The 57,032-nt window shown below is 64.8% G+C and carries 50 protein-coding genes (2 of these 50 cut by a window edge); 29 read left to right on the forward strand and 21 right to left on the reverse strand.

The features are described 5' to 3' along the window. A protein-coding gene (locus PLZ73_02425) for an AbrB/MazE/SpoVT family DNA-binding domain-containing protein (protein HOO76723.1) crosses the window boundary here: on the reverse strand, positions 1-209 show its 5' portion. It extends 40 nt beyond the left edge of the window; the window shows 209 of its 249 coding nt (coding positions 1-209); it begins with the start codon at positions 207-209; its stop codon lies off the left edge, out of view. A 256-nt stretch (positions 210-465) separates the two neighbouring features. Here PLZ73_02425 and PLZ73_02430 point away from each other — a divergent pair, with 256 nt between their 5' ends. After that, on the forward strand, positions 466-732 hold the full coding sequence (locus tag PLZ73_02430) for a hypothetical protein (GenBank protein ID HOO76724.1): 267 nt from the start codon (positions 466-468) through the stop codon (positions 730-732). Between the two features lie 1,296 nt (positions 733-2,028). Here the strand turns inward: PLZ73_02430 and PLZ73_02435 are convergent. The 5 genes from PLZ73_02435 to PLZ73_02455 all read right to left on the reverse strand — a co-directional run bounded on the left by PLZ73_02435 (position 2,029) and on the right by PLZ73_02455 (position 6,910). Beyond that, complete coding sequence (locus PLZ73_02435) at positions 2,029-2,310, reverse strand: type II toxin-antitoxin system RelE/ParE family toxin (protein ID HOO76725.1); 282 nt, start codon at positions 2,308-2,310, stop codon at positions 2,029-2,031. Then, positions 2,303-2,542, reverse strand: coding sequence for a ribbon-helix-helix protein, CopG family (locus tag PLZ73_02440; protein HOO76726.1), 240 nt, complete (start codon positions 2,540-2,542; stop codon positions 2,303-2,305). The genes PLZ73_02435 and PLZ73_02440 overlap by 8 nt, the downstream gene beginning before the upstream one ends. 580 nt (positions 2,543-3,122) lie before the next feature. After that, a complete protein-coding gene (locus tag PLZ73_02445) occupies positions 3,123-4,100 on the reverse strand; it encodes a D-glycerate dehydrogenase (protein ID HOO76727.1) in 978 nt (325 codons plus the stop codon). A 46-nt stretch (positions 4,101-4,146) separates the two neighbouring features. Further along, on the reverse strand, positions 4,147-5,838 hold the full coding sequence (locus PLZ73_02450) for a hypothetical protein (protein ID HOO76728.1): 1,692 nt from the start codon (positions 5,836-5,838) through the stop codon (positions 4,147-4,149). Positions 5,839-5,977: 139 nt separating this feature from the next. Next, entirely contained in the window at positions 5,978-6,910 is a 933-nt protein-coding gene (locus PLZ73_02455; protein ID HOO76729.1) for a DUF6268 family outer membrane beta-barrel protein, read from the reverse strand. A 116-nt stretch (positions 6,911-7,026) separates the two neighbouring features. Here PLZ73_02455 and PLZ73_02460 point away from each other — a divergent pair, with 116 nt between their 5' ends. After that, entirely contained in the window at positions 7,027-8,391 is a 1,365-nt protein-coding gene (locus tag PLZ73_02460) for a YhjD/YihY/BrkB family envelope integrity protein (protein HOO76730.1), read from the forward strand. A 9-nt stretch (positions 8,392-8,400) separates the two neighbouring features. On the opposite strand, the gene PLZ73_02465 is transcribed toward PLZ73_02460, so the two are convergent. Beyond that, entirely contained in the window at positions 8,401-9,543 is a 1,143-nt protein-coding gene (locus tag PLZ73_02465; GenBank protein ID HOO76731.1) for a DUF362 domain-containing protein, read from the reverse strand. Positions 9,544-9,674: 131 nt separating this feature from the next. On the opposite strand from PLZ73_02465, the gene PLZ73_02470 reads away from it, so the two are divergent. After that, positions 9,675-10,346: a hypothetical protein gene (locus tag PLZ73_02470; protein HOO76732.1), complete on the forward strand. Its 672-nt coding sequence runs from the start codon at positions 9,675-9,677 to the stop codon at positions 10,344-10,346. Here PLZ73_02470 and PLZ73_02475 read toward each other — a convergent pair. The 4 genes from PLZ73_02475 to PLZ73_02490 all read right to left on the reverse strand — a co-directional run bounded on the left by PLZ73_02475 (position 10,334) and on the right by PLZ73_02490 (position 19,312). Next, positions 10,334-11,740 (reverse strand): glutamate synthase subunit beta, encoded by a 1,407-nt coding sequence (locus tag PLZ73_02475; GenBank protein HOO76733.1) that lies wholly within the window; start codon positions 11,738-11,740, stop codon positions 10,334-10,336. The genes PLZ73_02470 and PLZ73_02475 overlap by 13 nt on opposite strands. Next, a complete protein-coding gene (gltB, locus tag PLZ73_02480) occupies positions 11,733-16,259 on the reverse strand; it encodes a glutamate synthase large subunit (protein ID HOO76734.1) in 4,527 nt (1,508 codons plus the stop codon). Before gltB ends, PLZ73_02475 begins: the two co-directional genes overlap by 8 nt. Positions 16,260-16,329: 70 nt before the next feature. Then, positions 16,330-17,655 (reverse strand): glutamine synthetase family protein, encoded by a 1,326-nt coding sequence (locus PLZ73_02485; protein ID HOO76735.1) that lies wholly within the window; start codon positions 17,653-17,655, stop codon positions 16,330-16,332. A 52-nt stretch (positions 17,656-17,707) separates the two neighbouring features. After that, the gene (locus PLZ73_02490; protein HOO76736.1) at positions 17,708-19,312 is read right to left on the reverse strand and encodes an FMN-binding glutamate synthase family protein; all 1,605 of its coding nucleotides are present in this window, start codon (positions 19,310-19,312) and stop codon (positions 17,708-17,710) included. Between the two features lie 346 nt (positions 19,313-19,658). On the opposite strand from PLZ73_02490, the gene PLZ73_02495 reads away from it, so the two are divergent. From PLZ73_02495 to PLZ73_02510, 4 genes are read left to right on the forward strand one after another with little or no spacing between them, the layout of a single operon-like run. After that, positions 19,659-20,327 carry a CerR family C-terminal domain-containing protein gene (locus tag PLZ73_02495; GenBank protein HOO76737.1) on the forward strand — a complete coding sequence of 223 codons (669 nt, stop codon included), beginning with the start codon at positions 19,659-19,661 and terminating at the stop codon, positions 20,325-20,327. After that, positions 20,324-21,757: an efflux transporter outer membrane subunit gene (locus PLZ73_02500; GenBank protein ID HOO76738.1), complete on the forward strand. Its 1,434-nt coding sequence runs from the start codon at positions 20,324-20,326 to the stop codon at positions 21,755-21,757. The genes PLZ73_02495 and PLZ73_02500 overlap by 4 nt, the downstream gene beginning before the upstream one ends. Beyond that, entirely contained in the window at positions 21,747-22,931 is a 1,185-nt protein-coding gene (locus PLZ73_02505) for an efflux RND transporter periplasmic adaptor subunit (GenBank protein ID HOO76739.1), read from the forward strand. Before PLZ73_02500 ends, PLZ73_02505 begins: the two co-directional genes overlap by 11 nt. Continuing rightward, a complete protein-coding gene (locus PLZ73_02510; GenBank protein HOO76740.1) occupies positions 22,928-26,074 on the forward strand; it encodes an efflux RND transporter permease subunit in 3,147 nt (1,048 codons plus the stop codon). The genes PLZ73_02505 and PLZ73_02510 overlap by 4 nt, the downstream gene beginning before the upstream one ends. Positions 26,075-26,104: 30 nt before the next feature. Here the strand turns inward: PLZ73_02510 and PLZ73_02515 are convergent, their stop codons facing one another. From PLZ73_02515 to PLZ73_02525, 3 genes are read right to left on the reverse strand one after another with little or no spacing between them, the layout of a single operon-like run. Further along, positions 26,105-26,749: a hypothetical protein gene (locus PLZ73_02515; GenBank protein ID HOO76741.1), complete on the reverse strand. Its 645-nt coding sequence runs from the start codon at positions 26,747-26,749 to the stop codon at positions 26,105-26,107. A 15-nt stretch (positions 26,750-26,764) separates the two neighbouring features. Next, positions 26,765-27,349, reverse strand: coding sequence for a hypothetical protein (locus tag PLZ73_02520; GenBank protein HOO76742.1), 585 nt, complete (start codon positions 27,347-27,349; stop codon positions 26,765-26,767). Beyond that, the gene (locus tag PLZ73_02525; protein ID HOO76743.1) at positions 27,346-29,007 is read right to left on the reverse strand and encodes a sigma 54-interacting transcriptional regulator; all 1,662 of its coding nucleotides are present in this window, start codon (positions 29,005-29,007) and stop codon (positions 27,346-27,348) included. Before PLZ73_02525 ends, PLZ73_02520 begins: the two co-directional genes overlap by 4 nt. 146 nt (positions 29,008-29,153) lie before the next feature. On the opposite strand from PLZ73_02525, the gene PLZ73_02530 reads away from it, so the two are divergent. Then, the gene (locus PLZ73_02530) at positions 29,154-30,620 is read left to right on the forward strand and encodes a hypothetical protein (protein ID HOO76744.1); all 1,467 of its coding nucleotides are present in this window, start codon (positions 29,154-29,156) and stop codon (positions 30,618-30,620) included. Beyond that, positions 30,617-31,513 (forward strand): cation diffusion facilitator family transporter, encoded by an 897-nt coding sequence (locus PLZ73_02535; protein ID HOO76745.1) that lies wholly within the window; start codon positions 30,617-30,619, stop codon positions 31,511-31,513. The genes PLZ73_02530 and PLZ73_02535 overlap by 4 nt, the downstream gene beginning before the upstream one ends. Before the next feature lie 5 nt (positions 31,514-31,518). Here the strand turns inward: PLZ73_02535 and PLZ73_02540 are convergent, their stop codons facing one another. Further along, positions 31,519-31,971, reverse strand: coding sequence for a cyclic nucleotide-binding domain-containing protein (locus PLZ73_02540; protein ID HOO76746.1), 453 nt, complete (start codon positions 31,969-31,971; stop codon positions 31,519-31,521). 99 nt (positions 31,972-32,070) lie between these two features. Between PLZ73_02540 and PLZ73_02545 the strand changes: the two genes are divergently transcribed. From PLZ73_02545 to PLZ73_02560, 4 genes are all read left to right on the forward strand, one after another. Beyond that, the gene (locus PLZ73_02545) at positions 32,071-33,033 is read left to right on the forward strand and encodes an HlyD family efflux transporter periplasmic adaptor subunit (protein ID HOO76747.1); all 963 of its coding nucleotides are present in this window, start codon (positions 32,071-32,073) and stop codon (positions 33,031-33,033) included. Further along, positions 33,030-33,977, forward strand: a complete 948-nt coding sequence (locus PLZ73_02550; GenBank protein HOO76748.1) for an ABC transporter ATP-binding protein — start codon at positions 33,030-33,032, stop codon at positions 33,975-33,977. Before PLZ73_02545 ends, PLZ73_02550 begins: the two co-directional genes overlap by 4 nt. Next, positions 33,977-35,110 (forward strand): ABC transporter permease, encoded by a 1,134-nt coding sequence (locus PLZ73_02555; protein ID HOO76749.1) that lies wholly within the window; start codon positions 33,977-33,979, stop codon positions 35,108-35,110. Before PLZ73_02550 ends, PLZ73_02555 begins: the two co-directional genes overlap by 1 nt. Before the next feature lie 98 nt (positions 35,111-35,208). Next, positions 35,209-35,652, forward strand: coding sequence for a thioredoxin family protein (locus tag PLZ73_02560; GenBank protein ID HOO76750.1), 444 nt, complete (start codon positions 35,209-35,211; stop codon positions 35,650-35,652). Between the two features lie 362 nt (positions 35,653-36,014). On the opposite strand, the gene PLZ73_02565 is transcribed toward PLZ73_02560, so the two are convergent. Further along, the gene (locus tag PLZ73_02565) at positions 36,015-36,461 is read right to left on the reverse strand and encodes a hypothetical protein (protein ID HOO76751.1); all 447 of its coding nucleotides are present in this window, start codon (positions 36,459-36,461) and stop codon (positions 36,015-36,017) included. 910 nt (positions 36,462-37,371) lie between these two features. Here PLZ73_02565 and PLZ73_02570 point away from each other — a divergent pair. From PLZ73_02570 to PLZ73_02590, 5 genes are all read left to right on the forward strand, one after another. Continuing rightward, complete coding sequence (locus PLZ73_02570) at positions 37,372-38,004, forward strand: TetR/AcrR family transcriptional regulator (GenBank protein ID HOO76752.1); 633 nt, start codon at positions 37,372-37,374, stop codon at positions 38,002-38,004. A gap of 32 nt (positions 38,005-38,036) precedes the next feature. Further along, positions 38,037-39,701: a hydroxylamine reductase gene (hcp, locus tag PLZ73_02575; protein ID HOO76753.1), complete on the forward strand. Its 1,665-nt coding sequence runs from the start codon at positions 38,037-38,039 to the stop codon at positions 39,699-39,701. 421 nt (positions 39,702-40,122) lie between these two features. Further along, on the forward strand, positions 40,123-40,389 hold the full coding sequence (locus PLZ73_02580; GenBank protein ID HOO76754.1) for a hypothetical protein: 267 nt from the start codon (positions 40,123-40,125) through the stop codon (positions 40,387-40,389). Between the two features lie 20 nt (positions 40,390-40,409). Next, entirely contained in the window at positions 40,410-41,090 is a 681-nt protein-coding gene (locus PLZ73_02585; protein HOO76755.1) for an alpha/beta hydrolase, read from the forward strand. After that, positions 41,087-41,608, forward strand: coding sequence for a nucleoside deaminase (locus tag PLZ73_02590; protein HOO76756.1), 522 nt, complete (start codon positions 41,087-41,089; stop codon positions 41,606-41,608). Before PLZ73_02585 ends, PLZ73_02590 begins: the two co-directional genes overlap by 4 nt. A 43-nt stretch (positions 41,609-41,651) precedes the next feature. On the opposite strand, the gene PLZ73_02595 is transcribed toward PLZ73_02590, so the two are convergent. Then, positions 41,652-42,080 (reverse strand): hypothetical protein, encoded by a 429-nt coding sequence (locus PLZ73_02595; protein HOO76757.1) that lies wholly within the window; start codon positions 42,078-42,080, stop codon positions 41,652-41,654. Between the two features lie 198 nt (positions 42,081-42,278). Here PLZ73_02595 and PLZ73_02600 point away from each other — a divergent pair, with 198 nt between their 5' ends. The 3 genes from PLZ73_02600 to PLZ73_02610 are packed head-to-tail and all read left to right on the forward strand — an operon-like array spanning position 42,279 to position 43,861. Beyond that, the gene (locus PLZ73_02600; protein HOO76758.1) at positions 42,279-42,833 is read left to right on the forward strand and encodes a metallophosphoesterase; all 555 of its coding nucleotides are present in this window, start codon (positions 42,279-42,281) and stop codon (positions 42,831-42,833) included. Further along, the gene (locus PLZ73_02605) at positions 42,812-43,345 is read left to right on the forward strand and encodes a hemerythrin domain-containing protein (GenBank protein HOO76759.1); all 534 of its coding nucleotides are present in this window, start codon (positions 42,812-42,814) and stop codon (positions 43,343-43,345) included. Before PLZ73_02600 ends, PLZ73_02605 begins: the two co-directional genes overlap by 22 nt. A 33-nt stretch (positions 43,346-43,378) precedes the next feature. Further along, the gene (locus tag PLZ73_02610) at positions 43,379-43,861 is read left to right on the forward strand and encodes a hypothetical protein (GenBank protein ID HOO76760.1); all 483 of its coding nucleotides are present in this window, start codon (positions 43,379-43,381) and stop codon (positions 43,859-43,861) included. Between the two features lie 509 nt (positions 43,862-44,370). On the opposite strand, the gene PLZ73_02615 is transcribed toward PLZ73_02610, so the two are convergent. After that, positions 44,371-44,817 carry an NYN domain-containing protein gene (locus PLZ73_02615; GenBank protein HOO76761.1) on the reverse strand — a complete coding sequence of 149 codons (447 nt, stop codon included), beginning with the start codon at positions 44,815-44,817 and terminating at the stop codon, positions 44,371-44,373. Positions 44,818-44,924: 107 nt separating this feature from the next. On the opposite strand from PLZ73_02615, the gene PLZ73_02620 reads away from it, so the two are divergent. Next, the gene (locus tag PLZ73_02620) at positions 44,925-46,589 is read left to right on the forward strand and encodes an AMP-binding protein (GenBank protein HOO76762.1); all 1,665 of its coding nucleotides are present in this window, start codon (positions 44,925-44,927) and stop codon (positions 46,587-46,589) included. Between the two features lie 16 nt (positions 46,590-46,605). On the opposite strand, the gene PLZ73_02625 is transcribed toward PLZ73_02620, so the two are convergent. Next, the gene (locus PLZ73_02625) at positions 46,606-47,265 is read right to left on the reverse strand and encodes a hypothetical protein (protein HOO76763.1); all 660 of its coding nucleotides are present in this window, start codon (positions 47,263-47,265) and stop codon (positions 46,606-46,608) included. A 66-nt stretch (positions 47,266-47,331) separates the two neighbouring features. Between PLZ73_02625 and rpiB the strand changes: the two genes are divergently transcribed. Beyond that, positions 47,332-47,805, forward strand: coding sequence for a ribose 5-phosphate isomerase B (rpiB, locus tag PLZ73_02630; GenBank protein ID HOO76764.1), 474 nt, complete (start codon positions 47,332-47,334; stop codon positions 47,803-47,805). 94 nt (positions 47,806-47,899) lie between these two features. After that, positions 47,900-49,108 carry an adenosine deaminase family protein gene (locus PLZ73_02635; protein ID HOO76765.1) on the forward strand — a complete coding sequence of 403 codons (1,209 nt, stop codon included), beginning with the start codon at positions 47,900-47,902 and terminating at the stop codon, positions 49,106-49,108. 91 nt (positions 49,109-49,199) lie between these two features. Here PLZ73_02635 and PLZ73_02640 read toward each other — a convergent pair whose 3' ends face one another. Continuing rightward, positions 49,200-50,525 carry an outer membrane protein transport protein gene (locus tag PLZ73_02640; protein HOO76766.1) on the reverse strand — a complete coding sequence of 442 codons (1,326 nt, stop codon included), beginning with the start codon at positions 50,523-50,525 and terminating at the stop codon, positions 49,200-49,202. A gap of 191 nt (positions 50,526-50,716) precedes the next feature. Here PLZ73_02640 and PLZ73_02645 point away from each other — a divergent pair, with 191 nt between their 5' ends. The 5 genes from PLZ73_02645 to PLZ73_02665 are packed head-to-tail and all read left to right on the forward strand — an operon-like array spanning position 50,717 to position 56,051. Beyond that, positions 50,717-51,664, forward strand: coding sequence for an L-lactate dehydrogenase (locus PLZ73_02645; GenBank protein ID HOO76767.1), 948 nt, complete (start codon positions 50,717-50,719; stop codon positions 51,662-51,664). Between the two features lie 6 nt (positions 51,665-51,670). Continuing rightward, entirely contained in the window at positions 51,671-52,618 is a 948-nt protein-coding gene (locus PLZ73_02650; GenBank protein HOO76768.1) for a PD-(D/E)XK nuclease family protein, read from the forward strand. Then, positions 52,605-53,441, forward strand: coding sequence for an ABC transporter substrate-binding protein (locus tag PLZ73_02655; protein HOO76769.1), 837 nt, complete (start codon positions 52,605-52,607; stop codon positions 53,439-53,441). The genes PLZ73_02650 and PLZ73_02655 overlap by 14 nt, the downstream gene beginning before the upstream one ends. After that, on the forward strand, positions 53,438-54,511 hold the full coding sequence (locus PLZ73_02660) for a mechanosensitive ion channel (protein HOO76770.1): 1,074 nt from the start codon (positions 53,438-53,440) through the stop codon (positions 54,509-54,511). Before PLZ73_02655 ends, PLZ73_02660 begins: the two co-directional genes overlap by 4 nt. A gap of 13 nt (positions 54,512-54,524) precedes the next feature. After that, positions 54,525-56,051, forward strand: coding sequence for a protein kinase (locus PLZ73_02665; GenBank protein HOO76771.1), 1,527 nt, complete (start codon positions 54,525-54,527; stop codon positions 56,049-56,051). A gap of 21 nt (positions 56,052-56,072) precedes the next feature. On the opposite strand, the gene PLZ73_02670 is transcribed toward PLZ73_02665, so the two are convergent. Next, positions 56,073-57,032 carry the final stretch of a tetratricopeptide repeat protein gene (locus PLZ73_02670; GenBank protein ID HOO76772.1) on the reverse strand. Its footprint extends 1,005 nt past the window's final position, so only the last 960 of its 1,965 coding nucleotides appear in the window; its start codon lies off the right edge, out of view; the stop codon is at positions 56,073-56,075.

Consider the following 57,032-nt stretch of genomic DNA (forward strand, 5'->3'; position numbering starts at 1 on the left):
TTCATGTCGTCGATCGTCAACGCGGGCTGGTCGGGGTTATGCAGTTTTCCGAAGACTTCATCGACGGATTTCGTGATGGGCCTGACCAGTGCCTCGTTCGAGCCGTGAACGATAAACTCGATGCGATCCCCCGTGTGCAGGTTCAGTGACGTACGCACCGCCTTCGGGATCGTGATTTGTCCTTTCGAGGTCAATGTCGCCGTAACCATGATCGCCTCCTTTCGCAAAGAAATTCTCCTTACAATATAGCAAGGCGTTTGCCATAGAGCAATCATTTCCCACTGCACAACGTATGATTCTACACAATCTGCCATCGCCGCAACCCGGTGGGGAGAATTTACCGGCGAGGGAGACCCGTCTATAATGTTTTCGGAGATCGTTCATTGAGAGCCGTGGAGGTATTCGGTGGGAATTACAATAAAACTTGGCGGGATGTAGCCGGCATAAACGTCGCGGGGACCGAAGATGAAAAAGCAGGATTTACCAGAAACTTACAGAGGCTACTCGACCAGAGAATTGCTCCGGCTCTGGAACGGCGGGAGCCCGCTCAATATTCCGGAAGGAACGCCGGTCGAAAAGATCAGCGCGATGGACTGTCTCCTGAGGGATTACAAGATCGCCCCGGTGTTTTGGGAGGGGAGCGAGAATTGGTCGGACGAAGAACTGGAGGCCAAGACACAGGAGCTCCGGGATCTGCTGGCCGGCTACGGGATCAAACCGGAACGCCTGTAAGAAGCTTCGTCGGGTTCGGACCCCGCGGCCGATTCTTTCCCTCCTTCAGCCTTATCCGCTTCCCTTAAATGTCACAAAAGATGTGTGACAACTTTTGTGACAAAAATGAAACAGCCCATCACGGCACTTCCCTCTCTCCTTCATGAACTTCATGTCCTTCATGGTCGAGAGAAGCAAAGAGCATGGAGCATAGTGCATAGTGGGTCTCTTTCTCTCATCTGTGAAACCTGCCTGCCGGCAGGCAGGCCTGTGGACCTCTTCGGGGGCCGCGGCGGGGGGCTCCTGAACCCCGAACCCCTAACCCTGAACCCCTAACCCCTAACCCCGAACCCTGAACCCTGAACCCCGAACCTAGTAGTGTCCCAACGTTTGATCTATCGAATATCGCAACTCATTCTTTAATATAACGTTAAGTCTAAAAAGCCCTATTTTCGACTTGAATTCGGTTATACGCTCACGCCCCCCTGAACGACAAGGAGGTTGAGCGTGTATGTCGGCACAACGATCTTTTCCCAGTTGATGCAGTATCTTCCCTGGCACCGGTTTTATCCCATTGTCCGAAGGTACGAAAGCAACCATAACATAAGGTTCATCAGTACCTATCTGCTTATCGCCATCATCCGGAAACGACACTCTGAATCGACCTTCCTCACTACACTATTCTACAGATTTTGAGCGTATCCTTTTTCAAGAAGTTTCTTCTTCTGCAAGCACTTACAGATTTCGAGTACACTTTTGGCAACCCCGGTTTTCCTAACCAATTGACATTGTTCAACTAATGCTGGGACACTACTGCCCTGAACCCTCCCTTTCCCTCTCCCCTTCATGAACTTCATGTCCTTCATGGTAAAACTAAGTTTATGCAGATTGAGGGAAAGGAACATTGCTTCCACTGTCCGCCCGGGGGCATCTTCAGCGGATATCAAGGGGCGTAAGTTTGTCCCAATGCGGTTTTGTTATTTTAATCTCCCACGTTGTAGGATCCAACTTCCGCCTGCCCTCGATCCATACTTTAGGAATCCACATAACTCTGTTTTGTGCATCTCTGACTTGAACCGCTCTTTCGGTTTGGCTGAGAAGTTCGACCTTCACTGTGCGGAGAGACCACCAATGAATAAGCCTGTGAATAATAGTTCTTTTTCTCCGTCGTGAACGGAAGCGGGAAGGCGAACGTTTCGGATGAAGTAGGTATGGACCCCACATCATGGTTTCATCCTCTGAAAAGGACCATAACGCCCACGCTGAGGATTCGCCGCGGACCGTGGCGATATCCTCCGGCGTGTTGTCGGCCGCCTCCTATCTGTAGGCGTCGCGGCGATCGTCGACTGAAAGCATGAAGATGATGCGTTCCGCCTCGTCGACCATGAAGAACACCCGGAACTTCCCGATACGATACCGCCAGGTGGCGGGAGCGTATCCCTTGAGTTTCTTGATATTGGGGCCGAGGAAAGGGTCCTTGCGGAGCTGGGGGTACACGTAGTTCGCCAGTTTCTTTTGAACGAACCGAGATGCCCCGGCGGGGAGTTTGCCGAGCTTCTTCTGGAACTCCTCGGTTTCGAATATGCGGAACTCAGACAAAGCGTCCCCGTCCAGCCTTGGCGTCCTTGATTCCGCGCTTGAGGCTTCGGTTTAGCTCGGGATTTGTCTCGATTTCCGCCATCTCGAACTCGTCAACGAACTGCTCTGTCTCGACATAGCGCGAAGCCGCCGTCTCGATGAAGTTCGAGAGCGGTCGGTTCTCTCGCTCGGCCAGCGTGCGGAACCGCTCGTATGTCGGCTCGGACAGTCTCAGGGTAACGGTCTTTGACATCATACACCTCGCAGTCATTGTCCACTCTCAGAATACATACGAATACAATAGTTGTCAATCGGGTATTCGGCCGATCGTTTCCCTATCTGCGTAATCCTAGTTTGACCATGAAGGGGAGGGGGAAAGGGAGGGTTCAGGGTTCGGGGTTCAGGGGGGAGTGAAGCAAGGAACGTCTCTCTGGCATTGCGAGGAGTCCCGCGTCTCGCGGGACGACGAAGCAATCTCCTGGTCGGTTCAAATATTTGGAGACCAGAATTGCACTATGCTTCATGCCCTCTGCCCCATGCTTTTCACAGGTGCAAGAATCTCCAAGGGCCGAGGTTGGGGGCTACTGAATTCTGAATTCTGACTCCTAAATTCCTTCCCCATCAGAGTTAATCAGAGTAATCAGGTGCAAGAATCTCCAGGGGCCCCTCTTACTCCATGCTCTATGCGCCATGCTCTTTGCTTCCTTCCCCTGAACCCCGAACCCTGAACCCTAAACCCTGAACCCTAAAGGGGGCCGTGGTGGAGGGGTTTTTCTATGCTCTATGCTCCATGCTCTCTGCTTCTCTCCCCCGAACCCTCTCTGCCCTCTGCCCTATGCTTCCCCCCCCAGCGCCTCGGGGTTGAGGCAGTTGGGAGGCATGCGCCCCGCCAGCATGCAGCAGAGGTTCTCGGCGGCCATCGCCGCCATCCGGCCGCGGGTTTCCCGGGTGGCGCTGCCGATGTGGGGCAGCAGGACCGCGTTTTCGGCCCCGAGCAGGGCGGGGTGGACGGCGGGCTCTTCCTCGAAGACGTCCAGCCCCGCCGCCCCCAGCCGGCCCGAGTTCAGGGCCTCGGCCAGTGCCCCCTCGTCCACGACCGGGCCCCGGGAGGTGTTGACCAGGACCGCGTCCGGCTTCATCAGGGCCAGGCGCTCGCGGTCGATCAGGTGCTCCGTCTCGGGGGTGAGGGGGACGTGGAGGGTGACGAAATCCGCCTCCTTCAGGAGCGCCTCGAGGGGGAGCCGCTCCGCGCCCAGTTCCCGCTCCAGATCGGGCCGGGGGCTTCGGGAGGCGTAGACGATTCTCAGCCCGAACCCCGCCGCCCGCCGGGCCACGGCGGTCCCGATCCTTCCCGCCCCCACGATCCCCAGCGTCTTCCCCGCCAGCTCCGCCCCCAGGAAGAGGGTGGGGGACCAGCCCCGGAACTTCCCCTTCCGGAGGAAGCGCTCGGCCCGGTTCAGGTTCCGGGCCGCGGCCAGGAGCAGGGCCCAGGCCAGGTCGGCGGTGGCTTCGGTCAGGACCCCCGGAGTGTTGCTGACCGGGATCCCGCGCCGGGTGCATTCCGCCAGGTCGACGTTGTCGTGGCCCACGGCCATGCAGGCGATCCCCCGCAGGGAAGGGGCGGCGTCGAGCAGGTTGCGGTCGATCCGGTCGGTGAGCAGGCAGAGCAGGCCGTCCGCGTCCCGGCAGGCGGAGGCCAGCTCCCCGGGGGAGAGGACCCGGTCATCGGGATTGACCTCGAAGGGAACGCCCGCCCGCTCCAGCGTCCGCAGTCCCTCCTCCGGGATCTTCCTGCTTACGAAGACCTGCAAATTCCTCCCATGCGCGTTGCGTTCCCCGGTCCGCCCGCGGCGGCGCTTATCGGGTCACCGGGGTGTCGTTGTTCTGGCCGAAGTAGGCCCGGGTCAGCCCCTTGACCGCCCAGAGACCGGCGGTCGAGCGGAAGATGCCGATGTCGTCGGTGCCGTCGCCGTCGTAGTCGGCCGGGAGCGGCGAGTCGACCCCGGTCCCGAAATAGACCTTGGTCAGGCCCCGGATCGACCAGAGCCCGGAAGCGGGGCGGTAGATCCCCGGGGCGAAGGTCCCTTCTCCCCGGTAATCTCCGGGCCGGGCGGTGTCGGCCGACTGCCCGAAGTAAATCCGGGTGACCCCCTTGATGCTCCAGAGCCCGGACCCGGGACGGAAAACGCCGATATCGGCCGCGGGCTCGCTCCGGTACCAGCCGGGAACGGGTGTGTCCCCGCCGGTCCCCCAGTAGACCCTGGTCAACCCCTTGATCGACCACAGCCCCGAAGCGGCCCGGAAGACGGTGGGCTCGGCGGTTCCGTCCCCGGAATAATCCAGGGGCTTGGGGACGTCGCCGGCCTGCCCGAAGTAGACCCGGGTCAGGCCGCGGACCGCCCAGAGCCCGGAACTGCTCCGGAAGATGCCCACGTCGGTGGTCCCGTTGCCGCTGTAATCCCCCGGGACGGCCTGATCGAGGGAGTTCCCGAAATAGACCTTGGTCAATCCCCGGATCGACCAGAGCCCGGTGGCCGGGCGGAAGACGCCGATGTCGCTGGTTCCGTCGCCGTTGAAGTCGGTGTGGTAGCCGCGGTTCGGGTTGTTCCCCTGGAGGTGGTAGACACGGCCGTCGCCGCCGGCCCAGACGTGGTTGGTCGGGGAAGCGCTGAGGGAGCGGATGTTTTCTCCCACCGAGGTCTGCAGGCTCCAACCCGTTCCGTCGTAGTGGAAGATTTTGCCCGACTCGGTGCCCGCCCAGACCTGGTCGCCCCGGGCGGAGACGGCGCTGACGAACTCGCCGCCGAGGTCGGTGGCCCGGGCCCAGAAACTGCCGTTGTAGCGGAGGATCCCGCCGGCGCCCCCGGCCCAGACCTGGTCGTAGCCCGCGGCGGAAACCGAGCTCACGAAGAAGGTGCTGGTCTGGGGCGACCATAAGGAGCCGTTGTAATGAACGATGTCGTACCCGCCTCCCGCCCCTCCCGTCGCCCAGACGTTCTGGAGGTTGGCCCCGCTCATGGAGGAGACGTAGTCCAGCCCGTTGCTCTGGGTCGTCCAGTTGGTCCCGCCGTTGGGCGAGTAGTAGACCGCGTTGTCGGCCGCGCCTCCCACCCAGACGTGATCGAAACCGGCGGCGTAGACGCTGCTGAACTCCGAGGAGCCCAGCGCCGTCACCAGCGACCAGCTGGTGCCGTTGAAATGGAAGATGGTGCCGCGGATGGGAATCAGTCCCCGAGGGGCTCCGGCAACAGCGGCGGTTTCCCCCGCCATCCAGACGTCCCCGTCGGTGGAGGCGAACGCACCGAAAAGTTGTCCCCACACGGACGGGAAGATGGTGGTCTGAACCGACCAGCCGGAGCCGTCGAAGAAGAAGATCCGGCCCTGGTTCGCGCTGGTGTAGGGGGACGCCCAGGCTTTCTCCCCTCCTCCGGCCGCGAGGGCGTAGATGTAGCCGCCCCCCATCTCCGTGGAAAGAGTCCATTCCTGAGCCGAAGCCCCCCCGCTCAAGACCGCCAGTACCGCCGCCAGCGCCAGCGCTTTTTCGAGCATCGCCGTTTTCTCCTTTTTCGGGCGCTGTTCTCCGCCGCGCCCGCCTGTTGGAAAGTTCCCGTCGTTATTGTAAACGGGGCCGATCCGGCGGGCAACGGTTATCGCCGGGAGCGCTCTCCCGCGCCGTTCCGACCCGGCCTCAGCGGACGGCGAGCAGCCCCAGGCGGAATCCGAAGGTGTCGCCGGCCCGGGTGTCGAGGACGTCCTCGACGTCGTTTTCGATCCGGTAGTCCCGGGCGAAGGTGAAACCGCCGTCGAGGCTGAGGATGACGGGTCCGAACAGGGCGATCTCCAGGCCGGCTCCGGCGCGGTAGCCCTTGAAGGTGAAGTCGCAGTCGCCGTCTTCTTCCCTGACCGGGTTGGCGATCCGCCATTGGCCTCCGGCGGGCGTCATCCCCGCCACCAGGTTGAGGCCGGGACAGGGAGCGTACCTGACCGCGGGCTGGGGGAAGACGAGCCGCAGTTCCCAGTCCGGCCCGGGGTGGAGGATCAGCCCGGCCGCGGGGAAGAGGCGCTGGCTGCCGAAGATGCGGGAGTAGACCAGCCCCGCCGAGACCGATTGCCCCGGCGCCCAGGAGTAGGAGGCCATCAGCGCCCCACCGGCGCCGAAGGCGTCCCGGGTGACCCGCTTCAGGTCGCTGTAGAGGGAGGGGGTGACGGCCGCCGAGAGCCGCCAGGTTCCCCCGGGCTTCCAGGAAACGAAGAACGGCACCCCCATGATCCAGGTGTCGATGTTCTCGAACGAGATGCCGGTGAAGAAAAAATGATCCCACTGCAGGGCGGCTCCGGCCGTGGCGATCAAGGTTTCGTTGCGGAGGAGCGGGACGGCGGTCCGGGCCCGGAACTCGTTGACGGTCACGTGCGGCGTCCCCCCGCCGTCGTACTCGCCGCCCCGGAAAGCGGCGGGAGCCTCGTAGATCCAGTACGCCTCGGAAAACGGGCGCCGGAAACGGCTCCACTCTCCGGGAAGCTCCCGGCCGCCCTCTTCGGCGGGCGCCCCGGGCGCGCCCCCGAGGACGAGCGCCCCCAGCAGGAAGAAACGGACGCCCGGATTGTACGCCGCCGCGCTCATGGTCGTAACCGCCGGTCTCCTTGGTTTTTCGGGTCCTTCTCCTTTTCGAGAGTATGATACACTCCGGTCCGGCGGGAGGAAAAAAGCCGCCCCGCCGGCGTGAGCAAGGAGGGGACATGAACCAGGACAAGCGGAAGCGGGTCACCCCGGCCTCGGCGTGCATCGGTTTTTTCCAGAACCGTCTCTGGGATCTGGACCTGGGCCTTCTCACCCCGGGCAAGCGCTTTCTCGTCAACCTGGTCAAGATCGTCTACATCGTGGTCCGGGGTTTTCTCAAGGATTCGTGCCCCCTGCGGGCTTCGGCCATGACCTACGCCTCCCTCCTCTCCATCGTCCCCCTGATGGCGTTCGCCTTCGCTCTGGCCAAGGGGTTCAACGTCTCCATGGATCCGCTCAAGGGCTGGATCATCGAGAAGATCGCCCTGGGGAACTACGAGATCGGGAACCGGATCTTCGATTTCGTCAACAACATCAAAGCCACCACCCTGGGCGTGCCCGCCCTGGCCCTCCTGCTGGTGTCGATCATCTCCGTGATGGGGAACATCGAGCTCTCCTTCAACCACATCTGGGGGATAACGGTTTCCCGGAGCATCTGGCGCAAGTTCAGCGATTACCTGAGCGTTCTCGCGGTCACCCCGCTGCTGGTGATCGCGGGCGGCGGCCTCGCCGCCTACCTGCGCTCCTACGCCGAGGGCTCGCTGCTCATGCAGTACCAGACCTTCACCACCGCCTACGGGTTCCTGGTGAGGCTGCTTCCGGGGGCCATGGTCTGCCTGGGTTTCACCTTCCTCTACATCTTCATGCCCAACACCCGGGTCCGGTTTTTCCCCGCACTGGCCGGCGGCGTCGCCGGCGGGGTGGTCTGGCAGATCGCCCTCTGGGGGTACCTCTATTTCCAGGTCGGGTTTGCCCGCTACGCCCAGATTTACGGGGCCATGGCGCAGATCCCCATCACCCTGGTCTGGGTCTATACCAGCTGGCTGATCGTTCTCTTCGGTGCCGAAGTCGCCTTCGCGGTGCAGAACGTCCGCACCTACCAGCGGGAGGAGGATGCCCGGTCCCGCAGCTGGGCTTACCGGGAACTGGTGGCCCTCGGCATCCTCGATACGGTCGCCCGCCGGTTCCTGGCCGGGGAGGAGCCGTTGGGCGCGGCCCGGCTTTCCGGTCTCCTGGACATCCCGGTGCGGTCGGTCGAGCAGGCTCTCGACCTGATGCGCCGGGGCGGCCTCCTGGTCCGGACCGAGGGGAGGGCCGGGGCCTATATCCCGGCCCGGGACCTGGCGGGGCTGAGCGTGGCCGCGGTCCTGAATTCCCTGAGGGAAACCGGCGGTCCGGAAACGCTGCCTCCCTCCCTGGCCGGCCTGCCGGTGGTCTCGGCGATCCGCAGCCGTATCGAGGAAGCCCTGGAAAAGAGCGGCGGCCGGGTCACCATTCTCGAACTGGCCTCCCGGGATCCCCGCCCGCCGCGGGAGCCGGCCTGACCCCTCCGGTCAGGCCAGGAACCGCTGCAGAAACGGCTTGGCCAGCCGGATGGCCCGGGCCTCGGAGCAGGTCTCGTGGCAGCAGTAGCAGCGGATGCATTTCCCGTAATCGATCCGGGCCCTGCCCCCCGCCATCGTGATCGCCTGCACCGGGCAGGCCTCGGCGCACCGTCCGCAGCCCCGGCAGTCCGCGGTGATCCTGGGGTTGGTGGAGAAAAACCTCCGGGCCACGGGGTAGAGGAAGGTGAGAAACGGGGGGAAAGCCCGGATGGCGGTGTCCGGCACCTCCATCCCCACCTGGCGCGCCTCTTCCAGGGGGATGCCGGCCGTTTCCGGGGCGGGGGCCTCCGGCAGGAGCCCCCGCCCCCGGGCGTCGGCCAGGGTGGGGACGGTGAAGGGGTCGATGCCCATGATCTCGGCCAGGACGTAATCGAGGAGATGCACGTCGGTTCCGCCCACCAGGAGGCCGACCGCCCGCGGCCTGCCCCCGCTGGGGCCCTCGCCTTCCATGGCCGTGACCGCGTCGACGACGGTGAGGGCGGGGGGGAAGGTCTCGGCAATGTCGACCAGCATGGAGGCGAAGCGGCCCACCTCCTCCAGGCGGGCGTGGTAGACGGGCTTGAGCAGCCCCGGGACCAGGCCGAAGAGGTTCTTGACCGCCCCGGTCAAACGGGTCAGACCGTGGGTTTTGAACTTGGGAAGGTTGATGACGGCGTCGACTTCCAGGGCCCGGTCGAGGATCTCGATCTGTTTTACTCCCCGGCCTCCGGGGATCGGGACCAGCCGGTGGCCGGTGGAGAGAAGCAGTTCCGCCCCCAGGTCGCGGGCGACCTCCTCCAGGCCGCAGGCCCGGTACAGGCGCTCCAACGTCCGGGTCGAGTGGGGAAGGGCCGCCCCCGGGCTGTCCCCGATGACGACCCGGGCTCCGGTTTCCAGGACCTCCTCGGCCACGGCCCGGACCAGCGCCGGGTGGGTGGTGATCGCTTTTTCGGGGGCGGCCCGGGTGAGGAGGTTCGGCTTGAGGAAGATCGTCCGCCCGGACCCGGCGAAGGCCTCCATCCCCCCCAGCGGCAGCAGCAGCCGCCGCACCGCCGCCCGGACGGTTGCCGGTCCGTAATCAAAACAGGGTTCGATAACCACGGGGTTTTTCACGTATACTTTCTCGGGTCGGCCGCGCCGGATGCCGCCAACACTATCGAGGATGGAGCCGGGCGAGACAAGGGAGAAAAACGGCGCGGTGCGCCGCCGGTCTCGCCCGCCGGGAACCGCGAGGAGAAGAGATCATGGGGAGATGGGGAGGAGTCCTGCTCGAACTGAGAAAACACCTGAAGTTCACCTTCTCCGGCGCCCTCGTCGGGGTGGCGCTCATGATCCTCGTCCAGCATGTTTTCCCCGGGGCGTTGAACCGTGAACGCGCCGCCCATCTCTTCGAATTCGCGCATCCCCTCCACGTCTTCCTCAGCGCCATCGTCACCGCCACCCTGTACCATAACTACACCTGTTACCGGGGCTGCCGGATCTGGGGTGCGGCGGCGGTCATCCTGGTCGGTTACTTCGGCTCGATCGGGATCGCCACGCTCAGCGACTGCATCGTCCCCTACTGGGGCGAACTCCTCCTCGGCTTCAAGGACGCCCACGCCCACCTGGGGATCGTGGAGATGCCCCTGGTCATCAACCTGGCCGCTCTCGCCGGCATCGCCGTCGCCTATTTCTCCAGGTCGACCCACTTCCCCCATGCCGGCCACGTTCTTCTCTCCACCGCCGCCTCCCTCTTTCACATCATCCGCGCCCATCCCCAGGCCATGACCCCGATCCAGAACGTCGGGGTGGTTTTCTTCCTGCTGCTGGCGGTCTGGATCCCCTGCTGTCTTTCCGACATCGTGTTCCCCATGCTCTTCGTCCGCAACGGACCGGCTCGGGGAGGGAAGGGCCCGGGGGCGCCTCAGGAGAGGTAGGAGTCTACGGCTTCGGCGGCGGCCCGTCCCGACGCGATCGCCCGCACCACCAGGGAGGCGCCCGCCGCCGCGTCGCCGGCGGCGAAAACCCAGTCGGCGCTGGTGGCGCCGTCGGGTCCGAGCAGGATGTTCCCGCGTTCGTCGGTGGCGATGCCCAGATCCCCCAGGAGCCGCCCGTGTTCGGCGTGGACGAACCCCAGGGCCAGCAGGACCAGGTCGGCTTCGAGCGGGAAAGCCGAGTCCCCGATCCGTTCCGGTTTCCCGGACGACCAGTCGAGCCGGACCGCCTCCAGCCCCGCGACCTTCCCCCCCTTCCCGGTGAAGCGCATGGTCTCCACCGCCCACAGCCGTTCGCCGCCTTCTTCCTGCGAGGTCGACGTGCGCAGGATCCGGGGCCATTGGGGCCAGGGGTTCCCGGGCTCCCTTCCTTCCGCCGGCCGCGGCAGGAGCTCGAGCTGAACGACGGAGGCGGCGCCCTGCCGCAGCGCCGTCCCCACGCAGTCCGAACCGGTGTCGCCCCCCCCGATGACGACCACCTTTTTTCCCCGGGCGCTGCATTCCGGGGGAGGGGAGAGGCGCCCCCGGGCGAGCGCGGCGTTCATGGGGACCAGAAAATCCATGGCGAAGTGGATGCCGGCCAGGTCACGGCCCGCAATGTCGAGGTCCCGGGGAACCCCGGCCCCCGTCGCGATCAGGACCGCGTCGTGGGAACGGCGCAGGTACCGGGCGGAGACGTCGGTCCCGGCTTCGACCCCGACCTGGAAGGAAACCCCCTCGGCGACGATCTGCCGCAGGCGCCGGTCGATGATCTTCTTCTCCAGCTTGAAGTCGGGGATGCCGTAGCGCAGCAGCCCCCCCGGCTGCGGGGATTTCTCGAAGACGGAAACGCGGTGCCCGGCCCGGGCCAGCTGCTGGGCCGCGGCCAGGCCCGCGGGCCCCGAACCCAGCACCGCCACCCGTTTCCCCGACTCCCGCGCCGCCTTGATAGGGACGATCCATCCTTCCTTGAAACCGCGTTCGGCGATCAGGCATTCGATCCGCCGGATGTTGACCGCTCCGAAGCCCTCGGAAAGGGTGCAGGCCGCCTCGCAGGGGGCGGGGCAGACCCTCCCGGTTATCTCCGGGAAGTTGTTGCGCTCGTGCAGGAGATCGAGGGCCGTTCGCCAGCGGCCCCGGTAGACCATGTCGTTGAAATCGGGAACCAGGTTGCCCAGCGGGCAGCCGTAGGTGTGACAGAAGGGGATGCCGCAGTCCAGGCAGCGGGCCGCCTGGTCGCGGAAGTCGTCGGGCGCACCGAAAATTTCGACTTCGTGCCAGTCCCGGACCCGCTCGACGACGGGGCGCTTTTCCGGCTCGTCCCGCGTGAATTCCAGGAACCCGGTGGGCTTAGCCATCGTAGACCTCCTCCGTGGCCGCCACCGTTTCCCGGTCGATGTCCTCCTCCAGCTTCATCCGCTCCAGGGCCACGCGGTAATCGATCGGCATCACCTTGACGAAGAGCGGCAGCCGGGCTTCCCAGTTGTCCAGGATCCAGCCGGCCCTGGCGCTCCCCGTGGCCAGGTAGTGGTTCTCGATCAGGGACCGCAGTTCCCCGGCGTCTTCCGGAAGCCAGACGCTTTCCAGGTCGACCATATCCAGGTTGCAGCGGGTGTCGAAGAGCTCGTTCTCGTCGTAGACGTAGGCGATTCCGCCGGACATCCCGGCGGCGAAATTGTTCCCGGTCGGCCCCAGGACCACGACCCGCCCCCCCGTCATGTATTCGCATCCGTGGTCGCCGATGCCTTCGACCACCGCCGTCGCCCCGGAGTTGCGGACCCCGAAGCGTTCCCCCGCCAGTCCCAGGATGTATACTTCCCCCCCCGTGGCCCCGTAGAGCACGGTGTTGCCCACGATCACGTTTTCGTGGCCGACGAGGGCGGCTTCGGCGGGGGGGACGACGACGATTCTCCCCCCCGACATGCCTTTCCCCAGGTAGTCGTTGGCGTCGCCTTCCAGGCGCATGCTCACCCCGCCCACCAGAAAGGCGCCGAAGCTCTGACCGGCCGATCCCCGGAAACCGAGACTGACGGTCCCTTCCGTCAGCCCTTCGGGGAAGCGACGCAGGATCTTCCCGCTCAACCGCGCTCCCACCGCCCGGTGGATGTTGCGGATGGGGAAGCTGGCCTCCAGGCGCGAGCCCGCGTCCGGCCGCTGCGGCAGCTCGGGGAACTCGTCGTCCAGGACCGGCCCGACCGGCTCCTGCGGGACGCGCCGCCTCCGCCCGCCGCCGTTCTCCGGGGGCGGCTCCAGGAGCGCCGTCAGGTCCACCCCCCTGGTCTTATAGTGGTCGCCGGCCGGTTTGAACTCCAGGCATTCCACCCTGCCGATCATCTCCTCCAGGGAGCGGAACCCCTGCCTCGCCATGATTTCCCGGAGCTGGCGGGCGATGAAGAGAAGGAAGCGTTCGACGTGCTCCGGTTTCCCCGCGAACTTTTTCCGCAAACGCTCGTCCTGGGTGGCGATTCCCATGGGGCAGGTGTTGAGGTGGCATTTCCGGACCATGGCGCAGCCCATGGAGACCAGGAGGGTGGTTCCGAAACCGAACTCCTCAGCTCCCAGGCAGGCGGCGACGGCCACATCGCGCCCGGTTTTCAGCTGCCCGTCGGTCTGGACCCGGATCCGTTCGCGCAAGCGGTTGCGGATCAGCGCCTGCTGGGTCTCGGCCAGGCCCAGTTCCCAGGGCAGCCCCGCGTGCTTGATGCTGGTCAGGGGCGAAGCCCCGGTGCCGCCGTCGTAGCCGGAAACGATGACGGTGTCGGCCCCGGCCTTGGCCACCCCGGCCGCGATCGTCCCCACTCCGGTTTCCGAGACCAGCTTGACCGAGACCGCGGCCCGGGGGTTGGCGGCCTTGAGGTCGAAGATGAGCTGGGCCAGGTCCTCGATCGAATAGATGTCGTGGTGGGGGGGAGGCGAGATCAGGGTCACTCCCGGGGTGGTGTGCCGGACGCGGGCGATTTCGGGGCTGACCTTGTGGCCGGGCAGCTGGCCTCCTTCGCCCGGTTTCGCGCCCTGGGCCATTTTGATCTGGAGCTCGTCCGCGCCCGCGATGTAGGCGGCCGTCACCCCGAACCGGCCGGAGGCGATCTGCCGGATCCTCGATCGCCGGTTCCCCCCGTCGGGGAGGATCTCCTCCCGTGCCGGGTCCTCCCCCCCTTCGCCCGAGTTGGATCGGGCCCCTAGGCGGTTCATGGCCACGGCGATGGTTTCGTGGGCTTCGCGGGAGAGGGAGCCGAACGACATGGCCGCCCCCACGAACCGGCGCACGATCTCCGCCTCCGGTTCGACTTCGTCGAGGGGGACCGGTTCGGCGGGGCGGAAGGCGAAGAGGCTGCGCAGGGTGGCGTGTTCCCGGGCCTGGTCGTCGATCAGCTCCGTGTAGCGCCGAAACGCGCGGTAGTCGTCGTTGCGGACGGCCGTCTGCAGGGCCTCGACGGCTTCCGCGGTCCAGAGATGCTTTTCCCCGCCCACCCGGGAATGGTAGTCGCCCCCGGCCTCGAGCAGCGCCGAGGGTTCCCCGGCGAAACCGCGCCGGTGCCGGGCGGCGGTTTCGGCGGCGATCTCGTTCAGGCCCAGGCCCCCGATCCGGGAGACGGTGCCGGTGAAATACGTTTCGACGACATCCGGCGCCAGGCCCACCGCTTCGAAGATCTGGGCCCCGAAGTAGCTGCGGATGGTGGAGATCCCCATCCGGCTGAACGTCTTGAGGAGCCCTTTCTTCAGGGCGATGATGTAGTTGTCCAGGGCTATCTCCGGCCGGAGGCCTTCCCGCAGGAACCCTTCCTCGGCCAACTTGCCGATGGTGGAGAACGCCAGCCAGGGGCAGACGGCGTTGGCGCCGTATCCGATCAAGAGGGCCATGTGCATGACTTCCCGGGCCTCGCCGGTTTCGACCACGATGCCGGCCGAGGCCCGCAGCCCCTTGCGGATCAGGTAATGGTGGAGGGCGGAGACGGCCAGGAGGGAGGGGATCGGCGCCGCGGTCCGGTCCACCCGGCGGTCGGTGAGGACGATGACCGTGGCCCCGGCCGCGATCCGGTCGGCGGCGAGGTTGCAGATGTATTTCAGGGCCGTCTCCAGGCCGCCGCCGTGCCCTTCGGGGGGATAGGTGATATCGATCTCCGCGCTCTGCACTTCGGGCAGGTCGGAGCGCCGGAGGCGTTCCAGGTCCTCGGGGGTGAGGATGGGGTGGGGGAGCTTGAGCCGGCGGCAGTGTTCCGGGGTCTCTTCCAGGAGGTTGCGCTCCCGCCCCACCCAGCTCATCAGGGACATGACCAGTTCTTCGCGGAGAGGGTCGATGGGCGGGTTGGTCACCTGGGCGAAGAGCTGTTTGAAGTAGGAGAAGAGAAGCTGGGGGCGGTGGGAAAATACGGCCAGGGCGGCGTCGTTGCCCATCGACCCCACCGCTTCCTGGCCGCGGTCGGCCATGGGCCGGATCACCATCTTCAGCTCTTCCCGGGTGTAGCCGAACACCCGCTGCATGCGCAGGATCGCCTCCGGGTCCTCGGGGGGCAGCGCCGCCGGCGCCAGCATCCCCCTCAGCTCGATGCGGTTGTCCTTGACCCAGCGGCGGTAGGGCTTGCGCCGCGAGATCCGGGCCTTGATCTCGTTGTCGGGGACGATCCTCCCCTCGGCCAGGTCCACCAGGAACATCCGCCCCGGCTGAAGGCGCCCGCGTTTCAGGATGTCCTCTCCCGGGATCTCGAGGACGCCCGTTTCGGAGGCCAGCACGATCGAACCCGAGCGGGTGATCGTGTAACGGGCGGGACGGAGCCCGTTCCGATCCAGGGTGGCGCCCAGGTAGCGCCCGTCGCAGAAAACCATGGCGGCAGGGCCGTCCCACGGTTCCATGATGGCCGAATGGTATTCGTAGAAGGCGCGTTTGTCCGCGCTCATGTGGAAGCGCCGGCCCCAGGCCTCGGGGATCATCATCATCATGCAGTGGGGCAGGGACCTTCCCCCCCGCAGGAGGAGTTCGAGGACGTTGTCGAAGACGGCCGAATCGCTGCCGCCCTCGTCGATCGCCGGCAGCACTTTCTGGAGGTCATCCCCGAAGGCCCGGGAGCGCAGGGTCTTGTAGCGGGCCCGCATCCGGTTGATGTTGCCCCGCAGGGTGTTGATCTCTCCGTTGTGGGCCAGGATCCGGAAAGGCTGGGCCAGGCTCCAGGTGGGGAGGGTGTTGGTGGAATAGCGCTGGTGGACGACGGCGAAGCTGCTGCCCATGGCCGGGTCGGCCAGGTCGGGGTAGAAGTCCCTGATCTGGGGGGCCGTGAACATTCCTTTGTAGACCAGGGTCCGCCCCGACAGGCTGGCGAAATACAGGCCTTCGCCGGCCGCGGCCCGTTCCGCCTGACGGCGGATGACGTAGAGCTTGCGTTCGAAATCGGGTTGCGGGACCTCGCCCCGAGCCAGGAACACCTGGCGGATGTCGGGCATGGTGGAGCGGGCCAGGCCCCCCAGGCAGCCGGGATTGACGGGGACCTTCCTCCACCCCAGGACCGGGCAGCCTTCCCGGGCGGCCGCCCGTTCCAGCTCCCGGCGGCAGGACTCGGCGCGGGCCGGTTCCGGGGGGAGAAAGACCGCGCCGACCGCGTAGTCTCCGGGCTCGGGGAGCTCCGGGGCGTCCTCTCTCCGCCGTTCCCGGAAGAAGCGGTCCGGGACGGCGAGCATGACCCCGGCGCCGTCCCCGGTTCCCCGGTCTCCTCCCACGGCTCCCCGGTGCTCCAGGTTGGTCAATATGCGCAGGCCGTCCTCGACGATCTCGTGCGTGGAGACGCCGTCCAGCCGGGCCACGAACCCCACTCCGCAGCTGTCCCGTTCCCGAAACGGGTCGGCCGGCCCCGAAGGAGCCGTCGTGCGTGCCGAGTGTCGGTTCATAACGCGATGCCCATGAGCGGCGAAGGGGGGGAGCCGAACGGCTCCCCCCCCTCCGCCGCGCGGTTACGGTTCAGAGGATGGGGAGGTATTCCTTCAGTTCGTACTGAGAAACGTGGAGACGGAATTTATCCCACTCGATCTCCTTGTTTTTCAAGAACGAGGTGAAGGTATGTTCCCCCAGTATCTCCCGGACCAGCTCGCTCCCGCGGGTGTTGAGGAGCGCGATGAAGAGGTTGGCGGGGAGTTCGGTGATGCCCCTCGCGGCCTTCTCTTCGTCGTTCATACCGAAGATGTTCTCTTCGATCGGCGCCGGGAGCCGGTAGTTTTCGGCGATCCCCTTGAGGCCGGCCCCGAGCATGACCGAGAAGGCGAGGTAGGGGTTGGCCGAGGGGTCCGGCGCCCGGAATTCGAACCGGGTCGCGTTCTCCTTACCCACTTGGTAGAGGGGGACCCTGACCATGGTGGAACGGTTTCTACGGGCCCAGCTGATGTAGACCGGGGCCTCGTAGCCGGGCACCAGCCGCTTGTAGGAATTGACCCACTGGTTGGTGACGGCGATGATCTCCGGGGAATGCTTCATGATCCCGGCGATGAACTTTTTGGCGGTGTCGGAGAGCTTGTATTCGTCGGCGGGATCGAAAAAGAGGTTTTTCCCGTTGCGGAAGAGGGACTGGTGGACGTGCATCCCCGAACCGTTTTCGCCCTGCAGGGGTTTGGGCATGAAGGTGGCGTAGACCCCGTGCTGGCGGGCGATCTCCTTGGTCACGAACCTCAGGGTCATGACATTGTCGGCCATCTTCAGCGCGTCCCCGTAGCGCAGATCGATTTCGTGCTGGGACGGGGCGACCTCGTGGTGGGTGCACTCCACCTGCATACCCATCGCGTCCAGGGCCAGCGCGGTTTCCCGCCGCAGGTCGGTGCCGAGATCGGGGGGGATAAGATCGAAATACCCCCCGGCGTCGAGGATGGCGGGGCCGGTATCGTCCTTGAAGTAGAAGAACTCCATCTCCGGCCCCACGCTGTAGAGGTAGCCCTGCTCGGCCGCCTTGGCCATCATCTTCTTCAGGATCTGGCGGGGGTCGCCGGGGTGGGGGTTGCCGTAGGGGTCTTCGATGTCGCAGATGATCCTGGCCACGGGGCCCTCGGAAGGCGTCCAGGGAAGGATCTGGAAGGTGGCGGGATCGAGCTGGGCCATGACGTCGCTCTCCTCGATCCGGGCGAAGCCCTCGATCGAGGAACCGTCGAAACCCACGCCCTCCTCGAGGGCGGCTTCCAGTTCCCCGTCGGAGATCTCCATCGACTTCAGCCGTCCCAGAATATCCGTAAACCAAAGCTGGATATGCTGGATATGAAGATCCTCGACCTGCTTGAGAATGTCTTTTTTCAGATCGGTCATGGTTTCCTCCTCCGGAGGCGCCGGCGGGAACGCCGCCGGCGTAACTCCCGGTTCAACTTTCCAATATCTTCACCGCTTCGTCCATCTGGGCGTCCATGATGTAGGTGATGCCCGAGACTTTGGCCGCTTCCTCGGTCAGCGCCACCAGGTCGGCGCGCTTGATCGTGTCCAGGCGGAAACTCCTGGCCCCGGCCATGAGCTGGCTGAAACCGGTTCTGAGCTTGTCGGCGTAGGTGTACATGGCGATGGCCCCGAAGGGCATCTTCTCCACCTGCTCCCGTCCGAATTTTCCCACCAGGGTTTCGTAGGTGACGAAGATCTGTTCCGGGCTCTCCCCGTACTTGGAGACGGTGGTCGGAAGCTTATCCCAGGCGGTGGAGCGGTTTTTCCTGATCACGCCTTCGATATTGTCGCCGACGAACCCCGGGATCATCAAGGCCCTGCCCATGCAGACGGCCTTGAAGTAGGGGGCCCCCATGGCCAGCACCTTGAAGATATGGTCTTCGGTCGAAAAGCCGCCGGCCATGGCCAGATCGGGGATCCAGGCGCCCTGTCCGGCCAGTTTCTTGGCGAAGGTGTAGGCCATGCTCTGGAGGTAGAAGGTGGGGATGCCCCATTCCTCCATCATCCTCCAGGGGCTCATCCCCGTGCCTCCCCCGGACCCGTCGATGGTGAGAAGATCGACCCGGGCGTTGGAACACCATTTCAGGGCCATGGCCAGTTCCCGGGGCCCGTAGGCGCCGGTCTTAAGGGTGACCCGCTTGGCGCCCACGGTCCGGCGCAGGTACTCCACGGTCCGGTAGAAATCTTCTTCCTCGATGAAGCCGAGGCGGGAATGGCGCTCGAACTCCTTGATCGCCCCGGACTTGAAAGCGGCCTGGATGTCGGGGTCGCCGGGGTTGGGGGTGACGATGTAGCCGCGGCGTTGAAGTTCCAGGGCGCGGTCCAGATCCCGGATCTTGATCTCCCCGCCGATGCATTTAGCTCCCTGGCCCCACTTGAGTTCCACGGTCTCGACGCCGAGTTTTTCGACCACGTACTCGGCCACACCCAGGCGGGTGTCTTCGACGTTGTTCTGGACGATGATGTCCCCGAACTCCTCCTGGTATTCCTTGTACATCCGGATCCGACGTTCCATTTCCGGGGAACGGACCACTTTCCCGGACTTGTCGACCTCGAGCTCGGGATCGATCCCGCAGACGTTTTCCCCCACCACCAGGGAGATTCCGGAGATGGCGGCGCCGATGGAGAAACTCTCCCAGTGCTTGCGGGCGATGTCGGTCGAGCCCAGAGCTCCCGTGAAGATCGGCATCCGCATCCTGACGGGATGGTTGTGGCCGTAGACGGTGGAAGTGTCGACCTGGGGGAAGATGGCCTTATCGGGGTTGGCTTCCTCGATGGCCCGGGCTCCGAGGGCGTAGCCGAGGATGTTGAGATGGGAGTAATCGACCGGATATTCCTTGTCCCCGCCCGCGGTGATGTCTCCGAACGGACCGGGGTAGATCACTTCCCGCCCCCGCAGGGCGCTGCGGAAGACCTCGCAGTTGCCGGCGCAGCTGTCCAGGCAGCGGGTGCAGAGCCCCGAATAGGGGGCGACGTTCTGGGAACGGTTTCTGGTTTCGGTGGCGTCGTGGCCTCTGGGGTTTTGCAGGTTCATTCCATCCTCCCTTGCCGGTTTTCGCTTTCCGATCTGTTTTCCGTGGGGGCGGTTTTCGCCCTTCCGAATGGGCATATTATAGCAAGAGTTGTGCCAAGTTCGAATATCGTCCTAAGGGCTTGGTTTCCAATCCGCGGGAGGGGCTTGTCCTATGCCCGACTCCCGATGGAAAGCTACATATATGTTGGAAAGTTGTATAAATCATACCTGAATGTAGGAATCGGTTTTTCTGCCGCGGCCCGTTCCCCTCCGTTCCCGTATGGAAAAAGTTGCTGGAGCCTTGACAGGGTAGCGCGATAAAATGTAAATTTCAAATAATTGTTTTATACGGTCGACCGGCCGGGGAATGACGACGATGCATGCCACCACCAGGAAGAGAGTGCTCGAAGCCGCCTGCCGCCTGTTCGCGGAAAAGGGATACCGGGGAGCGACGATCGCGGCCATCTGCCGCTCGGCCGGGGCCAACATCGCCGCCGTCAACTACTATTTCGGGAATAAAGCCGGCCTTTACGAAGCCGCCTGGGAATATGCCGATTCCCGGGCCCGGGAAATCTACGGGGGGCCGGGCGAGGCCGAGGACCCCCGGGCGGTGGTTATGGGGCACATCCGGCGTCTGGTGCTGATGATCTTCGATCCGGGGCCGGGGGGATGGCTCCCCCGCCTCGTCCGCAGGGACCTGGCCACCGGGGGCGAATTGACCATGCGCATGTATGCGCGCTTCATCGCGCCCCGGTTTCGCCGCCTGGAAGAGGCGGTGGCGGCCCTGTTGGGGGCTTCCCGCGAGCACTTCGAAGTGCGCTGCGTCAGCGGATACATCCAGAGCATGTGCGTTTTCCTCAATATCGGGATCAAGGCCCGCCGTCATTTTTTCGGGGCCGAAACGCCCGGTTCCGACCAGGTCGAACGGATGATCCGCAACATGCAGGAATTCGCCACGGGCGGCCTGGGCCGGTTTGCCGCTCCTTTCGATCTTCCGGGCGAGGGGGGGGGCGGAGGGAGGGGACCGGAGTCATGAGCGGTTCGCGCGGGAGTCGGGCCATCCGGTGGTTATGGTTGGCGGCGGCGGCCTGGGCGCCGCTGTCCTGCTCGTTCCTCCCCGAACGAGAAGGCCCCGCGGAGCCCGAGGTTCCCGAAGCCTTCAGCGTTTCCGGCGGCGGCGCGGCCGCTCCCGAGGCCTGGTGGGAGGATTTCGACAGTCCTGAGCTTTCCCGCCTGGTGAGCGAGGCTTTCTCCGGCAGTTTCAGTCTCCGCCAGGTGGAGGCGCGCCTGCGCCAGGCGCGGGCCGCCGCCGGCATCGCCGGCTCCGAACTGTATCCGTCTCTGAGCGCCGAAGTCGAGGGCGGGGCCACCCGGGCCCGGACCGGAAGTTCGGGAGAAAGGGTGACGGCCACCACCGAGCAGTATTCAGCCGCTCTGGCCGCCAGTTACGAGATCGATCTCTGGGGAAGAGTCCGTTCCACCGCCCGCGCCGCCGACGCCGACGTCGCCGCCGCCTCCTGGGACCTGGACGCGGCCCGGGTTTCCCTGGCCGCCGCGCTCGCCGACCGCTGGCTGAACGTGGTGGAGCTGAAAGCCCGGCGGACGCTGGTGGAGGAGCAGCTGAAAAGCAACCGGACCTACCTGGACCTCCTGCGGCTGCGGCAGACCAAGGGGCTGGCCACGGCGTTGGCCGTCTTTCAACAGGAGCAGATCGTAGCCGGTACCGCGGCCCTGATCCCGTCGCTGCAGGCCCAGCTGGAGACCAACACCCATGACCTGGCGGTTCTGACCGGCCGGCCTCCCCGCTCCGACCTCGGCCTCGCCGTCGACTCGCTTCCTTCCCTCACCCCCCTGCCGGCGGTGGGCCTCCCCTCCGAACTCCTGGAACGGCGCCCCGATATCCGGGCCGCCCTGGCGCGCCTGGAGGCCGCGGATTGGGAAGTGGCGGCGGCGCGGGCCAACCGGCTGCCCGCGCTCTCCCTGACTGGCTCGGCCGGGTTCCGTTCGAACGAATTCGACGATCTCTTCAGCAATTGGTTCGCCGGGTTCGTCGCCGGCCTGGTCGCGCCCCTGGTGGACGGCGGGCGCCGCTCCGCCGAGGCCGCCAGGAGCGAAGCGGTTTCGGACGAACGCCTTTCCTCCTACCGGGAGACGGTGCTGACCGCCCTGGGGGAGGTCGAAAACGCCCTGGCCCGGGAATCCCGGCAGGACGAATATATCCGCTCCCTGGACCGGCAGCTGGCGGCGGCCCGGAACGCTTTTTCCGAGGCGATGTTGCGCTACCGCAAGGGGGATATCGAATACCTGGACGTATTAGCTTCCCTCAGTTCCGTCCAGGGGCTGGAGCGACAGGTTCTTTCCGCCCGCCGCGACCTCCTGCTGTACCGGGTCGGCCTGTACCGGTCCCTGGGCGGAGGCTGGGAACCGGTCCCCGAGAACGAAAATGGAGAAAAAGATGAGAAGTAATGCCGAAACCGCGTCGTCCCGCGGCGCCCGCCTGCGAACCTGGGCGGTCGCGCTCGTTCTCCTGGCCGGAGCCACGGTCGCTTCCTGGAGACTGATCGTCACCAAGCCCCGGCCGCAGGTTCGGCCCCCGACGGAGCGGGTATTCCTGGTCGATACCGTCGCCCTCGAACCGGGGGAGGAGACCGTGTTCGTCCGGTCGTCGGGAACGGTCATTCCCGCCCTGGCCGTGGATCTCCAGGCCCGGGTCACGGGCGAACTGGTGGAGATAAACCCCTCCTTTCAACCGGGGGGACGGCTGCGGAAGGGAGAGACGGCGGCGCGGATCGACCCCCGGGACTACGGCCTCGCGGTCGAGCGCGCCCGCGCCGACGTGGTCCGGGCCGAGGAAGAGTACCGGATGGAACAGGGGCGGCAGGATATCGCCCGGCACGAGTGGTCGCTGCTGGGCGAGGGGACCGAAACCACCGAGCTGGACCGGGAACTGGCCCTCCGCCAACCCCAGCTCCGCCAGGCCGAGGCTTCCCTGAGCGCCGCCCGGGCCTCTCTGCGCCAGGCCGAACTCGACCTGGAACGGACCGACGTGACCGCGCCCTTCAACTGCGTGGTCCTGGAGCGGGACGCCGATCCGGGTTCCCAGGTTTCGACGCAGACCGTGCTCGGCCGTTTGGCGGGCACCGACGAGTTCTGGGTTACGCTGCAGCTCGCGGTCGGCGACCTGGCCTGGGTCGAGGTCGGCGACCGGGTCGAGCTGACGCCCGCGGGCCTGGAAAGCACGGGGATGAAATGGGAGGGTTCCGTGATCCGGAAACAGGCGGACCTGGAGAAAGAAGGCCGGCTGGCCCGGGTCCTGGTTTCGGTCCCCGAGCCTTTGGAGGACCCCGGGCGGCGGCTGTTGCTGGGGATGTACGTCCGCGCCCGGATCCACGGGCGCACCCTGGAAGGGATTTACGCCGTGCCCCGTCCGGCCCTGCGCGGGTCCGACAGCGTCTGGCTGGTCGGTTCCGACGGCCGCCTGGATATACGGCCGGTGGAAGTGATCTGGGCGGGGCCCGAGCGGGCCCTGATCCGGGGAGAGATCGACCCCGGCGCCCTCATGGTGGTGAGCGACCTGGCCTCGCCGGTGGCGGGGATGCTGCTTAAAAACAATATACCCAGCCCGGGGGCGGCGCGGTGAGCCACCTCTCCGAACATGACGAGAAGGGGGGGGCGATCGCCTGGATGGTCCATAACCCCGTCGCCGCCAACCTGCTCATGCTCACGCTTCTCATCGGCGGGGCGATCAGCTTTTTTTCCATAAAACAGGAAGTCTTCCCCGATTTCGATCTGGACGTCGTCACCGTCACCGTCCCCTACCCGGGGGCCAGCCCCGAGGAGATCGAGCAGGGAGTCATTCTCTCCGTGGAGGAAGCGGTTCGGGGGCTGGAAGGGGTGAAGGAAGTCAGTTCCACCGCCCGCGAGGGATCGGGGACGGTGAGCGTGGAGCTGTTGGGCGGAGCGGACCGCCAGAAGGTCTACCAGGAGATCCAGCAGGAAGTCGACCGGATCACCACCTTCCCCGACGAGGCCGAGGAGCCCAGCGTGGTTCTGGTCACCCACCGCCGCCAGGTCATCGACCTGGCCCTCCACGGCCGGGTTTCGGAACGGGTCCTCCGGACCCTGGCCGAACAGGCCCGGGACCGGCTCCTCCAGGATCCCGAGATCACCCAGGTCGAACTGGGGGGCGCCCGCGATTACGAGATCGGCATCGAGGTCGGCCGCAGCCGCCTCCGGGAATACGGCCTGACCATCCCCGAGGTGGCGGAGCTGGTCCGGACTTCCGCCCTGGAACTGGCCGGGGGCGGCATCAAGACCCAAGGAGGGGAGATCCTGGTCCGGATCAAGGACCGCCGCGACTACGGACGGGAGTTCGCCGAACTTCCCGTCATCGGTCCCGGGGAAGGGGGGCAGGTACGGTTGGGCGAGATCGCCGAAATCACCGACGGGTTCGAGGATACCGACCGGTTCGCCTCCTACAACGGGGAACCCAGCATTCTCCTGGAAGTCTACCGGGTCGGCGATCAGACGCCGGTGCGGGTGGCCGACGCCGCGCGCCGGGTGATGGAGTCCCTCAACGCCGGGTATCCGCCCGGGGTCGAACTCAGCGTGCTCAACGACCGCTCCGAGGTGTACCGCCAGCGCGCTTCCCTGCTCCTCACCAACGGGTTCTGGGGGCTGCTTCTGGTCCTGGGCCTCCTCGGGCTTTTTCTCCAGCCGCGCCTGGCTTTCTGGGTGATGATGGGGATCCCCATCTCGTTCCTGGGGGCGTTCCTGCTGCTGCCCCGGCTCGACGTCTCCATCAACATGATCTCGATGTTCGCCTTCATCGTCGCGCTGGGCATCGTGGTCGACGACGCCATCGTGGTGGCGGAGAACATCCACGAGTACCGTCAGCGGGGAGTGGAGCCCGTGCGGGCCTCGATCGTCGGGGCCCGGGAAGTGGGTTCTCCCGTGGTTTTCAGCGTTCTCACCAATATCGCCGCCTTCTGCCCCCTGCTCTTCATCCCCGGGGTGATGGGAAAGATCTGGGCCGTTATCCCCATCGTGGTGATTTCGGTCTTTTCCATATCCCTGGTCGAGAGCCTCCTCGTCCTTCCCGCGCATCTCTCCCACGGCAAGCTCCTGGAGACGCTCCTGGCGGGGATCACCCGTCGGCAGCGGGTATTCAGTTCCTGGTTCTACCGGGTGGTGCGTTCCCATTTCTCCCCCTTCCTCAAGCGGGTCCTGGGGCACCGCTATCTGGTGGTGGCCGCGGCGGTGTCGGTCCTGATCCTGGTTCTGGGTTACGTCGCCGGCAAGCGCATCCGGACCGTTCCCTTCCCCCGGGTGGAGTCGGATTATGCCGTGGCCACGGCGGTCCTTCCCTACGGTTCGCCGGTGGAAGCGACCATGAAGATCAGGGATCGGTTGGTGGCGGCGGCCGATAAAGTGGCCGGGGCCCACGGCGGGGACACGCTGCTCAAGGGGATCTACGCCGAAATCGGGGAATCGTACAACGGGGTTTCGGGCGGCCACGTGGTTGAGATCCGCTGCTTCCTCACCGATCCGGACGAGCGCCCGATCGGGACTACGGAGTTCGCGGCCTACTGGCGGGAAGCGGTGGGCCCTCTCACCGGCCTGCAGACGCTGATCTTCGAGTCCGACCGCGGCGGCCCCGGCTCGGGCTCCTCCCTGACCATCGAGCTTTCCCACACCGACTCCGGGGTGCTCGACCGCGCCGGCAGCGAGCTGGCGGCGGCCCTCGAGCACTTCCCCGTGGTCAGCGACATCGACGACGGTTTCGCCGACGGCAAGCCCCAGCTCGATTTTTCCCTCAACCCCGAGGGGGTGAACCTGGGCCTGACCGCCCAGTCGGTGGCCTCCCAGGTGCGGGGAGCGTTCTACGGGACCGAGGCCCTCCGCCAGCAGCGGGGGCGCAACGAGGTCAAGGTCATGGTCCGGCTCCCCGAGGACGAGCGGGCCTCGGAATACGATCTCGACCGCCTGCTTCTGCGCACCCCTTCCGGGGTCGAAGTCCCTCTTCGTGAAATAGCCGCCGTCAAACGGGGCCGGGCCTATACCTCGATCGAACGCCGGGAAGGGCGCAGAACCGTCACCGTCTCCGCCAACGTCAACCCGCCGTCGGAAGGCGAACGGGTGCTGCGGGAGGTCACGGAGAAGGTTCTTCCGGGGTTGGTCCGCAAGTATCCGGGCCTTTCCTGGGGGTTCGAAGGCCGACAGGCCGATTTCGAGGAGAGCACGTCCACTCTCTGGACCGGGTTCCTCTTTGCCATTCTCCTGATCTACGTCCTGCTCGCCATCCCCTTCCGCAGCTACACCCAGCCGCTGATCGTGATGGTGGCCATCCCCTTCGGCATCATCGGGGCCGTGGTCGGGCACATCATCATGGGCTACAGCCTCAGCCTGATGAGCCTGATGGGGATCGTGGCCCTCTCCGGGGTAGTGGTCAACGACGCTCTGGTCCTGATCGACTTCATCAACCGGGAACAGGCCGCCGGCGTCCCCGCCTTCGAAGCCATTCACGCCGCCGGCGTCCGCCGATTCCGCCCGATCCTGCTCACCACCCTCACGACCTTCGGAGGTCTGGCGCCCATGATCTTCGAGACCTCGCGCCAGGCGCGCTTCATGATCCCGATGGCGATCTCGCTCGGTTTCGGGATCCTCTTCTCCACCGGCATCACCCTGATCCTGGTCCCGTCCCTCTGCCTGATCCGGGAAGACGCCGGCCGCCTTTTCCGCCGGTTTCTGCCGGGACGGAGCTCTCCCTCCGGTTCTCCCTGAACCGGGCCCCGGGGTTTTTCTCCGTGACCGCTACCAGCCGGGGTCGCCCATGTAGCGGACCACGGCGTTCTCGAACGTCCCCGCCGCGCCCGAATTCTTGAAGTCCCCCGAACCCTTGTAGCTGACGTAGATCCGCCCCGAGGCCGTTCCCGCGGTCTGGAAGAGGTCGCCTTCCGGGTCGTAGGGGCGGACGTCCCAGGACGTGATTTCCAGGACCCAGGCGTTTTCCGCGTTCCAGCTGGTGGTCTCGCTCGGGGAGTCGGGTGATTGAATCTGGAAATACCCGTCGCCGTATTCCATGGGATGGGTGTAGGTCCTGCCCGCCTCGATGTCGCGGGGGAGTTCGACGCTGATGTACTCCCCTTCTCCCACGATATCCAGCGGGTCGGCCGCCTCCGCGGCGTAGAGCCCGAGGTTCCAGTTGTCGAAGAAAGGCTGGAAGATCACCGTCTTCACCGCGAAACTGCGCCCGTTGGCCATCCCCGTCACCGGGCCGTCCGGAATCATCTTGGCGGTGGGCCGGAGGGCGAACGACCATTCATCCGGTTTTTTCAGGCCGCTGGAGATATGGGCCCCGGCGTCGTCGGCCGAATTTCTGACCTGTTCGGCGCTGGGCAGGCACCCTCCCGTCAGGGACAGGGCCGCCGCCAGGGCGGTCAGCGATATCCGATTCATCGTCTCCTCCCGGATTTACTGGGTCCAGCCGGGGTCGCCCATATAGCGGACGACGGCGTTCTCGAACGTCCCGGCCGCGCCCGAGTTTTTGAAATCGCCGTATCCCTGGTAACTGACGTAGATCCGCCCCGAGGCCGTCCCCGCCGCTTGAAAGATATCCCCGTCGGGATCGAAGGGCTTGACGTCCCAGGAGGTGATTTCCAGGATCCAGGCGTTTTCCGCGTTCCAGCTCGTGGTCTCCCCGGGACTGGAAGGACTCAGGATCTGGAAGAACCCGCCCCCGTACCCCATCTCGTGAGTGTAGGTTTTCCCCGCGGCCAGTTCCCGGGGAAGATCGATATTGATGTACTCCCCCTCGTTCATGATGGCGGTGGGTTCCTCCATCTCCTGGGTGGTGAGGTAGAGGCTCCAGTTGTCGAAGAAAGGCTGCAGGTACACGGCTTTGACTTCGAAGGCCCGGCCGTTGGCTTCGCCCGCGACCGGTCCCGGGGGGATCGAGCCCGAATCCGGCGTTTCCGTATATACCCAGCCGCCGCCGGCCGCCGCCAGCCCGGCTCCGAGCGCTCCCAGCGCCGCCATCGAGACCAAGATCCGTTTCATTCCCGCCTCCGTTTTTCTCGCCCCCCGCTGGGGGGGCCGTTTTTCCGTTCCGAGCCGGTCGCGCGGGGCGAACCCCCCGCCGGCCCGGGTTGCGTTGCGCGCGCTTCCGCCGCCGGCTTGAACCGGCGGGGGTTGATCCCGTACTTGCTCACCCGCAGCCCCATGATCCGCTCGGTCAGGCCCAGCGCCCGGGCCGCCCGGGCCATGTTCCCCCGCGCGGATTTAAGCGCTTCGGATATCATCTCCCGCTCGATCCGCTCCAACGCCTCCCCCAGGGGACCCGCCGCCGCCGTCCCGCTGGCTTCGGCGGTCTGAAGGGTGGGGGGGAGGTGGTGCCCGTGGATGACTCCGTCGTCGGAGAGCAGAACCGCCCGCTCGATGCAGTTTTCCAGTTCCCGGACGTTTCCGGGCCAATGATAGCTCATGAGCATGTCGATGGCCGGAGTCGAAATCCTGATGATTTTTTTGGCGTTGGCTTTGCCGTAGCGCTCGGCGAAATGATCGGCCAGTAGCGGGATGTCGGTGCGCCGTTCGCGCAGGGGGGGCAGATGGATGGGGAATACGTTGAGTCGGTAGTAGAGGTCCTGGCGGAAGCTTCCGGCCCCGATCATCGCTTCCAGATCGCGGTTGGTGGCGGCTATCACCCGGACGTTGCTTCTGACGGTTTCAGTTCCCCCCACCCGCTCGAACTCCCGTTCCTGGATCACGCGCAGGAGCTTGACCTGGGTGGAAAGGGATATGTCCCCGATCTCGTCGAGAAATATCGTCCCCCCGTTCGCCAGTTCGAACCGCCCGGCCCGCTGCCGCACCGCTCCGGTGAAGGCTCCTTTCTCGTGGCCGAAGAGTTCGCTTTCCATGATCGTTTCCGGCAGCGCGCCGCAGCTGACCTTGACGAACGGCCGGGCGGCGCGGGGGCTGTTGTAGTGGATGGCCTGAGCCACCAGCTCTTTCCCGGTTCCCGATTCGCCGCGGATGAGCACGGTGGCGTCGGAACCCGAGACCTGGCGGATAAGATCGTAGACCTGTTCCATCCGCCGGGAGTTGCCGAGGATGTTGGAGGGGCGGAAGCGGTCGCGGAGCTGGGCCTGGAGGCGGATGTTCTCTTCCCGCAGGCGCATCTGCTCTTCCTGGGCTTCCTGGCGGAGCCGGACGGCCTGGGCGATCATGGAGGAGACGATGGAGAGGAGGCGCAGGTCTTCCTGCGGAGACGGGTCGGGGGTGATGGGGCGGTCGACGCTCAGGGCGCCGATGACCTCGGCGCCGATTTTAATGGGGACGCAGATGAAGGTGAACTCTTCGCCGCCCCGGGCCCCGGTGCGGTCCAGGAACATCGGCTCTTCGGAAATGCGGGGTACCACCGCCGGCTTTCCCTCCGCGATCACCTTGCCGGTGATGCCTTCCCCGATCCGATAGCGTCCGCGCTTGCGCTGGCTGGGAGAGAGCCCGTAAGCCGCCTCGATCGAGATTTCCCCGTTCTGACGGTTGAGCAGGGTCAGGGTCCCGCGCAGCAGGCCCATCCGCTGCGCGACCGCCTTGAGCAGCGGTTCGACCGCGTCCCGGATGTCGAGGGTGCGATCGAGTACCTGGCTCAACTCGAAGAGGAGGAGCAGTTCTTCGACTTCCCGGCGGACCTCGTGTTTTTTGGTTGATTCGGGCATGGCTTTGTACCGGAAAATCCTACATGGAGGTAGGAATCGCCGCAAGCGGAAAGCGGTCCCCGGCTCGGGGAGAACCGGGGACCGCTTGGCGCGGTCGCCGGTATCGGATACAATGAAAATTTACGGGTGCCCGGGCGGAGGAAGGTATGCGCGCAATCCGACGTGGTCTCGATCTGGCGGCTCTGGCCCTGGCCGGCGCCGTCGTCGCCGCCGTTCTCACGGGGGGGACCGGTTTCGAACTGGGGCCGGTCCGGGTTTCCCTGCATTCGGCGCGCAACCCCGCGCTGCTGCTGGGGGCGGTCGTGGCTGCCCGTCTCGTCTTGAGCGGAAGACTCCGGCCGGCGCGTTGCCGCCGCCGGTTCCGTCTTCCCGAAGCGCTCCTCTGGGCCGCGGGCTCCGTCGCCTACGCTCTCTACTCCCGGCATCTGGGCCTGCCTCTTTTCTGGGGCGGATATTTCGCCGCGGTGCTGCTGGCGTGGCTGGCGTCGATCCTGGCGGCGGCGGCGGGTCTCAGGGTCGAATTCTCCCCCCCGTTGCGCCGCCCCCTGCTCTGGGTGTGGGCGGCCGCTGCCGTTTTCTACTTCGCCGCTTACAGCCGGGAACCCCATGCCCCCCGCTCCGCCGCCGACCGGGGGATCTGGACCCGCTACGATCAGAGGTGCTATTACCGCATGGCCCGGGAAATCGCGGGCGGGAGCCTGAACCCGTCGAGCTACCGGTACGGCCTCGGGTATCCGGTTCTGGCGGTGCCCTTTCTCGAGTTGGCGCCGGTCAACCCCTTCTTCCCCGCCGATCTTCTCCTCTACCTTCTGGCGGTGGGGGCCGTATACCGGGCCGGGACCTCGCTGCTGGGACGCCCGGGAGCTTTCCTGGCCGCGTTCTTCTCCCTGGGGCCCGCGTTCGTGGAGTTCTTTCTCATCCCCTGGAGCAGCGCCGTGAGCACCGCCGTCCTGGCCGTATTCCTGGCACTGGGCGCCGCCCGCCGACGGGGCAGGAGCGCGGGGACGGGCGCCGTCGTCGGCCTGGGCCTGGGCTGGGTCTTCGCCGCCCGCTACGTGGACGCCGTTCTTTTCCTCCCCTGCGCCTGGGCCGCCCTGCGCGGCCGGGGGGGGCGGGCCTGGGCGGTCGCCGCCGGGTGCGCCGCCGTTATCGGAATCGGGGTGTTGGCCAGTCACCAAGCCTGTTTCGGTTCCCCGTTCCGGACCCCCTACTATTCCCGGGCCCGGACCGGGATCGGGGACCAGACGCTGCGGGCCTACAGTCCGGCCGACATACCCCGGCACCTCTACGAGGTCTTCGTCGATCCCTTTTCCGGAACCGGTTTCTCCCCGGACACGGAGCGTTATCCGGCCCTGGCCCGCTCCTTCGTCCTCGTGCTCTTCCCCCTGGGAGTCGTTCTGCTCCGCCGCCTCCCCTCCCCGGACCGGGTCTGTTGGATCTGCTTCCTCCTCTCCCTGGGAGCGGGCTGGTCATTTTACGCCAGTTTCTTCGCTTCCGACGCCGGCAGCCTCGTCTACGGCAACCTTCGATATTTCTTGCCCTGGATGCCGGGGGCGGCAATCATCGGCGTGTACGCGGCGGAAAGGATCCGTCGCCGGAGGACTGAGGAATGAACAGGGTCAGGCCGGGCGCGCCCGATTCCAAGCTCCCCTACCTGGAGGGTTGGGGCTCGATCGCTCTGAACTGCCTGCTCTTCGCCGCCAAGTACGCGGTGGGGTTGGCGACGGGTTCGGTGGCGATCACCGCCGATGCCTGGCATACCCTCTCCGATTCGGTGACCTCCATCCTGGTCCTGGCCGGAGTCAAGGTTTCCCGCAAGCCGGCCGACGCCGCCCACCCCTTCGGGCACGGCCGCGCCGAGCCCGTCGCCTCGCTGGTGATAGGCGTTCTTTTGGCCATGGTCGCGGTGTTTTTCGGGGGGGACGCCGTCCACCGCCTCATCGACGGGCGCCGGGCCGAATACGGGGCGGCGGCGATCTGGGTGACGGCGGCATCGGTCGTGATCAAGGAAGCCATGGCCCGGTTTTCCTCCTGGGCGGGGAGGAAAACCGGCTATACCGCGCTCAAGGCCGACGCCTGGCACCATCGCAGCGACGCGCTTTCCTCCCTGGTGATCCTGGCGGGGATACTCTTCGGGGGGGCGTTCTGGTGGGTGGACGGAGTCCTGGGACTGCTGGTCTCCCTGATGATCCTTCATGCCGCTTACGCTATCTTCCGGGAAGTGCTGGGTCCGCTCTTGGGCGAAGCGCCGTCCCCGGAACTGCTGGGGCGTCTCCGGGACATCTGCGCCCGGGGGCCGGAACCGTCGGTGGTCCCCCACCACGTTCATCTCCACGAATACGGTTCCCACACCGAACTCACCTTTCACATCCGCCTGCCCGGCGACACCTCGCTGGAACGCGCCCACGCTCTGGCTACCGGCCTGGAGCGCGCCGTGGAACGGGAGCTGGGAATGACCGCTACCGTCCATCTCGAGCCGGCGTCGGCGCCCGAGGCGCGGGAGTGAAAGGATTATCCGATCACCCGCTCCTGGAGCTTGCGCATCCGGCGCACGATCAGGCGGGCCAGGTTGAGGATGATCAGGGTGAAGGTCGCGGGGTCTTCCCGAAAAACGTGGTAGAGGCAGGCATTGGAAAGGGAAAGGGCCTGGATCGGTTCCAGTGCCCGGATCGTCGCCGCGCCCCGCTCCGGTTCCAGGACCTCCATCTCCCCGATGGTTTCGCCCTCGGGAATGATGTCCAGCCGCTGGAGCGTGCCGTCGCCGTGGTCCTTGAGCACCTCCACCGACCCCTTGAGGATGAAATAGATCCGATCGCCGAACTCTCCCTGGCTGAGGATGTCGCTTCCGGCCGCGAAGGAGACCTCTTCCATCAGGGGCAGGATCGCCTTGATCTTGTCGTCGGTGATGCCCCCGAAGAGGCAGTGTTCGCGCAGGTATTTAAGACTGACCGCTTCCGGGTCCATCGCGCATCCTCGGTGCGGGGCGCCTCGCGCCGCGATTGAGCGCGCCGGCGCCTTTTAGTAGACTATACACGATTTAACCGGGTTCGGGGAGAAGTGAAGATGGGAAAACTGATCGGCGCGGCGGCGTTGCTGGCGGTCTTGGCCGGATGCTCCGGCGAAGGCACGGCTTATTTTCAAGGGTATGTCGAAGGCGAGTTCGTCTACGTGGCTTCTCCCCGGGGGGGCAGGCTTCTGGAACTGGCCGTGGCCCGGGGGGACACGGTGGGGGCGGGGAGAACCCTCTTCGTCCTCGAGTCTTCGCCCGAGGACGACCAGCGGGCGCAGGCGCAGGCTCAGCTCGATTCGGCCCGCTCCCAGCTGGAGGACAAGAAAAAGGGACTGCGGCCCCACGAGATCGCCGCCCTGGAGGCACAGGTCGGGCAGAACGCCGCCGGGGCCGAGATCGCCCGGCTGGAGAAAGAACGCCTGGAGCCCCTGCACGAGAAGAATTTCGTTTCCGACAACGACTACGACCAGGCCCGCCTCACCCACGTCCAGGCCGTCGAGGCCGTGGCCCAGTCCCGGGAGCAGGTAGCCCAGGGGCGCCTCGGCGCCAGGGAAGACCAGGTGCAGGCGGCGGCGGCCCAGGTGCGGGCGCAGGAAGCGGCCCTGGCCGAAGCGGTCTGGCGCCTGGAGGAAAAGACCCAGTTCACGGTCCAGTCGGCGCTGGTATTCGATACCCTGTATCGGGTCGGGGAGTACGTGGCCCCGGGGAATCCGGTGGTGGCCCTGCTCCCTCCCGGGAACATCAAGATCCGTTTCTTCGTCCCCGAGGACGCGCTGCGTTCCCTGAAACGGGGCCTGAGCGTCCGTTACCGTCTCCAGGGGGATGAAACTCTGCGGGAAGCGGTCGTCGACTATATCTCCCCCGAAGCGGAGTATACGCCTCCCGTGATCTTCAGCCGGGACAACTCCAGCAAGCTCGTTTACATGGTCGAAGCGCTCCCGGCCGGCCCGATCGCGGGGCTCGATCCCGGGCAGCCCCTCGAGGTCTACCCGCCGGCCTCGGCGGCCCGGGAATGAAACGGGGGCCGTCCACAGCCTCCGGCTCCTTCCCGGCCATCGATGTCCGGGGCGTGACCAAAAGCTTTCGGGGAAAAACCGTGGTCGACCGCGTCGACCTGCGGGTCGAGGCCGGGGAAATCTACGGTTTTCTCGGGCCCAACGGTTCCGGGAAGACCACCTTCCTGCGCATGCTCTGCGGACTCCTCATCCCCGACGCCGGGGAGGGCACCTGCCTGGGCTACGATATTCTGCGCCAGCAGCTCCTGATCAAGTGCAACATCGGTTATATGACCCAACGGTTCAGCTTCTACGACGACCTGACCATCAGGGAAAACCTCGACTTCATCGCCCGGATATACGGAGTGCCGGACCGCCGCCGAAGGGTCGACGAAGGGATCGAGAAACTCGGCCTGGGGGGCCGCAGCCGCCAGTTGGCCGGAGAGCTTTCGGGGGGCTGGAAGCAGAGGATGGCCCTGGCCGCCTGCATGCTCCACCAGCCCCGTCTGCTGCTCCTGGACGAACCCACGGCCGGAGTCGACCCCAAGGCCCGGCGGGATTTCTGGGACGAGATTCACGACCTGGCCGCGGAAGGCCTGACCGTCCTCATCACCACCCACTACATGGACGAAGCCGAGCGCTGCCACCGGATCGCCTACCTTTCCTTCGGAAAAATCCTGGCCCGGGGCACGATCGCGGAGGTCATCCGCGCCGCCGGGTTGAGCACCTGGCTGGTCGAGGGGCCGGACCTGAGCCGGCTGGCGGATAAGCTCCGGGAGCTTCCGGCGGTGGAGCAGGCGGCGGCGTTCGGGAACAGCCTTCACGTCAGCGGCCCCGACCCCGAACGGCTGGCCCGGGAGCTCGAGCCTTTCCGGATAGCGCCATACCGCTGGCAGCCGATCACCTCGAGCCTGGAAGACGTCTTCATCCACCTGATGGGAAAATCCCGGGATAATTTCGGCTGATGGCGGTTTTCTCGTTTCGACGTTTGGCGGCGGTGATTCGCAAGGAGTTCGTCCAGATGCGCCGCGACCGGCTCACCTTCGGGATGCTGGTCGGGATCCCCCTCATCCAGATGCTGCTGTTCGGCTACGCCATCAACACCGATCCCCACCATCTTCCCACCGCCGTGGTCTGCGCCGATTACGGCCCTTTCTCCCGGGCCCTGACGGCGGCGCTGCAGGTCAGCCAGTATTTCGAACTCGTCCCCGGCCTTCCCGACGAGGCCGCCGCCCGCAAGCTCCTGCGGGAAGGGGAGGTCCAGTTCATCCTCAGCATCCCCGAGGATTTCGGCCGGGACCTGGTCCGCGGCGTCCGGCCCGAAGTTCTGCTCGAAGTCGACGCCACCGACCCCTCGGCGGTGGCCAACGCGGTCAGCGCGGTGAATACGGTTTTCAGCCGGGCGATCTCGCGGGAACTGACCGGCCCCCTGGCCCGGCTCCGGGAGACGCCCGCTCCCTTCGACCTGCGCGTACACCTCGATTACAACCCCGAACGCCGCACCCAGGTGAACATCGTTCCCGGCCTGATCGGGGTTATCCTCACCAACACCATGGTCTTCATCACCGCGCTGGCCCTGACCCGCGAGATCGAGCGGGGGACGATGGAAAACCTGCTCTCGACCCCGGTCCGGCCCCTGGAGGTGATGCTGGGCAAGATCACTCCCTTTATCGTCATCGGCTACATGCAGGTCATGCTGATTCTCCTCGGCGCCCGGGTTCTTTTCCAGGTGCCGATGGAGGGGAGCATCCTCCTGCTTCTGGCGGTGACCTCCATCTTCATCCTCGCCAATCTTTCGGTGGGAATGACTTTCTCCAGCCTGGCCCGGAACCAGCTTCAAGCCGTGCAGATGGCGGTGTTCTTCTTCCTCCCCAGCATGCTCCTCTCCGGTTTCATGTTCCCCTTCCGGGGAATGCCGGCCTGGGCGCAGGCCGTCGGGAACGTCCTCCCCCTGACCCATTACCTCCCCATCGTCCGGGGGATTCTGCTCAAGGGAAACGGCTGGACGGAGATTACGCCCCATCTCTGGCCGTTGCTCGCGTTCTTCCTGGGGGCGCTGATCGTCGGCTTGATCCGCTTCCGCCGTACGCTGGACTGATACCCCGCCGGTTCGGTCTTGCCCGCGGCCGCCGGGGCCGTTACCATAAGCGGCAACGGCAACCGGCCCCGGGCCGCATTCAGAGGGGAGGAAGGGCGATGAAATTGAAATGGGCGATTTTGATTCTGACGGCGTGCGTTCTCCCGGCGGCGGCGGCGCGCGCCCAGTCCTGGGAGACCAATTTCGAACGGGCCGCGTCCCGTGCCCGCGTCCAGAAAAAGCACATGCTCCTCGATTTCAGCGGCTCGGACTGGTGCGGCTGGTGCCATAAGCTCGACCGGGAGGTTTTCCAACACCCGGCCTTCAAGAACTACGCCCGCGACAACCTCGTCTGTGTCGTTCTGGACTTCCCCCGGAACAAGAAGCAGAGCCGGATCCTGGAGCGCCAGAACCAGGAGTTGGCCCAGAAATACGGGGTCCGCGGCTATCCCACCGTCATCATTCTCGACCCCGCCGGCAACCTGGTGGGGAAGACCGGCTACCGCCCGGGCGGGGCCGAAGCCTACGTGGAGCACCTCCGGAGCATGATTGGGGCGCCTTGACCCCCCGCTGCGGTCCCTGGAGATTTTTGCACCTGTGAAAAGCACAGGGCAGAGAGTAAGAGGGGTTCAGGGGAAGAAGTCAGAATACAGAATTCAGTAGCCCTCAACCGCTCCCCCCAATAAGTCCACAGACCTGCCTGCCGGCAGGCAGGTTACACAGATTAGGAAACTAAAGTTACACGGATGAGGAAAAAGCGAAGCGCAAGTTTTTCCTCTTGTGACTCTTGCGCCTTTTGTGGCTGATCCTCCCCTCGATCAGAGTTAATCGGAGAAATCAGGTGCAGAAATCTCTGGAGAACGGGGGAGGGGGCTGCTGAATTGAGGCGGCTTGTCGGCGTAGACTCTAGGCGATGGATCGGCGATTAGGCTTCGCCCAGTGCTTCCAGGTCGGCCAGGTCCTTCTTTCGACCGGTTGCACGCTTGTTCTGTACGTACTGACGTAGTCCGAGGTAATGGACGTCTGCATCACCGTATTTCCCGGCGACCTTGCCTGAATTCGCTTGCTCCCATGTCACACCGGTGATGGAAGTGATGAGGTCGATTCGTACGGGAGGGACTCCAAGTTGAATAATCTGCTCGGGTTTCTGAAAATCTTCTTTTTTCAGCCCGAGCGAGCCGAAGCCGAAGGACGAGAGAGCGGCGATAATGCGTGTCGAGTTATCCTTGGTGGGACGTACATAGATGTCGATGTCGCCGGTGAACCGTGGAGCCCCATGGTAGGCGAGGGCATAGGCTCCGACAATAACGTATTCAACCTTTTGCTCGTCGAACAACGCGAGCAACTCTTCGAAGTCTGGTTGAGCTTCCATGTATTTGCCTGCGCAGCGACTCCACGGCCCCTATGCGTTCCGATGCCCCTCTGGTCCGCCAGAAAGTCAGATCCGGTCGCGCCGAGGACTCGTGAAGATTCCCGATCGAAATGCTCTTCCGTATCATATTTATAGTATATCAGGTGTGCGATATCCCGACCTCATCTTCTTTTGTCAACAGCCGGAATACCGTAGTTATATCGATTTTAGCGTTAATCGGAGTTCAGTAGCCCCCGCCTCGCCCCCTGAACCATCGTCACATAAGGCATGTGGGTAATAAAGGGGAGAGGGTCAGCCACAAAAGGCGCAAGAGGGCCAAGAAGGGGAAATGAGAGGGTTCGGGGTTCAGGAAGAAAGGCCCTAACCATCCATCGGCTCCCTCCCTCTGCATTTCCTACATGCCTCGATGGTGAGTTTTTTTCTTCTCCAATCTGTGAAACCTGCCTGCCGGCAGGCAGATCTGTGGGCTCACCATGAAGGACATGAAGTTCATGAAGGGATAGTGTCGGCCACAAGAGGCACAAAAGGCACAAGGGGATTTAACGATTTGAGGTCGAGCTGAAGATGCCCAGCGGCGGACAGTGGGAATACCCTACTATTTTTCAATCTGTGTAATTTCAGTCCCCTAATCTGTGAAACCTGCCTGCGGCAGGCAGGTCTGTGGTTCTCCCTTCCCCCAATCAGAGTTAATCAGAGAAATCAGGTGCAGAAATCTCCAGGGGCCGAGGGCGGGGGCCCGAACCCCGAACCCTGAACCCCGAACCCTGAACCGGCTCTATGTTCTGTGCCTCGTGCTCTCCTCCCGAACCCTCCCCCCTGTGTCCTGTGGTTTGTTTTTTTTCGCATTTTTTCTTGCGCCACGGAACCGGAGTGCTAGTATGTGAACAAACATTCACATCGAGAGGGAACCATGAGCCTGGAAAAACTCGATACCGCAACGCGCCGGGAACAGATCGTCGAAGCCGCCGCCCAGCTGATCAACGCCGGCGGGGTGGGGGCCCTGAGCATGGCGGCCGTGGCCCGGCGGGTGGGGCTGGTCCCCTCGGCCATTTACCGGCACTTTTCCGGGAAAGAGGAACTGATCGACCGGGTCCTCGACCATATCCTCGCGCATATCCGCGCCAACGTCGAGGAAGTCCGCCGGGCCACTCCGGATCCGGTGCGGCGCCTGAAGGATCTGCTCAACCGGCAGGTCCGCCTGATCGTGGAGAATCGGGCCCTGGCCCGGATCGCCTTCAACGACGAGATCTGCCGGGGCAACCCCCGGCGCCGGGCCGCCCTCTACGCCGGGATCGTCGGCCTCCTGGAGGCGGTGGCCGGCATCATCCGCTCCGGCCGGGAGGATGGTCTGCTGCCTCCCGGGCCCCCGCCGGAAACCCTGGCCCTGGTCTTCGTGGGAATCGTACACCCCGCCGCCTTTCTCTGGCACCTCAGCGACGGGGAGTTCGATCTGCCCCGGCATGTCCAGCTGGGCTGGAAACTTCTGGAAGCCTCGTTGCGGGGAGACGCGGGCTCTTTAAAAGTGAAAGACGAGTCACAATAAACGGGAACCGATCGGTTCCGAGGAGGTATGCCATGTTTTGTTTTCAATGCCAGGAAACGGCCCGTAACCGGGGATGCACGGTGCGGGGAGTCTGCGGCAAACCGGAGGCGACCGCCGACCTCCAGGATCTGTTGATCTACGCGGTTAAGGGGATTTCGGTCTACGCCGAGAAGGCGGCCGAGTTGGGGCTTCCGATACGGGAAGAAGGCCGGTTCGTCGCCCGGGCGCTCTTTGCCACCATCACCAACGCCAACTGGGACGACCGGCGCTTTGTCGACCTGATCGAGGTAGCGCTGGGGGTCCGCGAACGGCTGCGGGAGCGTTTTCTCGCCGCCTGGCGGGAGAAGAACGGCGCCGAATTCCAGGAGGAACTTCCTCCTCCCGCTCTCTGGAAGCGGGCCTCGCGCCGGGACCTGGAGGAGACAGCGGGTCGGGTGGGAGTGCTCGATACCGAAGACGAGGACGTCCGGTCCCTGCGTGAGCTGCTGACCATCGGGATCAAGGGGATCTGCGCCTACGCCGACCACGCCGCCGTGTTGGGGGTGGAGGACGACGGGATCTACCGTTTTATTATGGAGGGGTTGGCCTCGACCACCCGGGATCTGCCGGTGGACGAGATGGTGGCCCTGGTGATGAAAGCGGGAGAATACGCGGTCGCGGTCATGTCCGCCCTTGACCGGGCCAACACCGACGCCTACGGGCATCCCCGGGCGACGGAAGTCTCGCTGGGGGTGCGGAAGAACCCCGGAATCCTGATCAGCGGCCACGACCTCAAGGACCTCCAGGAACTCCTGGAACAGACCGAGGGGAGCGGCATCGACGTCTACACCCACGGGGAGATGCTTCCCGCCCACGCCTATCCCGCCTTCCGCAAGTATGCGCATTTGGCCGGAAATTACGGCGGTTCCTGGTGGAGCCAGAACCGGGAGTTCGAGGCTTTCAACGGCCCCGTTCTGCTCACCACCAACTGCCTGGTACCCCTGAAGAAAGAGGACACCTATCTTCAGCGGCTTTTCACCACCGGCATGGCCGGCTATCCCGGCGCCCGCCACATTCCCGACCGGGAACCGGGGAAATCCAAGGATTTCTCCGCGGTCATCGATGAAGCCCGCCGGAGCGCCCCGCCCCGGGAACTGGAAACGGGGACGATTACCGTGGGGTTCGCTCACGATCAGATCCTGGAGCTGGCCGACAAGGTGGTGGAAGCCGTGGCTTCGGGGGCGATCCGCAGGTTCGTGGTCATGGCCGGCTGCGACGGCCGTTTCCCCAGTCGCTCCTACTACACCGAGGTGGCCCGGTCTCTTCCCGACGACGCCGTGATCCTGACCGCCGGCTGCGCCAAGTACCGTTACAACAAGCTCGGGTTGGGGGAAATCGGGGGAATCCCCCGGATCCTCGACGCCGGGCAATGCAACGATTCCTATTCCCTGGCGGTGGTGGCGCTCAAGCTCAAGGAAGTGCTGGGCCTGGACGACGTCAACCGGCTGCCGATCTCGTTCGACGTCGCTTGGTACGAGCAGAAAGCGGTCGCGGTCCTGCTCGCCCTGCTGCACCTGGGGGTGAAGGGGATCAGGCTCGGGCCCACGCTCCCCGCGTTCCTCTCTCCCGCGGTGGCCCGGGTGCTGGTGGAGAAGTTCGACATCCGCCCCATCGGGGAACCCGAGGCCGACGTTGCCGCCATGATGGAGGGGAAGTAGGGAGCATGGAGCATGGAGCATGGAGCATAGAGCATAGAGCATAGAGCGTAGAGCATAGAGGTCCCTACCTCGCCCCCTTTCTTTCTCTACATTACCTACAAGCCTACATGTGACGATGGCTCAGGGGGTGAGGTGGGGGCTGCTGAATACTGAATTCTGTATTCTGAATTCTTCCCCTGAATCCTCTGTGTCATCTCTCGGCGGTTAATGTTCTCTTTCTGCACGGCCTTCATGGTACATTCTTCCCCTGAACCCCGAACTCTCTCCTCTTGTGCCCTTTTGTGCCTTTTGTGGCTAACCCTCTTCCCTTCATGTCCTTCATGGTAGACAAGCGAAGCACGGGGAGCGCGGAGCGACTTTTCGCCCCGGGAAGGGGCGTTGTCTTCTGGGAATTTTGAGGTGGACATAGTACATTGTCGGAATGACGGATTTGGAGACCACACTATCCGACGGCGGAGAAGATCTACTTCATTTCCTGGGCGAATACGAGATTCCGGATGCCAAACGGCTCGTCGGTGCCCTGGAAGATGCCGGCATACCGTACGATATCCAGCGGCATGACGGGACAGCCGGCGCGGGAATGCGGGGGAGTATGGGGTGGCTCATGACGGTTTCCCTCTGGATCGATCGGGCCGATCAGGCCCGGGCGGAAGCCGTGCAGGCCGCGACCTTTAAAATTCAGACCTAGAGAAGGCTGAAGCGGTTACGATGGCGGATTACGTTCTGGTTCACGGCGGCACCATATCCACCGATACCTGGAACCGGCTCGCCGGCAGGGAGGTATATCCCCCCGGCGGTTTTCTGGGTGCCCGGTGTTGGGACGGCACCGCGGCCGCGCTGCGGGAACGGGGACACCGCGTGTTCGCGCCGACGCTGGCGGACGAACGCCGCAGCGACCTGACGGGGCATGTCGGGCAGGTCGAGGCCCTGATAACCGGGGACGATCTCGGGGATATCGTCCTGGTCGGCCACAGTTACGGCGGAATGGTCGTCACCGGCGTCGCCGCCCGCCTGGCGCAGAAGGTCCGCCGGCTCGTCTACGTCGACGCGGCTTTCCCCCTTCCCGGCCAGTCGCTGTTCGATCTTCTGAACCTGGGCCTCGCCGCCGCCGGAACCGCGCGTCCGGAGTTGCCGGATCCGGCCCCCCCTTACCTGGAAAAACTCCGGTACGATCCGGCACGATTGCGGTCGACGGCAAAGACGTACATCCTCTGCACCAAAAGCGATTTTCTCCCCGTCACCCGCTTGGCCCGGAGCAACCTCGCCGCCGCCGGCGGGGAGTGGACCGGCATCGAGGTGCCGTCGTCGCACGTTCCCATGGCCGATATGCCCGAGCGCTGCAACCGTCTCCTCCTGTCGGCCGCCGCGGCCGGAAGGAGGCACCCATGACCGGCGGAACCGACGCCCGGCACGGCGAAAGGATGCGGGCGCTGGCGGAGTTCACCGCTTCCTCGTTTCACGGCGCGCATCCTTCGCCGTTCGGGGCCGCGGTCTACGATGCATCCGGCGCGCTGGTCGCGCAAGCCGTCGACACCGTCATGAAGGAATGCGACCCGACCGCCCACGCCGAGATGAACGCTCTGCGCCGGGCGACGAGCCGGCTGCGGCGGCTCTCCCTGCGGGGCTGCATCCTCTACAGCACCTGCGAACCGTGCCCCATGTGCATGTCGGCTTGCCTCTGGGCCGAGGTGGACGCGGTCGTCTACGGGGCGTCGACCATGGAGGACGCGCACCCGTACTGGCCGCAGTCTTCGGACCTGACGCCGGCCGAGCTGGCGGCCCGCGCGCTCGCGGACCGCGGGTGCGAAGTGGTTCCGCACGTGGAGCGCCTTCGCTGCCGGGAACTGTTCCGCCGCTGCGACGAGATCAGGAAACGAGCCGGACTGCCGCTCCCCCCCCACCGGTGAGGGGACCGTATCCGGCCGGGGCGCAGGCCTCCGGCGGACACCCTTATTCGGCGAAGGTTATCTCGTCGACGACGAGGGCGACGCTATGCCGGTCTTTCTCCTCCACCAGCGCTTTTCTGACGTCCGGCTTCATCGGCAGCCAGCGGAAGAGGGTGAAGTCACGGGTCTCCCCGGGAGGGATGGGGAAGCCGTAGGTGACCCCGGTGCTGTAGACGAGTTTCCCGTCGTCGGCCCGGCGGACGCGGAAACCGGCCAGGATGTTGACGATCTCCCTGTCGGTCGCGTTCCGGAACCGGAGAGGAACCACCGTCTCCCCGTTTTCTTCCTTCACCCCGTAATAGAGGCAGGAGAACTCCTGAGGTCGGCTCGAAATTTCCAGGCCTTCGGCCTCCTCTCCCGCATGGAGAACGGCAGAGCAGGCCGTGCTCAGCAACAGTACCGGAATCAGACTGAAGCGGTGGCGAACGATCATCGTCGACTCCTTTTTTCGGATCGGTCTATCGGAATCCTCGTAAAATTGCGTATCGACCATTAAAAGTCAAACAATACTTCTTCGAAACGTTGCTCTCTCATCGGCTCGCCGGAGAAAACGCGGGGGCGACAAAGTGCTTGCGCGCTTCGGCGGACGTTGAGGAAAATACAATCAACGACGGCGGAGGAAACGGCTGACATGTATTTTTTCACGGCAGACGAGCATTACGGGCACGCCAACATCATCCGATACTGCCGCCGGCCTTTTTCGTCCGTCGGGGAGATGGACCGGGAACTGATCGAGAGGCATAACGCCGCCGTCGGAGCCGGGGACACGGTCGTCCACGCCGGCGATTTTACCCTGCAGAGCCCGGAAGAGGCGCGGGGGTATATCGCCCGGCTGAACGGCCGCCATATCTTCATTCGGGGAAGCCACGACTATTGGCTGGGTCCCGACGCGCACGAACTGTGGGAGGAGACCGTTGAAGGGCGATATATCGTCGTCTGTCACTACGCCATGAGAGTATGGCCCCGTTCTCACTATAACAGCTGGCAGCTCTACGGCCATTCGCACGGGCGGCTCGAGCCGGTCGGGAAACAATGGGACGTCGGAGTGGACGCCAACGGCTTTGCCCCCGTGTCGTTGGAACGCCTGGATGATATCATGGCGGCACGGCCAGACAACCCGGGGCTGGTTCGATCCCGGCAACCGGGCCGGGCGAAGGAGGAACGATGCAAGCACGCGGACCGTTGATGGTGGAGCACCGCCTGATCGAGAGGATGATCGCCCTGATCGAGGAGGCGCTGGCGGACATCGCGGCAGCGGGCCGGGTCGATCCCCTTTTCGTGGACGCGGCGGTCGATTTCATCCGGACGTACGCCGACCGCACCCACCATGGGAAGGAAGAGGACATCCTCTTCCGCGAGCTGGCCGGCAAGAAGCTCTCGGAAGCCGATCGGCGGCTTATGGACGAATTGATAGCGGAACACGCTCTGGGCCGGGCCGAGACCAGGGCTCTGGCCGAGGCCAACGCCCGCTATCGCCGGGGGGAGGTCGAGGCGCAGGCCGTGATCGCCGAAAAGCTCGGATCTCTGGCCGGATTCTATCCCGGGCATATCCGGAAGGAAGACAAGATTTTCTTTCCGGCCGCGCGCGCCTACTTCACGGAGGAGGAGGACCAGGCCATGCTGGAGAAGTTCCTGGAGTTCGACCGAAGGATGATCCATGAGAAGTACCGAACCGTGGTCGAGGAATTCGGAGGCTGAGGGGCCGCGCGCGGCGGGGTCTCCGGAAGAAGGATGGACCACCACGTCGTAACCGGGGCGGCGGGGGTGCCGGGTTGGTTCGCCGCCTACCCCCTGATTCTGGTCGGGGCCTGGTGCGCGGCCCTGAAGATCATTTCCCGGCTGAGCGGCTGGAGCGCCTTGGCGGAAACGTTCGGTTTCCCGGGCATGTTCGAGGGTAAGGTGTATCGCTTCCAATCCGCGAGGATGGGGCCGGTCAACCTTAACCTCGCGCTCAACCTCGGCGCCGACGAGTCGGGGCTCTACCTCGTTCCGGTATTTTTCTTCCGCCTCTTCCACCCGCCGCTGCTCATCCCCTGGTCGGAGATCGAGGCGGCACCGGTCAAGCGTTTTCCGGGCCTCCGCTGGTTCCGGCTGACGTTTCCGTCTCTTCCCGGCGCCAGGCTCGAGCTGCCGGCCCGGACCTTCGAGAAGCTGGCGCCGCCGAGGCTCCTGGAAAGTTTTACACCTGTAAAAAGCACAGGGCATAGGGCATAGAGCAGAGAGTAAGAGAGGCCACCGCCGGCCCTCTAGGCTTCAGGATTCAGGAGGAGAGCATGGAGTATGATCCCACCGCAGACCCCCACCTAGGGTTCGGGGCTGAGGGGAGGGCGTCCCCGCCTCGCCCCCTCAATCCTCCCTTCATGAACTTCATGTCCTTCATGGTAGAACCACAGACCTGCCTGCCGGCAGGCAGGTTTCACAGATTGGAGAAGAAAAACTCAACATGTAGGCATGTAGGAAATGTAGAGGGGGGGGAGAAGATGGATGGTTAGGGCCTTTCTTCCTGAACCCTGAACCCTGAACCCTGAACCCTCTCATTTCCCCTTCTTGGCCCTCTTGCGCCTTTTGTGGCTAACCCTCTCCCCGACATTCCCTACATGCCTACATGTGACAATGGTTCAGGGGGCGCGGTTGAGGGCTACTGAATTCTGAATACTGTATTCTGAATTCTTCCCCTGAACCCCTCTTACTCTCTGCGCTATGCTCTCTGCTCCATGCTCTCTTCAGCCGCCCCAGAGGCGCAGAAGGCGCTCGATCTCGGCCGCGGAGTCGGTTTCGGGTTTTTCCGGGACCGCTCTTTCGGGCGGAGCCGGCCGCAGCAGTTTCAGGAAGTCGCGGCAGCCCAGGGAGCGGGCGCCGTACTCCCGGATTCTCGTCTTGATCTCCCGGTCGTCGGTTACGACCGTCACCGCCCGGGGGTAGCGGTTGGTGCGGACCAGCCGGACGATGCAGTCGTCGGCGCTCCCGCGGGCGTAAGTCTCGAAAACGTTATCGGCGATTTTCCGGTGCCGGCTCCCGTCGCTCCAGGCACTGTCGTAAACCGTCGTGACCTTGACGTCTTTGCCCTGGAAGAGCGCGCGCAGTTGCCGCCCCAGGTCTTCCCGGGCCTGGGAATCGTGTCCGAATTCGTAGGAGATAAGCAGGTTGTACCCGTCGATTATCCATTCCATCCGCGTTTCCCTCCGGGAACGAGGGCCGCAATAAGCGTTGGCGGTCTTTCCCTCAGCCGTTAGAATATGATCGAGTTTCGCGCTCGAATCAAGACCGGAGGGGAAAGATGCTTAAGGAAAATCTGGTGGCCCTCGTCGAAACCGCGATCCGGGAGAATTGGGATCGACCCGCTCTCACCGATTACGGTCAAAGAACCGTCACCTTCTCCCAGGTGGGTCGCAGGATCAAATTCTTCCACCTTCTCTTCAAGAAATGTCAGGTCAAACGGGGCGATCATATCGCCGTCTGCGGTCCCAATTCGGTGAATTGGGCCGAAGCCTACCTCGCCGTCGTCACCTACGGAGCGACGGTGGTCCCGATCCTGACCGATTTTCAGACCGAGGATATCCACCACATCGTCAACCACTCCGAAAGTCGTTTTTTCTTTCTCACCGACGCCATCTATTCCCGGCTGGACGAGGAGATGATGCCGGCCCTGGAAGGGTTGTTTTCCTTGGACAACGAGCGCTTCGTCATCAACGGCAGCCGCTCCGTCGTCTCCGCCGTGGAATGGGCGGAGGAGGAAAGCCGTTCGCCCCGTCAAGCCCTCACCCGCGAAGAGTTCCGCCTTCCCGGGGATATCCCCAACGACGCCATCGCCGCTCTGGTCTACACCTCGGGCACCACCGGCTTTTCCAAGGGAGTGATGCTCCCTTACAACTCCCTGGTCGCCAACATCCTTTTCGGAGACGCCAACATCACCCTCCCGCAGCCGGCCCCGATCATCTCCTTCCTGCCCATGGCCCACGCTTATTCCTGCAGCTTCGAGTTCCTCTTTCCCTTTACGGTCGGGGCCCATATCACCTTTCTCGGAGTCATTCCTTCGCCCAAGATCCTGTTGGAGGCGTTCGCGGAAGTCCGTCCCTGCCTGGTGATATCGGTCCCCCTGGTGATGGAGAAGATCTTCAAGAAGCGCATCGCTCCCGTGATCAATACCGCGAAAGTCAAGCTTCTGCTCAAAACCCCGGGGATATCGTCCCTCCTGCGCCGCAAGATCAAAAAAGCGCTGCGCGAAGCCTTCGGGGGCAAATACGAGGTCATCGTCATCGGGGGCGCCGCCCTCAACCCCGAAATCGAGGAATTTTTCAGGAAAATCAAGCTTCGGTTCACCGTCGGTTACGGGATGACCGAATGCGGTCCCCTGATCTCCTACGCTCCCTGGGACGAACACCGGCCCGGTTCGGTGGGAAAGGTCGTAACCAACCTCGAGATCAAGATCGACTCCCCCTCTCCGGCGACTCAGGCGGGCGAGATCATGGTCAAGGGAGAGCACGTCATGGCGGGGTACTACAAGAATCCGACCGCCACCGACGAGGTGCTGGGCGAGGACGGCTGGCTTCGAACCGGCGATCTGGGGATAATCGACAAGGACGGATTCATCTTTATTCGGGGCCGGAGCAAGAACATGATCCTCGGTCCTTCCGGACAGAACATCTACCCCGAAGAGATCGAGAACAAGATCAACTCGATGGAATTCGTCCAGGAATCCCTGGTCATAGAATCCGAAGGCCGGCCTATCGCCCTGATCTATCCCGACTGGGAGGCGATCGACTCCCTCAAGCCCAAGCAGCAGGACCGGGAAGGTTGGCTCAACAAGGTGATGGAAAATATCAAGAAGGAAGTCAACCGCCAACTGCCCCGTTACGCCGCCATCTCCCGGGTCAAAGTACAGCCCGAGCCTTTCGAGAAGACTCCTACCCAGAAGATCAAGCGGTACCTCTACAAGATTTGACCGGGTCCCGGCCGGATCAGAAATCGTAGGCCAGCGCCAGAAGCGCCAGACGGTCTTCCCCGAAATAGTAGCGTCCCTCGATCCGGGGGAGAAAGGGAACGTCGATCCGGGCGCCGGCAAAAAAACTCAAGGGATGTTCGAGCCGGTAGTCCTTCCGCGAGGAGTCGGCGGCGTCCGAGGGCGGCGAGTCGCGGATGAGGCCGTCGTCGTAGGCTCCCCCCACGAAAGCGTCGACCACGCCCAGGTCCCATCCTCCCTTGATATCGACGCCCCAGTTGAGATAATCGACGTCCCCCGAAGAAGCCGAAGTCCGGGTCATGGAAAAACCGCCCTCGGTTCCCAGGTAAAACCCCGACCAGCGGAAGGGGGTCCAGCCCAGGCCCGCGCCCCACTCGTAGCCCCACTCGTCGTAGTCGCGGCCTCCCTGGGACGGCCGGTCGTAGACCAGGTTGGAGTAGCCGATCCGGGCGTAGAGGTTCCAGCCGCTTCCCAGGTCGAGCCGGGGCTGAATGAAGAAAAGCACCTGGCGGCAATCGTACTCGATGGAGCCGGTGACGAAGGACCGGTCCTGGTAATCCACCCCCGAGCTGATTCCGAAACCGACCGCGGCCGCCGGAGCGGGGAACGATCCCGCCCACGCGGCCGCGGCCAACGCCGCTTTTGCCATCGTCCGCATGAAGCGCTATTATAGGGGCGGTATCGGGATTGCCGGAACGCGAATTTCACAACCGGGAGGAGAAAAGTGCGCAAGCCCACCATCGTCGTCGGATCCGACCATGCCGGGTTCGGCCTCAAGCGGTACGTAATCACGCTCTTGGAGAAAGAAGGATACCGGGTCGTCGACAAGGGGACGGACGGTCCCGGAAGCGTCGATTATCCCGATTTCGCGGAAGCGGTGGGGAAGGAGATGGCTTCCCGGCCGGGAAGTCTGGGGATACTCTCCTGCGGAACCGGGATCGGAATCTCGATCGCCGCCAACAAACTGCCCGGAATCCGGGCGGCCCTGGTCCGGACTCCGCGGGAGGCGCGCTTGAGCCGGGAACACAACGACGCCAACGTATTGGTCCTACCCGGGCGCCCCTGGCGGAAAAAAAACACCGGCGCCGCCGTCCGGGCCTGGCTGAAGGCCCCCTTCGCCGGGGGAAGGCACGGGCGCCGGGTGCGGAAGATCGCGGTGCTGGAAAAGACCTACGGAGAGGAACGGCCGCCGGATTGAACCGGGCCGAACGTCCCCCGTCTTGTCCCGGCCCGGGGCGCCTGCTATAATCCCCGACCAAAACCAGATGCCCGAACCCGGGGAGACAAGAAAGATGATCGCGAAAGATTTCATATTCCGCGCGCCGAAAACGGACTTGCACGTGCACCTGGACGGCTCCATCCGCATTCCCACCCTGATCGAAATCGCCCGGCAGGAAGGGATGGAACTGCCTTCCTACACCGTGGAGGGCCTCAACGAGCTGGTTTTCAAGGAAAAATACCAGAGCCTGGGCGATTATCTGACCTGCTTCGGCTATACCTGCCGGGCCATGCAGACGCCGGAAAACCTGGAACGGGTCGCCTACGAGTTCGCCCTCGACAACCTAGCCGAAGGGGTGCGCTACTTCGAGGTCCGCTTTGCCCCCCAACTGCACATGGGGACCATGGACCTGCTCACGGTCCTGGAGAGCGTCAACCGCGGTCTCGCCCGGGCCCGGATCGAGTTCAACCGCCGCCCCGAGGTCGTTTCCGGGGCCGAGCCCGAGTTCAAGTACGGGATCATCGCCTGCGCCATGCGCATGTTCGGTCCCGTCTCCGACTACTTCCGGCAGTTCCTCGACGCCCATCCCTTCTCCAAGCCCGATCGGATCTACGCGCTGGCCGCTTACGAGTTGGCCCAGGGCGTGGTCAAGTACCGGGACCTCAACGGGCTCCCGGTCGTGGGATTCGATCTGGCCGGCCAGGAGGACGGGTACCCGGCCCACGATTACTGGAAGGCCTACCACTTTGCGCACAAGAACTTCATGCACAAGACCGTCCACGCGGGCGAGGCCTACGGCCCGGAATCGATCTTCCAGGCGATCACCGACCTGTATGCCGAGCGGATCGGGCACGGGTACTACCTCTTCGACATCAGCAAGATTTCTTCCCCCGAAATCGAGGACCGGGAAGCCTACGTCCGGGCGCTGGCCCATTATATCGCCGACAAACGGATCACGATCGAGGTCTGCCTCACCTCCAACCTGCAGACCAATCCCTCGATCGGGGATCTCGGCAACCACCAGTTCAAGAACATGCGCGCCGCCCGGCTTTCCGCCACCTTCTGCACCGACAACCGGACCGTCAGCAAAACCACCGTCACCCGGGAGATCGAGCGGGCGGTGGAAGCTTTCCGGATCACCCCCAAGGAACTCAAGGATTACATCATCTACGGGTTCAAACGCTGCTTCTTCCCCGGCCCCTACGGGGAAAAACGCGAATACGTCCGCTCGATCATCGACTACTACGACCGCCTGGCCCGGGAGTTCGGGATCGAGGAATGAGCCGGGGGGAGGGGGCCTTTCCCCCGAAAACGCCGAAAAGCCCCGGCGGGCCGCGCCCGCCGGGGCTTTTCCCGTTCCGTTTCGGCGTGTTTCAGAAACGGTAGGTGAACTCGAGCGAGGCCACGTCGATGGCGGGATCCTGGTATTCGCCGATCAGGAAGCCCTTGGCGGCGTCCTGGGAGTTGACCAGGTTGCTCTGCATGTCTTTCATGAAGATGTGCAGATAGGATGCATCCACCGTCAGGTCCTCGGTGATGTCGATCCCCACGCCCAGGGCCAGCCAGAGGCGGTTGTTGTCGGGAATGCGCGGGGTGCGGTAGTTCTTGGAGACGGGGGAGTCGTCGTACGAAGTCGCGGCCCGCAGGGTGACGGCTTGGGTAAGATACCAGTCCACGCCCAGGGCGATTCTCCAGGTATCGGACCACCGTTCCAGGGTGACCGAGTCGGGCTGGCCGCTGTCGAACTCCACCGCCAACTGGTCGAAACAGCTCCAGCCGGTCCAGGTGAGGTCGGCCATGACTTTAAAGGAGGAACCCAGCATCTGGGCGATCCCCATCGAGAGCGAGGCGGGGGTGGTCAAGTCGGCTTCCACCCCCGTGTTGACGAAGTAGTTGGACATGCCGATGGCGTCGAGAATGGCCCGGGCCTGCACGGGAACGGTGAAGTCGACGTCTCCGTCGATGGTATGGTCGATCTTGGAACGGTAGTTGATGCCGACGGAGGTGGTTTCGGTGAGCAGGAGGCAGGCTCCCAGGCTGTAGCCGATTCCCCAGTCGTCTCCGTTCATGTCGGCGTACCCGTCCAGGGTCTGGGGAATCGTTCCGGCGCCCGAGAGAATGGTCCCGAAGTCGACGGAGTTCGTCAGGGTGGCGTCGAGGTACTGGATATTGACCGCTCCGCCGACGGAGAGAAGACCGGGAATGATCTGCCAGCCGACCGCCGGACTGATATCGATGCTTTTCAGATTGGATTTGACCGCATGGTAACGCCCGACCCAGCCGCGGTCGTAGCGGGTGCTCAACCCGAAGGGCACCGTGATTCCGATCCCGGCGCTGATGTTGTCCGCGACCTTGAAGGCGGCGAAGGCGTTGGGGATGTATCCCATGGTATCGGTGGTGGAGTCGGGACCGAGCAAGGGAGTTCCGGCGGCGGTGTACGACCCCTGGTTCTCGAAATCCATCTTGATCGTGACCACGCTTAAGCCGGCCGAAACCGCGTCCCGTTCCATGAAGGCGATCCCGGCGGGGTTGTAAAAAATCGCGGCGGGATCGTCGGTTTCCGTCGTTCCTCCCGCGAAGGCTTCGCCCAGACCCTTCGCGCTCTGTTCCAAAAGCGCGAAACCCGAAGCTTGAGCTCCGGAAACCGCGATAACCAGGCCGGCCACCCCGGCAATGGTTGCGATCCAAAGATTTTTCATCGTCCGCACCTCCCGTTGGCGAATCGGTTCCGCGTGGGGCCTTTCCCCGCGGCAGACCGTTCCGAAGCTAAACCTCGACCCCGGAACCGGTCAAGGGATTATTTGGCGGCCGCGGTCCGGATCCGGTTGACGGCCCCTCCCCGGCAACGTAGTATCCGGGTAAAGGAATCGGATACGCCACCGGAGAAGAGATGTCCGCCCAGGACCGTAAAATCGTGATCGTCGGCGCCGGTTCGGTCGGCGCCAGCACCGCCTATACCCTGGTCAACAGCGGGCTCGTCGACGAACTGGTCCTGGTCGACATCAACCGGGAGCGGGCCGAAGGCGAGGTCTCCGACCTCAACCACGGGCAGGTGTTCGTCCCTCCGGTCAAGATACGCTCCGGCGGCTACGACGAATGCAGGGACGCCGCCATCATCATCGTCACCGCGGGGGCGGCGCAGAAGCCCGGGGAGACCCGTCTCGACCTCACCCGCCGCAACGCCGGCATCATCAAGGGGATCGTCGAGGAGATGAACCGCTACCTGGGCGACCAGGTGATCATCATGGTCACCAACCCGGTGGACATCCTGACCATGGTGGCGCACCGGGTCTGTTCCCTGCCCCCGCATCACATCATCGGTTCGGGCACCGCCCTCGACAGCGCCCGGTTCTCGTTTTTTCTCGCCCGGCATTGCGGCGTCGACACCCGTGACGTTCGGGCCTACGTCATCGGGGAACACGGCGACAGCGAAGTTCCGCTCTGGAGCCGCGTCAATATCGCGGGCATCTCCTTCGACGACTACTGCCATATCTGCAACCGCGACGGCTCCGACGAACTCAAGGAGGAGATCAGTCGGAAGGTCCGGGAGTCGGCCTACCACGTGATCGAGTCCAAAGGAGCGACCAACTGGGCCGTCAGCCTTTCCCTGCTCAAGGTGGCGGGGGCGATTCTGCGCTACGAGAACAGCATCCTCAGCGTCTCCACCCGCTGCTCCGGTTTTTACGGTCTCCCCGACATTTGCCTCAGCCTCCCGGTTATCCTGGACCGGGAGGGGGTCAAGCAGGTGATAGCGGGGCCGATCAGCCCGCACGAGCAGGAACAGCTGTCGGCCTCCGGACGGATCCTGCGCCAGGTCTACGAGGACCTCCACCTTTAGCTTCCCATGGGGACCGAACTCAGCAATCCGTTCAACTGGTCCAAGACCAGGATCGGCACTTTCGACGACTGCAAGCGCCGCTACTACCTGCGTTATTACCGTCACTGGGGGGGATGGGAGCCGGACGCAGACCCCCTGACCAAGGCGGCCTACCGCCTCGGCAAAATGACCACGATGCCGATCATGGTCGGCCAGGCGGTTCACGAGGTCCTGGCCCGGCATTTCCGGGCGTTGCGCAACGGCCAGCCCCGGTCCCTGGACCCGGAAGAGCCGGTGAGGATGCTCCGGCGCGTCTGGAAGGACAACCTCGACGAGAAATGGCGGCTCAATCCCAAGAAATTCCCGCCCCTCTTCGAGCTTTACTATCGGCGGGTTCCCCCTCGGGAAAAACTCCTGGGGTACGCCGAGCAGGCCCGGGGCGCCGTACGGGCCTGCCGGGAGATGCCCCTCCTGGGGCGCCTCGCTTCCCTGGCCCGGGAGGATTTCCTCTGGGTCGACACCGCCGGCGGAGCGTTCAGCGAGGCCACCCGCTTTCCGGTCGGTTCGTTCGAGGCCATCGCCAACCCCGATCTGGTGGTGAGGCTGGAGGGGGCCGTGACCGCTTTCGACTGGAAAACGGGGAAATCCCGCTCCGAGGACCGTCTGCAGTTGGAGGTGGTGGGGCTCTGGATCGACGCCCGGATCGGGTCCGCGGCCGGCGCCAGGGGAAGTCTGGTCTACCTGGGCTCGGGCGAGGTCGACACCTTCGATCTTGACGACCGCACCCGGGAACTGGCCCGGGAGACGGTGGTCAGGGACATGGAACGGATGGGCGCCTACCTCCGGGACCCCGGGGAGAACCTTCCCCTGGACATGGAACAGTTCCCGATGCAAAATAACAAAAAAATGTGCGATTACTGTCAGTTTCAAGAGATTTGTCACCCCATCAGGGAGGTTGCCGATGAATATGGCTAAGTACTTGACGTCCGCGGCCGCGGCTCTGCTGGCGTTCTTCCCCGGTTCGGGTCCGGCCCAGGCCCCCGCGCCCGCGCCAGCGCCCACGGCCGCCCCGGAACTCAGGATCATAAGCGATTTCGACTCGCCTCCCTTCTCCTACGTCGAAAACGGCGCTTCCACCGGGTTTGAATACGATCTGGGCGAGGCCATCGGCCGCGAGCTGGGCATGCCCGTCAAGTGGATCAAGCGTTCGTTCAACCTCCCCTCCTTCGGCAGCACCCTGGACACCGGCGGCGCCGATGCCGCCATGGCTTCGATTACGGTTACTCCCGACCGGGAGAAATCCTACATCTTCAGCCGTCCGTATTTCCGCACCAGCCTGGCCGCGGCCACCAAACGCGACGTGGATTGGAACTCGCTCAACTGGAAAAACGGTCTCTCCGCCGTCATCAGGGTGGGGGTGCAGCGCCGGACCACCAGCGAGGAGTGGGTGCGCAAGAACCTCAAGGCCACCCGCAAGACCTACGATTCCCCCCAGCGCCTGGAACGGGCCCTCAACAGCAACGACGTCGAAGTCATCGTCATGGACGAGGAGATCCTCAGTTACGAACTCCTGAGGCGGCAGTATAAGTTCAAGATTCAGGAAAAAGGGTTCGACGTCCAGGATTACGGGATCATGCTGGCCCGAACCAACTCCGCCCTTCAGCAGCAGATCGACGGGGCCCTGATCCGGCTGGACGAGAGCGGGGAGTACGACCGCTTGTATGAAAAATGGTTCGGCCACCTGGCCGACCTCCCCGCCAGAATCCGTCCCACCCGCGGAGACCAGGCGGCAGAGTGAAAGAAGCGCTGTTGCCGGTCGCGGTGGTCGCCGCGACGTGGGTAGCCGTGGCGGTGGTCTTGGGGATGTTCTTCCGCCGGCTGGGGCGCCGGGGGAGGGAGGGTGCGGTTCCTCCCCTGATCCGGCGCGTCCTGGTGGGAGTGGTCTGGGTCTTTTCCCTGATCGTCATACTCAAGTTCTTCTACCCCGATCTCAATCTGACCGGGCTGGTGATCGGTTCCACCGTATTCTCCGCCATCATCGGTCTGGCTCTTCAGGACATCCTCATCAATTTTCTGGCCGGCGTGGTCTTCTCGGTGGAGAAGCCGTTCCGCATCAACGATTGGGTCATGGTCGGAGGACAGGAGGGAGTGGTCACCGAGATCTCCTGGCGCACGACCAAGGTTCGGACCCGGGAGAACAACCTGGCCGTTATTCCCAACAGCGTGATCGCCCGGCAGGAGATAACCAACTACGATTACCCTTCTCCCCTCCACCGCCGGTCGGTCCGGGTGGGAGTGGATTACCGCCATCCCCCGCTTCTGGTCCGCCAGGCCCTGCTGGAGGCATCCCGGGCCGTGAGCGACGTCCTCGATTCTCCTCCTCCCGACGTCCACCTCCTCGATTTCGGCGATTTCAGCATCACCTACGAACTCAGGTACTGGCTGGCCAACTACGACCTGGTCCCGGAAACGGCTTCCCGGCTCCGTATCGAGATCTACGAAACCTTCCGCCGGATGGGGATACGGATTCCCTTCCCCATCCGCACGGTCAGGGTGGGCCGGGAACCGGCGCCGGCCGGAGTTCCCCGCCTCACCGTCGTCTCCGGGGCTCAAGCGGGAGAGGAGTTCACGATCGGCGAAGAGGCCCTCATCATCGGCCGCCAAGAAGGGAACCCGATCCGGCTGGCCGATTCCCGGGTTTCCAAGGAGCACGCCCGCGTGGTCGGGGGGGAAGAAGGGTTGCACCTGGAAGACCTCGAAAGCCGGACCGGGACCAGAGTCAACGGCCGGCCGGTGCGGCATTGGCGGTTGCAGCCCGGCGACGAGATCGAGATGGGCGGGACGAGGATGGTTTTCCGCTGCGACTGAAGACTCGGGCCGAATGGAACGGGTTATCGGACAATACCGGATTCTGGAGGAGATCGGGAAAGGGGGTACGGGAACGGTTTTCCGCGCCTGGCACACCTCCCTGAAGCGGGCGGTGGCCCTGAAGCTCCCGGTCCCCGGGGAGAAGGCCGACGCCGAGGCCCGGGCGGCGTTTCTCGAACAGGCCCGGGCGGCGGCGGCGCTCCGCCACCCTCATATCGTGGGAATCGTCGAAGTGCTCGACGACGCGGACGGGTACGGCTATTCCATGGAGTACCTGGACGGCCCCTCGCTCGACGACCTTCTGGCCGGAGGCAGCCTCGAGCCGTCTCGGGCCCTGGAAGTCTTCAGGCAAGTTTGCCGGGGGATACAGGCGGCCCACGAGTCCGGGATCGTTCACGGCGACATCAAGCCGTCCAATATCCTCTTCGACCGGGAACTGACCGGGGCGAAAGTCTCCGATTTCGGCGCCGCCCGACGGTTCCGGGCCGAGGACGGGGAGATCACCAGGGAGCACGATCGTAAAGTGCTGGGAACCCTCAACTACATGGCGCCGGAGTTGAGAGAGGGAAGGAGTTCTCCCGATCCCCGCTCGGATATCTATTCCCTGGGGGTGCTCCTCTATCGGATGCTGACCGGAAACCTGCCCCTGGGAAGTTTCCGGCTCCCCAGCCACTGCCGCCGGATGATCCCGACGGCCCTGGACCGGGTGGTGCTCCGGTGCCTGCGCAACGACCCCCGGGGGAGGTACGCGGACGTGAAGGACCTCCTGGCCGACCTCGGGGGCGAGAAGCGGCGTTTCCTGTCGGTTTCCCGGCTGCCGCGCCGCTGGCGGGCCCGGGTCTTCTGGGGCGCCGGCGCGGCGTTTCTGGCCGCCGCCGCCGCCGCCGTTTTCTACCTGGTCCGGCCTTCCCTCCAGGCCGGGCTTCCCGGGGCGGAATACGCGTTCGCCCCCGCCGACCTCAAGGCCGCTTTTTCCCGGGCGGCGCTCCTGGAGCGGGAAGGGAAGGGCCCGGAAGCTGCCCGCGAACTGGAGCGGCTGGCCCGGGCGCACCCCGGGTCCCCCCTCTCTGACCACGCGCTCTTCCGCGCCGGGGGTTTGCGGGAAAAGGAGGGCGAGTACGCGGAAGCCGCCTCCGATTACCGGGAGCTGGTGGAGACGGACCCAGCCTCCAAGCTGGCCCCCGCCGCCGTCCTGCGCCGGGCGATCATTCTCGCCGAACAGCTGGGGAAGGAGGAGGAAGCCGTCCTCCTCCTCCGCCGGGTCCGGGATTCCTGGCCGGCCGCCGCCGAGGCCCCCGAAGCCCTGTTGCGGATCGGGCTGCTCAAGGAAGGCTCGGAAGGAGGATTCTTCGAGTCCATCTTCGGCTCCGACCGCAAGGCCGTCCTCCAGTCGGCGGCGGCGGCCCTGGAAGAACTGGTCCGGGCCTACCCGCATTCCCCCCAGGCCGTGACCGCCGCCCGGGCCCTGGCCCGGGTCTACGGCCGTGACGGGCTCAACGATCCCGCCGCCGCCCGGAAGTGGGCCTCCTGGGCGCCGTGAATTCCAACGGCGTTCCCCGGTTCAGCGCCCGAATCTGAGGATCCGCTCGCGGAGCGGCGGCGGCAGCCTGTCGATCTCGCGGGCGGCCCGGTCCCGGTCTCCCATCCGGGTGAGGGCGAAAGCCAGGGCGTAGCGGGTTTTGACCATTCCCGGGTCGAGGGCCAACGCCCGCTCGTAGCAGGAGACCGCCTCGCCGAGGTCGTCGCGGTCCAGGGCCAGGTTCCCGAGGTTGGCGAGGGCGGGGGCGTAGGTCCCGTCCGCCCGGAGCGCTGCGCGGAAGGCGGTTTCCGCCCCGGCGACGTCCCCGAGTTGTTTCAGGGCCAGGCCCAGGTTGTTATGGGCCGCAGGATAGTCAGAATCCAACGCCTCGGCCCGCCTGTAGGCTGCGGCGGCCTGCCGCCATCGGCGATGGGCGGCGTAGGCGTTGCCCGCATCGAGGAGAATATCCCGTTGCCGCGCCGCGGTCCCGGAACCGGCCAGGGCCCGGGCAAAGGCCCGTTTCGCTTCCGGATACCGCTCCAGGCCCAGGAGGATCTTTCCCCGGGCGGTTTCCAGGCGCTGTTCCCAGCGGACGGCGCGGGCTTCCCCCCGGGGCGGTTCGGCGGCCGCGCGGCCGGTCAGGTCCCAGGCTTGCCGGTAATCGCCCGCCCGATAATTGATCTCGGCGGCCTGAAGTAAAAACTGGCCGGTTCCGGTTCCGGGACCGGGAATCCCCAGGAGGAAAAAGAGACCGGCCGCCAGCGCCGCGCGTCCCCCGGCCGCCGCCGCCCGTTTCCGCCGGAGCGCCCGGAAGACACCGGCCGCGGCTTCGGCGCCGAAGACCGCCAGCGCCGGAACCAGGGGGGCGCGGAGCCGATCGACCACGAAAAAGAGGGAAACCCCCAGAACCCAGGTCCCGCACAACAGGTACAGAGGAAGAAACCGCCTGCGGTCGCGGGGCGCCGCCATTCCGGCCAACCCCAGGGCGGCGATGAGCCGCCA

Source organism: bacterium, assembly GCA_035380285.1.
Classification (GTDB): Bacteria; Auribacterota; Erginobacteria; order Erginobacterales; family DAOSXE01; genus DAOSXE01.

Coding starts and splice junctions, on each gene's coding strand:
- PLZ73_02430 (HOO76724.1), top strand. CDS start 466: ATGAAAAAGCAGGATTTACCAGAAACTTACAGAGGCTACTCGACCAGA.
- PLZ73_02440 (HOO76726.1), bottom strand. CDS start 2,542: ATGTCAAAGACCGTTACCCTGAGACTGTCCGAGCCGACATACGAGCGG.
- PLZ73_02450 (HOO76728.1), bottom strand. CDS start 5,838: ATGCTCGAAAAAGCGCTGGCGCTGGCGGCGGTACTGGCGGTCTTGAGC.
- PLZ73_02455 (HOO76729.1), bottom strand. CDS start 6,910: ATGAGCGCGGCGGCGTACAATCCGGGCGTCCGTTTCTTCCTGCTGGGG.
- PLZ73_02460 (HOO76730.1), top strand. CDS start 7,027: ATGAACCAGGACAAGCGGAAGCGGGTCACCCCGGCCTCGGCGTGCATC.
- PLZ73_02470 (HOO76732.1), top strand. CDS start 9,675: ATGGGGAGATGGGGAGGAGTCCTGCTCGAACTGAGAAAACACCTGAAG.
- PLZ73_02475 (HOO76733.1), bottom strand. CDS start 11,740: ATGGCTAAGCCCACCGGGTTCCTGGAATTCACGCGGGACGAGCCGGAA.
- gltB (HOO76734.1), bottom strand. CDS start 16,259: ATGAACCGACACTCGGCACGCACGACGGCTCCTTCGGGGCCGGCCGAC.
- PLZ73_02485 (HOO76735.1), bottom strand. CDS start 17,655: ATGACCGATCTGAAAAAAGACATTCTCAAGCAGGTCGAGGATCTTCAT.
- PLZ73_02490 (HOO76736.1), bottom strand. CDS start 19,312: ATGAACCTGCAAAACCCCAGAGGCCACGACGCCACCGAAACCAGAAAC.
- PLZ73_02495 (HOO76737.1), top strand. CDS start 19,659: ATGACGACGATGCATGCCACCACCAGGAAGAGAGTGCTCGAAGCCGCC.
- PLZ73_02500 (HOO76738.1), top strand. CDS start 20,324: ATGAGCGGTTCGCGCGGGAGTCGGGCCATCCGGTGGTTATGGTTGGCG.
- PLZ73_02505 (HOO76739.1), top strand. CDS start 21,747: ATGAGAAGTAATGCCGAAACCGCGTCGTCCCGCGGCGCCCGCCTGCGA.
- PLZ73_02515 (HOO76741.1), bottom strand. CDS start 26,749: ATGAATCGGATATCGCTGACCGCCCTGGCGGCGGCCCTGTCCCTGACG.
- PLZ73_02520 (HOO76742.1), bottom strand. CDS start 27,349: ATGAAACGGATCTTGGTCTCGATGGCGGCGCTGGGAGCGCTCGGAGCC.
- PLZ73_02525 (HOO76743.1), bottom strand. CDS start 29,007: ATGCCCGAATCAACCAAAAAACACGAGGTCCGCCGGGAAGTCGAAGAA.
- PLZ73_02530 (HOO76744.1), top strand. CDS start 29,154: ATGCGCGCAATCCGACGTGGTCTCGATCTGGCGGCTCTGGCCCTGGCC.
- PLZ73_02535 (HOO76745.1), top strand. CDS start 30,617: ATGAACAGGGTCAGGCCGGGCGCGCCCGATTCCAAGCTCCCCTACCTG.
- PLZ73_02540 (HOO76746.1), bottom strand. CDS start 31,971: ATGGACCCGGAAGCGGTCAGTCTTAAATACCTGCGCGAACACTGCCTC.
- PLZ73_02545 (HOO76747.1), top strand. CDS start 32,071: ATGGGAAAACTGATCGGCGCGGCGGCGTTGCTGGCGGTCTTGGCCGGA.
- PLZ73_02550 (HOO76748.1), top strand. CDS start 33,030: ATGAAACGGGGGCCGTCCACAGCCTCCGGCTCCTTCCCGGCCATCGAT.
- PLZ73_02555 (HOO76749.1), top strand. CDS start 33,977: ATGGCGGTTTTCTCGTTTCGACGTTTGGCGGCGGTGATTCGCAAGGAG.
- PLZ73_02560 (HOO76750.1), top strand. CDS start 35,209: ATGAAATTGAAATGGGCGATTTTGATTCTGACGGCGTGCGTTCTCCCG.
- PLZ73_02565 (HOO76751.1), bottom strand. CDS start 36,461: ATGGAAGCTCAACCAGACTTCGAAGAGTTGCTCGCGTTGTTCGACGAG.
- PLZ73_02570 (HOO76752.1), top strand. CDS start 37,372: ATGAGCCTGGAAAAACTCGATACCGCAACGCGCCGGGAACAGATCGTC.
- hcp (HOO76753.1), top strand. CDS start 38,037: ATGTTTTGTTTTCAATGCCAGGAAACGGCCCGTAACCGGGGATGCACG.
- PLZ73_02580 (HOO76754.1), top strand. CDS start 40,123: ATGACGGATTTGGAGACCACACTATCCGACGGCGGAGAAGATCTACTT.
- PLZ73_02585 (HOO76755.1), top strand. CDS start 40,410: ATGGCGGATTACGTTCTGGTTCACGGCGGCACCATATCCACCGATACC.
- PLZ73_02590 (HOO76756.1), top strand. CDS start 41,087: ATGACCGGCGGAACCGACGCCCGGCACGGCGAAAGGATGCGGGCGCTG.
- PLZ73_02595 (HOO76757.1), bottom strand. CDS start 42,080: ATGATCGTTCGCCACCGCTTCAGTCTGATTCCGGTACTGTTGCTGAGC.
- PLZ73_02600 (HOO76758.1), top strand. CDS start 42,279: ATGTATTTTTTCACGGCAGACGAGCATTACGGGCACGCCAACATCATC.
- PLZ73_02605 (HOO76759.1), top strand. CDS start 42,812: ATGCAAGCACGCGGACCGTTGATGGTGGAGCACCGCCTGATCGAGAGG.
- PLZ73_02610 (HOO76760.1), top strand. CDS start 43,379: ATGGACCACCACGTCGTAACCGGGGCGGCGGGGGTGCCGGGTTGGTTC.
- PLZ73_02615 (HOO76761.1), bottom strand. CDS start 44,817: ATGGAATGGATAATCGACGGGTACAACCTGCTTATCTCCTACGAATTC.
- PLZ73_02620 (HOO76762.1), top strand. CDS start 44,925: ATGCTTAAGGAAAATCTGGTGGCCCTCGTCGAAACCGCGATCCGGGAG.
- PLZ73_02625 (HOO76763.1), bottom strand. CDS start 47,265: ATGCGGACGATGGCAAAAGCGGCGTTGGCCGCGGCCGCGTGGGCGGGA.
- PLZ73_02635 (HOO76765.1), top strand. CDS start 47,900: ATGATCGCGAAAGATTTCATATTCCGCGCGCCGAAAACGGACTTGCAC.
- PLZ73_02640 (HOO76766.1), bottom strand. CDS start 50,525: ATGAAAAATCTTTGGATCGCAACCATTGCCGGGGTGGCCGGCCTGGTT.
- PLZ73_02645 (HOO76767.1), top strand. CDS start 50,717: ATGTCCGCCCAGGACCGTAAAATCGTGATCGTCGGCGCCGGTTCGGTC.
- PLZ73_02650 (HOO76768.1), top strand. CDS start 51,671: ATGGGGACCGAACTCAGCAATCCGTTCAACTGGTCCAAGACCAGGATC.
- PLZ73_02655 (HOO76769.1), top strand. CDS start 52,605: ATGAATATGGCTAAGTACTTGACGTCCGCGGCCGCGGCTCTGCTGGCG.
- PLZ73_02665 (HOO76771.1), top strand. CDS start 54,525: ATGGAACGGGTTATCGGACAATACCGGATTCTGGAGGAGATCGGGAAA.